We start from the raw sequence: 57,671 nt of genomic DNA, 5'->3' as shown, positions 1-57,671 counted from the left end.
GATATTTTTAAGATTTGTTGACTAATACCTTTTTGAACAAGCCTTTTGTGTGAGCCTCAGCCCCACTCTTGTTTTTTTTGTGTCTCTGCGATGCTAATCTTTTTTTGGTTTGCTGACGAAGTTGCTGTGCTAGCAGTGCTGCTTCCCTTTCGGCTCGGAATAAATCAACTCTTCGCGTCGTCAGAATAAATGATTCGTCAGGCTTTCGTTTCACCCAAGGGACACTAACTGCAAAATACTGACAAATATTTTTGCATTTTAGAACTGGGTAACGTTTTTGAGTAGTCAGTGTGTTAGCGATCGCTTTCAACTCCAATATCGCTGCTTCTAACTCCCCTGCCATCTGATTGATACGTTTGACTTGCACTATCAAACGCTCCTGTTCACTGATGATTTTTTCCTCTTGGGGTTGCAGTGGCACTATAGCAGTAGTTACAGATGTAGGCTGCAACAGCAAAATGGGCTTTTTGTCCGTGTCTGGGATTTTTTTCATACTACCTCAAGCAAGGCTAGCTGACTTTTAAGGCATTTTAACAGTAAAATAGTATATTTGTACTAACAATTGTTTACCTTGAACACCAGCGATGTTTACGACGATCTTCTTTACAAGACGCTTCGCTTCTCCATAGGAGTTCGCTTACGCAAAGTGCTGTATGCTCTGAAATACTTGTTTTAAAGGAAATATCTGAGTCAACACTTCTCGGTTAAGCTCTAAGCAGTGCTGAGAAAGGAGAATTTAAGTTGTTGACGATGATTTCCAGTTCCTCTGTAGAAAAAGTGAATGCTTTACGTCTTCATCCTGACAGATAGAAGCGTAGGATACTCAGGGGATTTGCTCAAAACTGCCAAGAAATTGTGCCCTGGATTGTCAGAGGAATTTAATTAAGATGATGAGCAGTTTCTCAAGAGGTTTGGAGCATGAAATTTTTCTGTTGGCAGATGACTCCCAATACTTCGTTGATCAAATGTTAGTCATTTTAAATGCAATGGTTCGCGATCATTCATTTGCCTTGGTGCATTAAAGAAAACTTTAAATCAATTGTTAACGAGTAAGGCTTGCAAACGTTTTTATACTTTGCTTGCGCCAAAGAGTAGGCGATCGCTTGACTTGGAGATGCTGTGCGATGTCTACTCTTTGGCTACACCTACGCATGACTTGGGTAAATTTTTCATGCTCTTTTTTTGCCGACAGGAGAAATCCATCAACTGGGGAAGATTCCGTGGCGCAGCGGAGTGCCTGGTGCAGGCTGTGACTGTCTCTGCTGCCAGGAGCAAAATCTCGATGCCCGTACCAGGCACCACTGAATCAGCGAAGCACTTCCCCAGTTGCGTCAACTTGTTTTCAGCTTTTTTTTCCGCTCGCACTTGACATTCAAGACAGTCGCTACACATTTTGTAACATAAAAGGCGTTGCTAAATTTAAATCAGCAACGCCTTGTCTTAAGTATTCAATAACTACTCAGCCCTCTTATTCTGCCCAAGCAATTAACCTTGGTTCATAGGGATTAGCTAAGTATTGATTTTTTGGCAATACACGCAAAGACAAGCCTTGCAAACCAGAAGCGGTATAGGTGATATTACCCGTGTAAATACTCAATTGCTGTGCATCCTCGCCTTGGTAATCCATCACCACTGGCACAGCGTTGACAATCTCACCATTGGCATCGATCGCACCTTGATATAGCTCCACCTGAACATCATCATTCCTCAAAGTTGCCAAGTCAACCTTGGCTTTGACAGTAACGGTTTGATTAACCTCAATGTCTGAAACTGCCGATACGTCAATATCTTTGATTTTGATGTTGAACCAGTGTTCGCCTAGTTTTGCTTTCCAAGCAGCTAGTTCTTTAGCTGGGGCATAGTTATCAACAGTCAGGGTATGATAGCGATCGCTGGCCGGGAAATAAGCCCGCCCGGCATATTCTCCTACCATCCGCGCTGTATTAAAGAATGGACAATTCAACCGAATTGCATCCTTCATTTTCGCAACCCACGGACGGGGTAAGCCATCAGTATCTCGATGCTCATAAAATAACGGTACAACTTCTTTCTCTAACAACTCGTAGAGAGCATTTGCTTCTACTTCATCCTGGTAGTTAGGATCGTTGTAATTCTCTCCATGTCCAATTGCCCAGCCCGTACGGACGTAATCAGCTTCATCCCACCAGCCATCTAGTACACTTAAATTTGGCAATCCATTCATTGCCGCTTTCATGCCACTGGTACCAGAGGCTTCCCGTGGACGACGCGGTGTATTTAACCAGATATCGCAACCTGCAACCATCAACCGGGAGATGTGAATGTCGTAATTGGGAACAAACACTACCTGTTTTTCTAAATCTTGTTCGCGGATAAAGTGATTGATATCACGGATCAGTTCTTTACCGGGAATATCTTTGGGATGTGCCTTACCAGCAATCACGAATTGCACTTTCCGGTCTTTGTTAGCCAGTAAAAGCCTCTTAATCCGTTCCAAATCACGCATCCAGAGGGTGGCACGTTTGTAGGTGGCAAAGCGACGGGCAAAGCCAATGGTGAAAGCGTAAGGATCTAAAACTTCTTGGGCTTGGGTAATTTCGGAGGCGGAAGCGCCGCGATCGCCCAAATGCTTGACCAAATGCTCGCGCACAAACAAAATCATGTCTAAGCGGCAGCGTTCATGATTGCGCCACAACTCCTCATCGGGTATGGCGTCCATCCGCTCCCATAATGGACTATCTGGTGGTGCTGATGACCAGTTTGGCCCCAGGTAGCGATCGTACAATTCTTGAGTTGATTTGGCAACACAACTCCGAGCATGGACACCATTAGTAATTGCTGCGATCGGCACTTCCTCTACAGGCACATTTTTCCACAAGCCTTGGAACATTTGCCGCGACACTACACCATGCAGTTGTGCTACACCGTTAGAAAATGTTGCCATCTTCAGCGCCAGCACCGCCATACTGAAAGGCCCAGATAAATCGCCTGTATTCTCGCGCCCCAGTCCTAAAAATTGCTCTTTGGGCAACCCAAATATCTCTGCATAGTACCCCAGGTAATACAACATTTTTTCGGGAGCGAACAAGTCAATCCCCGCTGGTACTGGCGTGTGGGTGGTAAAGATATTGCTGGAAGCTACCACCTGTCTAGCTTGAGCATAATTCAGTCCCTCTTCCTGAATCAGCAAGCGGATACGTTCTAGGGCAGAGAAGGCCGCGTGACCTTCATTCATATGGTAGGCGGTGACTTTCAGCCCCAAAGCTTTGAGCATTTGCACACCACCGATCCCCAGCATAATTTCTTGGTGGATACGCATATCGATATCACCACCGTACAGCTGGTCTGTGATGTCGTGGTCGTAAACATTGTTGGGTTCAATGTTGCTATCCATCAAATATAGGGGCACCGTTCCCACCTGTACGCGCCAAACTCTGGCATACACCTTGCGTCCTGGATAATCTACCGCAATCTGCAGTTCTGAACCATCAGAATTGCGCTCTAGATGCAAGGGCATATTGTAGAAATCATTGCTCAGATAGCGTTCCTGCTGCCAGCCATCGGCATTGAGATACTGGGCAAAGTAGCCTTGCTGGTACAGTAAACCTACACCTACAAGCGGTAACCCCAAGTCACTGGCAGATTTGAGGTGATCCCCCGCCAGAACGCCCAAGCCTCCAGAATAGACGGGCAAACAATCTACAAGTCCAAATTCAGCCGAAAAATAGGCGTAGCATTCTTTTGGTTTCTGCTCACGTTGTTTCTGATACCAGGTGCGCTCTTGCAAATAATCTTCTAACTGACGGTCAGCTCGATCCATTTGCGCTAGAAAGCCTTCATCTTCGACAACTTCCAGAAGCCGCGATTGAGAGATAGTACCCAACATTAACACCGGGTTATGATGGCTAGACTCCCATAGGTCAGAGTCTAAGCGACGAAATAAATCTTTAGTTTCAACGTTCCAATCCCAGTGCAAGTTATATGCCAGCCGCCGTAGTGGTTCGAGTCGCGGCGGTAGTGAAGGAGATACATTAAATGTGCGAATTGGCTGCATAGGTTGGCAAAACTCCAAGTTTAGCTATGGTTATTGTTTACTCTTTTTACCAATGTTGCCAATTCTTTATACTCTAGTTTGTGAAAAAGCGATGACTTTGTTAAGCATTGAGAATTATTTTTAACCTCGTTGCTAAAGTTTACACCAAGGTGTTTCTAATTTTATGCCTTACTTTCAGCCATATACTTGGTATACTAAGATTTAATCATTTACTGCCATGTATCACTCAAAAAAAATCTAGTTCTAAATAAATAATTTATATTTATTTTAGTATTGATTCCAGGGATCATATTCTATAATCTTGGCTGAGGGTGAAAATTCCTCATAGCTGTTTGCAGTCAAGTTAAATTTTTAATTATTTCTTAATAAAATTGCGCTGGCAAAGAAGCAGTATCAAAGGAAAGACTTGATGATTCTTTGGTTAAGGTTAGCTTAAGGTGATGCCTCACCAAATAGCCCATCGTAGCGGCAGCTTGGAACAATCTGTTAGCAACGCAGGAGTATAACTTTTCAAGACAGACATTGCCTAAAATTGGCTAGTGTGAAAACCGTACCAAGCAGTTAACCAGGAAAAGCGATACCTGCGGTGGTCACTGAGCTTTGCCATACTACTTCTCCTTTTCCTGACGGAGAGGCTGCGCCAACAAAGACGCTAGCGCGAACGTGGAAGCAAGCTAGCAAGAGCGTTTCGTAGAGAAGTGCGGGCTATTCGGCGTCGCTAACTAATTGGTATTAAATATAGATACTAAATCAGGAAAATAACTTACGAAGGTGTGATTTTATGCACCTAATGAAGGCTGATCTTTAGTATTTTTTGTCATTGTCAGAGCTACAGCTGCTGCATAAGCAATCTCTGCTGCCATTTGATAAGCAAGTTTAATATTCGATGAAGCGTCCTTGTTTTTAGGCGAGAGGGAAGCTTTTTTTCGGCGCGACTCTTGTTTTACATCGCCTGCCACAATGGCTCGTTGTAAAATAATCCAGGCATCTAGGTCTTCTGAGTCATAATTACTTTGAAGTTGCGATCGCAGTTTATCTTCGGCTACAACACTCAGATAGCCGGTAGTTAGAGCTTGTTGCACAATTCCTTTAATTAAAGCCATAATTTGAACCAAGTATATGAGTTAAAACTGATACCTCAATTTGGGCAATTTGATGTTGTTTTGTCAACTTTTCCTGGAAACTAAGCTAAGTTTAGCTTTCTTTCAATAAAATTTATAATAAGTAGTGCCAAGCACGCATCACCCGCTTGGCTCACCCGAATGGGTGATTTACAAATTTTTAGATATAAGTAATAGGTAAGAGGAAAATTTTTAGCCTTTTTAAGAAGAGGGTGTCACAAATATAGTAGATATTATTCTGAGTTGAACGCCCAATCATCAAATTACTTGGACAGCTTACTGTATTTTTTTACTCACCGTTCTCAAGGAATTTTATCTAGGTGTATAAAATTAATAAATAGTAGCGATCGCTCTAGTAAAAAAGTTAACTTATTTCCCCCATTATCATCAGCAAGCAACCTAGAAATCAACTTATTTCTTAAGAGTGTTCCACTGAAAATAAAATGTGTTATCGTTAAAAATAATTGTTATTAAAAGCCATTCATGTAATTACAAGCGTGAATTGGTTAGTCTGTAAATCATCCGTGTGCAACATGATTGGAGCAGCATACTCTAGAAATTCGTTGCAAGAAAGCCGTCATAGCAGTCGGGGAAGCGCTTACTTGTTTGCACCGATGGTTAACTTCAATGTGATGGCTGATGTGGGAGATAATCCACCCTAATTGGGTTTTGTTTGGGCAAAAACACCCAGAAAAATCCAACAATAATTACATTGTCATGCTAGGCAGAAATTTTATCTAAATCTTTGAAATAGTCTAGTTAAATGTATTTTTTGTTGCAAAATAGCTTGTGGAACTGAGTTGTTTCAAAAGACTAAAACCACTTGAGAGGAAGTAGCCTCAAGGCAAACAACTCTATCCCTAGTTGCGTAACAAGCTTTGCAAATTTGCCCGATAACCAAAACAGTAGCCTATCTAAACCAGCAAATTTTCCCATCAGACAATTTAATAGTCTGAGGTTTGACCCTGCAATGCACTGAAATTGTTTTGTTAATTTAGCTGGTGAAAAAGAAGCAAAATTATTACGTATCTTGACTGGTATAAAAGCTTCTAGCGAGTTAACGCAATTGTGCAGATCAATTGACTAATTCTACTAACCTTAAGTTAAGAATTGCTCACATAGTCAATCAATTTTGGATAATGGAATTGACGATAGCGCTACGCTATCAAGCGGATGATTGGATTTGTTCCGCCTACGTTTGGACGGGGCATGAACCAAAAAAATCTAAAATCTAAAATTGGCACGGTCAAAGCCAGACTCTGGTTTTTCAAATATTGGAAAACCATCTAAGAATCTTGGGAAATTTCGGTGATATTGCCATTTGATTTTATGTATTAATATATACATAAAATATCGGAATTGGTAGAAATTAGGATACAGCCAAAACAACTTTCAACATTGTCAACAAAAATTGATTGAAGAGATATGTAGCCATGCCTAACGAGCAACATTTTTCAAAATTGCAGCGCGTGCAAGAACTTTTAGTAACTACTGTGTTAGGAGATATTCCGACACTGATTCTGGGGCCAAAGTTGCGTAATTTGGGATATCGTAGTATTTTTGCCCAGATTGGCAGCCCAGTGTATATTCAAAATGGTGTTGAATTTAACGGTACTTCTTGTATTGAGATCGGCAGTGGAGTCTATATTTTCAAGGGTGTGCGGATGGATGCTAGAAGACACAGAAATAATAGAATTCATCTAGGAAATAGAGTCGCTATTGAGCGTAACGTTGATATAGGGTCTTTGGAAGATACGTGTGTATATATTGATGAAGACACCTTTATTGGCCCCAATGTATCTATTGAGGGGCCAGGAGACATTAAAATTGGTAAACACTGCATGATAGCTGCCCACTCAGGGATATATGCCAATAACCATAATTTTGCTGATCCGATGGAGCCGATTAAATACCAAGGTGTTACTCGCAAAGGAATTGTGATTGAGGATGACTGTTGGCTAGGGCATGGAGTAACAGTATTAGATGGCGTTACTATTGGCAAAGGCAGTGTTATTGGTGCAGGAGCAGTTGTCAATAGAGATATTCCTCCTTTTTCAGTTGCTGTAGGCATACCTGCACGAATAATCAAAAACCGAATTGGCAAAGACTTAAGCAAAACTTCAAACTGAGAAATAAAGCATTGGGCACTTGTACTGAGCTTGTCCTGAGCCATCTTGCCCTGAGCAGAGCCATTGGCGCAGCCTCTGGTAGAGTTGGGCGGCGTCGTAAAGCCTGCGGCATAGCTACGCTTAGGGCGTAGCCTCTGGTAGAGTTGTATTGGGGAATAGTAACTATCCCCTGTAACCTGTAACCTATTCCCTTTTTTAGGAAACCTTTGCCGTCAGTTAACGTCACAGGAGTAAAACAGTCTCTGAGTTATTTTTTAAGGGCATCTAAAAGTCAGACAACTGACATTTTGCACCATTCGCAATAACTGTAGGGTAGACACTGCCAATCCCTAGTCCCCAGTCCCTAGAGTTCTCTAAAAAAGGGACAGGATTTGGGTAATATAAAGTAGCTATCTTTTCTGCATGGCAGATCCTGAAAGAAAAGCTCTCTTTGTTTTACCCATTGGAGATATTTCTATGCTGACTTTAAAAATCGCTGTTTATATTGTTGTTGCCTTCTTCGTAACTATCTTCATCTTTGGATTTTTGTCGAACGATCCTGCTCGTAACCCCGGCCGTCGGGACTTAGAGTAAAAGGGCGATAAATTATCCGCGACTTTGGAAGGCGGAAAATACTAAACGCCACGGAAACTTACTAAGCGAAAGTTAGTAAGTTTCTTTCTCCAGGTAGCTTGCTGTAGGTAGCAGAAGGCGACAGTCGGAAGGCAAAATGTATGTTTATCCTTCCGTCCATTATTTGGCTGTTTGTTAGCCCGATTATGCTCAAATATGCTTCATCCAGTTCTGCCGCCCGATCTGCCTCCTATCCTCGAATCTTTACAACCTGTAAATCCCGCCTCATCTGCTAGTCATACAAAGTTTCTTTCAGGTGTAGATACTGGAATACACGAAAAGACAGACAAATCCAAGCAGCCCAAGGTTTTGGCTCAGTTGGCAATTACGGGTAACACCAAGATAGATCCGCCATTGCCAACTCCGATTAACTCAACTCAGGATAACTTGGTAGAAGCCGAAACTTCCTCTGTACCTCATTCACCAGAAACCTTCCTACCAGAAATTTCCCCCATCATCGGCTCTGGAAGCGCTACACTTTTGGGACAACCGCTAGTCATTGGTTATCCTATGCAGGAGGTTAAAACCTCTAATCACCAAGAGAAAGAAGACACAAAGACAAGTCCGAGCGTAGGCGTCTGGCGCTCAGAACTTCTTTTAATGTCGGCACTGCACAAACGGGAGACAGAAAAAGAAACCATTGCGTTGCCAAGAAAAGTTGGAGCGGAGCGCAAAGTTGAGCCAGCACGAATAAAGATTTTCCCGTCGCTCTCGTCTGGTGACAGAGCGGAGGTTTCTGACGCTCCCCGACTCGTTGACGTAGCCCGCCACAGGCATCTGAACTTTGTAACAGAGGCTTCCGACCTAGACGTAAAACGTGAACCTTCTCAAAAAGTCAGTGAGCGATATCTGACGACAAGCCGCTCTGCGTCTACGCCAGATCCAAACTCTAATGGTGAAGAAAAACAAACCTTTTTGGACTCTGATAGCTTTAGTTATAGAGTTTCACCAAGTCCCCTTGTCACCCAATCTCCGCCTCCTCTTCAAATTGCCCCAAGTCTCACAAACAGCAACAAGTTAGTCGAGTCCAAGGCGAAAATTCTAGCTGAGAAGTTAACCCAACAAAAACAGCAAAGTGATATTACTGCACAACAGTCTCTAGGAAGAGACAATATCTCTGTATCTGCTGCTGATTTGGCACCGAGTTCTCAATCAGTACACAATTTTATCACATTCAAGTCTCGCAGCCCGACAAACCAACTCTTAAGGCCCCTGACTGTAGAATTCAATTCCCAAGTCCAACAACAAACTCAAGCAGCAACACCTACATCACAGGTAGACACCACCAATCAGCCACAAGCGCCCACTAACACCCCGCCAGCCAGACCGAGAATTGTAGAAGTCACTTCAGATCGGCAAGAGTATGACGAGCAACGGCGAATTATTACAGCTGTTGGGAATGTAGTTGTGCGATTTGATGGGGCGGTGGTGGATGCCGATCGCCTGCAAGTCAATTTAGACAACTTGATCGCTGCGGGGGAAGGCAATGTAACTTTAACACGGGGTGATCAGGTACTGCGTGGACAACGCTTTACCTATAATTTTGTTCAAGATAATGGGGAACTGGAAAATGGTAGAGGAGAAATTTACGTACCCTCAGCCCAAACAGATTTTGCTTTCTCATCCACGGATATAAGTGCTGGTGGAGTCCCAAAACGTCCGCCCAGCGATCGCATTATAGCCAATCAGCCTGTTTCCGGTGTGAGCAGCCCTGGAGGAATTAATGTGACAATTGGTGGTCAGACAGGCGCTACCAACATCCCACCACCAAAAACAGGGGGTGTAGTCAAGCGGCTCAGGTTTGAAGCTGAACACATTGACTTCTATCCGCAAGGCTGGCAAGCAAGGGATGTCCGCATCACCAATGATCCTTTTTCACCGCCAGAATTAGAGTTACGCGCAGATACAGTAACTCTGACGCGAGAATCACCCTTGGTAGACCGCATTAGGACACAGAAGCAGCGTTTGGTATTGGATCAAAGGCTCTCCTTACCAATTCCGGTGAATGAGCGGACTATTGACCGTCAGGAGCGGGACGTTACACCTGCAATAGTCTCCCCCGGCTTTGATGGAAAAGATCGGGGTGGTTTGTATATTGAGCGTGGTTTTCCAGTGATCAGTACAGATCAGACTCGCTGGACGCTCACGCCCCAGTTGCTAGTACAGAGAGCTGTGCAAGAAGGCACGGGTGACTTAGGCGCATTGTTTGCTGTGAAGACAAAGATAAATTCTGTTTTGAGTCCACGAGCAGTAATTCAGGGGACTGGGGAGTTAACCAGTTTTGACTTAAATAAGGTGGAAGACAATTTGCGAGTGAATTTGGGATTGCGCCAAATAATAGGGACTTCTCTTCCCCATATCTTGAGTCTGCAATATAACTACCGTGATCGTCTCTACAACGGTACTCTCGGCTTTCAAACCGTCCAGAGCAGTCTTGGCGGCATTATTACCTCTCCTGTGATTCCTTTAGGAAAAAGTGGTATCAACCTCACTTATCAGGCAAGCGCTCGATATATCGATGCCAACACCGATCGTCAAGACTTACTAGAACCGGTGCGGGAAAACAATCGCATCTCACTAGGTCGTTTACAAGCCAGTGCTTCCCTCAGTAAAGGGCTGTTGCTATGGCAGGGAAAACCATTAGCACCCACTGCCACCGAGGGATTACGATATACAGCTAACCCTGTAGTTCCTTACTTGCTAGCGTTCGCTGGTCTTACGGGCACTACCAGTTATTACACCAATGGTGATAACCAAAGCACCCTAACTCCTACAATTGGCTTACAAGGGCAAATTGGTCATTTTTCCCGACCTTTTTTAGACTATACTGCCTTTAATATTAGTTACTCTCAAGGCTTAAATAACGGATTATCACCCTTTTTGTTTGATCGCTTTGTTGATAACAAAGTGTTAAGCGCTGGTATATCACAGCAAGTCTACGGTCCTTTTCGCTTAGGCTTTCAAACATCTGTTAACTTGGATACTGGTAAAGAAGCTAGCACCGACTACATTGTGGAATATAGCCGTCGTACCTATGGCATCACCTTCCGTTACAATCCAGTGCTGGAGTTAGGTGGCTTCAGCATCCGAATTAGTGATTTTAACTGGGGTGGAGGCACTGATCCATTTTCGGAAGTTAAGCCAGTAGTGGGCGGCGTGCAACAGGATTATTAGTCAATCGATTTTGGATTTTAAATAATGGAAAAATGGAATTGAAAGAGACCACTTTTTGGCTTGAGGCAATCAATTTTAGATTTAGACTTCGGCTCCTTTCGGCAACTCTATAGAGACGCGCAAGGGACGCTCAAGGCAAGTCGCTCAGTCGAACGATTTTAGATTTTAGATTGGAAGAAAATACTTAGAGGCCGCCGTGTTTTTATTTGAACAATTCTTCAATTTAAAATCTAAAATCAGCGGCGCGGGGCATGAACCGAAATAATTTTTAACTCTCCTTTATCACTTTGGGCGAACCCAATCGCTGAAAGCCTTTCGAGGCTTTATTTTCCACTTGAATAAATCAAAGTCTCAGATCGGACTTACGCACAAGCAACGGAAAATCGTAGACACATTCGCGTAGTGTCTGTCTGCGACACGCTGCGCGAACGTAGAGAAGCGGCTTGCCGCAGGCTACCGCCTCTTCAAGAGTTGAGAAGAGTCGTAGAGTGTGTATAAATCCTACTAAAATCTAAAATTGACACGATCAAACAGTTATCAGCTGCCCTACCCGATAATTGATTCTCTAACCCCAATGGATACTTTTTATTTACCGATTTTCTATCTTTTGCCCAATCTAAGGACTAGGGACGACTCGACAGCCGATCGCAGAATTGGTTAATGCACCACCAGGTATTCTCAGGTTGGCATAGTCGCCGCTTAGTTGAACACGTGACGGTGGTTGGTGTAGGGTTGCACAGCATCTTTGGACTGCGGCTTGATACTCTCGCCATTGCTTGCGGATTGCAATACTTGCAGCATCATTACCTAAGTCTGAAAATCTTAGCCCAGCTCGAATCAGCCAAGATTCCACGTCAGTTGTTTCACCAAGTATTTCTGGAATGGGATTAATCTTTTCCATGAGTAATATCTTATACGTGTATTCCCGATTGCTCATTTCACTTTAAAAGAAACTATCAATAATAACCAATATAATTTTTTCTTAAAATCATAAATAAAAATGATTAAAAAAATCGGTCATACTTGAGTATTTATACTCAGGTATGACCGATAAATTACTATTACGGCTGGCAAACATCATTGCTTGAGTTTCTGAATCAGCCGTTTTCTAGCTTGTAATCACTAGAAGCGATAGCCTAATCCAGCTTGAAAGCTGACAGCATCAGCATCACTATTTCTGTAGGCGTCAATGCCCCATTTAGTATCGCCATAGGCAATGACATTGTTTCTAACTTCTGATTCAATACCAAGGGTGACTACAGGTGCATTCTGATTGCCCAATGGGGTTTTTTGACCTTCGTCAGTTACAAAAGAATAACCACCACCAAAGTAAACGTTAGTATTTTTGGCGATGGGCGCATCGTAAGTTACTAGGGGCATAATTGCGGCAGCATCACCACCATACAGTACAGAACCCCGCAGTGAAAGAGGTGTTTTGGAAATAGCGTATCGGCCTTGGATATTGCCACCAACTTGTGCTTCATCGTTTCCTTGTCCGCCACTGGTTGCACCAACTGCAACACCAGCACCGATGTAGTTACCGTTCGTACCCGCTGTTTGAGCAGATGCAATACCGGCTGAGAGGACAATGGAAGCAACAGCAAGGAAAGAGGCAGCTAATTTTGTAAGTTTCATAGGATTCTTCTCACCAGAGTTAAGTAAAATCAATATTCTCTAGTACTAGAATCTCTTTTTTTAGAAAATGTAACCTCGCACACCTGGCTCACCCAAGTGGCTGAATTATTTCTCACCCATTTGGGTGTGCTTAGTTATTTCTTCAAAAAGCGCTGACGTAGACGAAATATAAAAATACTCACCTCTGCTATTTTCATTGATGAAGCGATCGCAGCAAACACCGCAATCCCCACGAAGCCAGATACACATAACTGCAACACCAGAATCGGTAAACCTTCTTTACCTAACAACTGCTGAGAACCAACTAATGTCCCATAGCTTGCTACCCCAGCTACCACGCTACCCGCAATCAAACCCAAAATCGGCAAACTCCACTCACGCCAAGGTAAACCATTAAGTTTGCGATCGAGCAACCATAACAGCATTAGCATTGAGCTGCAATTTACACCTACTGTTGCCAACACCAAACCAGGAGCACCAAAAGGTTTAACGAAAAACCAATCTAGTAAGATGTTGAGCAAGATGTTAAAAATACTGATGCGAAAAGGTGTCTGTCCATCGCCTAAAGCATAGAACACCCGCACCAAAACATCACGTCCCAAATAGACAAACATTCCAATCCCATAAGCGACTAACAAGGATGAAACTAGCTGTGTAGCTTCTGGCTTGAAAGCACCGCGCTCATATACTACCTGCACAATGGGTACAGATAACGACACCATCAGTGCCCCTAGCGGTAGCATGGTGAAGGCAGTCAGTAGCAATCCTTGGCGAATGCGTAATTTTAACTCTGGCCAATTTTCTGGGCCGGCTAGTTTGGCAAATATCGGTAATAGGGGCAGCAAAATAATATTAGAAATAATCCCTAAGGGAGTTTGTACTAATAGATTCGCATAGTTAAATCCTGCCGCAGCACCAGGGATCGGACTAGCAAAATAAAGGTCAGTGGCGACATTAATTGGCATCATTCCAGAGGAAATTGTTGCCGGAGTCATGATTTTAATTACTTCTTGAACGCCTGGGGATTTAAACTCAAACCGCAAGCGTAATGTGCCTAATCCTAACCGCCACTGAACAATTAGCTGCACTAACCATTGCAAAACAGCTCCTGCCAAGGTTCCCCAAGCTAAAACCATTCCACCGATTAAAGCGTACTCCGGCTTAATAATGTCCTTGCCCAGTTGCATAGCCAAGATCCCAAGGCCGCCAACAACGGTAATACTAGATAATAAAGGACTAATAGAGAGTAACCAATATTGATTGGCTGTATTGAGAGTACCGAAGCCAATGCCAATTAATCCTGAAAATAAAGCCATCGGCGCCATAATGCGGAGTTGTTGAATTGCGATCGCTCTGGTTGTCTCTTCCAAGCCATGACCGACTAAATCAATGATCGCATCCGCAAATAAAATCTGAGCAACTGTCACCAGCAACAGCACTCCAGCTACCAGCGTTGTCACGGTTTCCACTAGGGGAGCCGCTTCTTCTCGCCGACGCTTGGCTAAAACGCTGACAATTGCACTGTGTAATGGCCCATTTACACCACCGAGTAATATCAATAGAAAGCCAGGGATAATGTAGGCATAACTATAGGCAGTGGCAGCAGCACCAACACCAAAAGCGGCAGCGATCGCTTGCTGCCGCACTAAACCGAAGATTTTACTAATTAATGTGGCTGCAGCAACAATGCCAGCAATTCCAGCGAAAGAACGAGAAGGTTTTTGGTCTTGTTGTGTCACGAATAATACCCGACAACTCTTGCAGAGTGCATATTCTAAAACATTTAACCTGAAATTCCGCAGTTTGTCAGGCAAATTTTGACAAATGAGTCATTAGTTTTTAGTTTCATCGCCATCATTTTAAGGGCGATGCCTGCCGCGGGCAAAGCTATCGCTCAAAATGAAATTCCTGAGATTGCTATAACAGTATGCATTTTAACTCTCATTCCCTCTTGTTTTCAGGTAAAGAGAGGAACTCTTGCACAAACAGAACACGAGAATCATGTTTTCTGTTCTGTACAAGCCAAGATTATTTTTTAACCCATTACGAGGATAGATCAAGAAACGGGAACTATAACAATAACCATCTTCTGGGGAATAGTTGAACACTGTAAAAATTTGCAGTTTGTCATATTTTTGACACTTTTAGGACTTACGCAGAAGAGATCCCCCAACCCCTTAAAAAAGGGGGCTTTTCAGATCCCCCCCTTTTTTAGGGGGGAGTGCGCGAAGTGCACGCTACGCGAACGAGGTTTCAGGTTTTCAGTGCGTAAGTCCTAACTTTTTAACCCCATGAAGTTTGGGATGAGAAACCCTTGTATAAAAACGACATAATCCAGAGCAATGGAACCCAATTCAAATTTCACGGAAAATCAACTTCTCTTGTCAAGCGCTCAACTTGAAGAGCAACTAGAGCAACAAAAGGCTCTGGCGAGTGTAATTGTCCGAATTCGCGAGTCTCTAGACTTAGAAACAATTTTTCAAACGACTGTTACACAAGTGCGTCAGTTGCTAAATGCTGACCGTGTAGCAGTTTTCCAGTTCAACCTGGAAAAAGATTGGGAAGGAGAATTTATTTGTGAGGATGTTGCAGTTGGCTGGGACTCAGCAATGGCAGTAAAAGTTTACGATCACTGCTTTGGAGAACAATTTGCTTCCAGTTATCAACAAGGTCGAGTGCAAGCAGTAGCAGATATTTACAAGGCGGGACTGAGTGATTGTCATGTGGCAATTTTGAGTAAATTTCAGGTACAGGCCAATCTCGTTATCCCTCTATTGCGGGAGAAGGAATTGTGGGGATTGCTTTGCCTTCATCAGTGCAGTCAGGCTCGTGACTGGAAAGAATCGGAAATTGAATTTATTCGTCAAATTGCTGACCATCTTGTTGTTGCAATTCAACAAGCGAGGCATCTCCATGAAGTTCAGTTGCAAGCTGCAAAATTGGCTCAAGCAGTTCAACGCGACCAAGTAATTGCTCAGATTGTTGATAAAATTCGCTCACCTCTTGATATTGAAACCATCTTTAAAACCACAACTCAAGAAATACGCAAGCTGCTGCAAGCTGATCGAGTTGCCATCTTTCGCTTCAATTCAGATTGGAGTGGGAACTTTGTTGCTGAATCATTTGCAGAAGGCTGGACTCCTTTAGTTGGGTTTCAGCATGCGATCGCTGATACTTATTTGCAACATACGCAAGGAGGACGTTACATTGACAACCAGACATTTACAGTCAATGACATTTATAAAGCCGGATTAACAAACTGCCATGTAACCCTGTTGGAGCAATTCCAGGCAAAAGCCTTTGCAACTGCCCCTATTCTCCAGGGAGATCAACTTTGGGGAGTGATCGCTGCCTACCAAAATGCCTCACCCAGACAGTGGCAATCTTATGAAGTCGAATCACTGACCAAAATCGGCACACAAATTGGTGTGGCCCTACGACACTATAAGTTGCTGGCATCTGCTCAGTACCAAGCAGAGCAACAAAAGACATTAACTAGCGTGATTACTCGAATTCGGGAATCCCTAGATTTAGATACAATTTTCCAAACTACTGTCACTGAGGCCCGGCAAATGTTGCAAGCAGACCGAGTGACAGTCTTTCGTTTTGACCCTCAAAAAGATTGGGAAGGAGAATTTATTTCAGAGGATGTTGTCCCTGAGTGTAATTCGGTAATAGCAGAAAAAGTTTATGATTATTGCTTCAGTGAAAACTTTGCACCCCTTTACGCACAAGGTCGAGTAAATGCGATCGCTGACATTTATCAAGGAAAGTTTCCAAGTTGCTACGTCCAAATTCTAGAAAAATTTCAAGTGCGGGCAAATATGATCGCACCTCTATTGAAAAAAGGTGAGCTTTGGGGATTGCTGTGTATTCACCAATGTAAAGCTCCTCGTGACTGGCAACCCTCGGAAATTGAATTTACCAGTCAAATGGCCGAGCAATTAGGAGTCGCATTAAAACAGGATTCTTATTTAAAGCAAGTTCAAATGCAGGTTGTCCAGTTAGCAAAAGCCAGTGAACGCGAGAAAGCAATGGAACGGCAAGAATTGCTGGCTGCAACCATTGATAAAATTCGCCAGTCACTCGATATTAAAACTATTTTTAGAACTACTACTCAAGCTGTGCGAGAGTTGCTCGAAGTCGAGCGAGTTGCAATCTATCGCTTCAACCAGGATTGGAGCGGTAAATTTGTGGCAGATTCCTTCAAAGATGGTTGGAAACCTGTTGTACAAGCCCAACCAATGATTATAGAAACTTTTGAGGACACAGACGACGATAACCAACTTCCGCGTAACGAAACTTTTGTTCCGATTCGGGAAGGTGAAAAATTATGGGGATTATTAGTTGCTTATCAAAATTCGCAACCGCGTTATTGGAAAGAGGAAGAAATTAATTTACTAGCTCAAGTAGGGGTGCAATTTGGAATTGCAATTCAGCAAGCGGAATTACTCGAACAAACTAAACGTCAAACCTTAGAAATTACTCAAGCTCTGCAAGAATTAAAACAAACTCAGACCCGGTTAATTCAGGGTGAAAAAATGGCAGGTTTAGGACAACTACTTGCTGGAGTCGCACATGAAATCAACAATCCTATCACTTTTATTTTTGGCAATCTCATCCATTTAAATGAATATACTCAAGAAATGTTAAATGTAGTGAAACTTTACCGTCAAAACTCCTCACTATTGCCAACTGTCCAAGAGCAAATTGACAAAACTGATTTGGACTTTCTCATCGAAGATTTACCTAAAACCCTTGAGTCAATGAAAGTGGGAACAGACCGGATTTGTGAGATTGTGCTCTCACTGCGAAACTTTTCTCGTACAGATGAGGCTGAATTGAAGCCAATAGACATTCAGGCAGGATTGGATAGTACTTTGCTGATCTTAGGACACCGACTCAAAAATAATAGTGAACGCCCAGCTATTGAGATTATTAAAAAATATAGTATTTTATCTTTGCTCGAATGCTATCCTGCACAATTAAATCAAGTGTTTATGAATCTTTTGAGTAACAGTATTGATGCATTAGAGGAAAAGTTTAAAACTATACAGCAAAAGTATTTAAAGTTATCTCAAACGTGTCCGAGAATACCCTTAACTATCTGGATTAGTACGCAAACTGTTAAGAACCAGATTGTAATTAGAATAGCTGATAATGGTCTGGGGATTCCAGAAGAGGTGCGATCGCACATTTTTAACCCCTTCTTCACCACTAAAGCACCAGGTAAAGGTACAGGCTTAGGATTATCTATCAGCTATCAAATAGTGGTTGAAAAACATCATGGTCAAATCAAATGTTCCTCTAAACCAGGAGAAGGAACAGAGTTCTTGATTGAAATTCCTAGCAGTAATTAGAGGCGACTGATACCGCAAGGCGGAAGTCAAAAGTCAAAAGTCAAAAGTCAAAAGTTAAGAATATTTGTAGGTTGAGTTAAACGAAGTGAAACCCAACAAACCCTACAATATGTTGGGTTTCGTTCCTCAACCCAACCTACACATTTTTATTTTTTGGGCTTAACCGAACCGTATTAGGAGTGTACGATTTTAAGGTAGTTGGTGCGTTACGTTATCGCTAACACACCCTACTATCGACAACCTAAACTATCTCGCGTTGGCACACCTGTAACCGAATTTACCCCATCCGCCCTTTCACACAATAGCGACACTTGATAACGGTCAACCAAAGCATCTGTAAAATCAGCACCAGTGATATCAGCATCGTAAAAGCGGCTACTCGTCAAAGTTGCTTCTGTAAAAATAGCATTTTTTAGGTTAGCACTATCCATAGTGACGCGATCAACTAAAGCGCCCCTCAAGTTTGCGCCTTCCAGATTTGCTTTTAATAAAATTCCCTTAGTTAGAATTGCATTTGTTAAATTCGCTCCTTGGAAATTCGCCCCTCGCATTTCTGCTGCTACAAAAGTCACACCTGCCAAATCAGCATTAGAGAAGTCACGATTTTCTAAATTTATATTGTTGTAATTGATTGTGTTTAGTTGAGCAAAAGCTGGTTTGGGATTGAGTATTATCCACAAACAAGCTAGTATCAAAATCACAATCAAACCAAAAAAGCGCAGTAAAATCTTTTTCATAACTTTATTATTAATAGGGGCGCATAGCTAGCTGTACACCCCTACTGACTATTTCCAATCTTTACCAATCCGAATTGTGAGATCAGATTCTAAATCACCAATCGCTGACACCTCGATTTGACCCAAGCCTAAGACTTTTTGCAAATCAACTCCAACTCGTCGGTTGCCTTTTTGGACAACAATCTGAGTTTGACGTTGGGTATCTGGCCAATCAGGCACTTTGTAAATATTAGTAAAGCCTTTCTGTTTGAGATAAGCAATAACTTTTTCAGTTAGCTGAGGTTGATTGGAAGCATTTTGAATAGCAATTTTGAGGTTAGGAACCCGGCGCATATCTGGCTTCAGACCAGGTACATTTACCCCAACATAATCATTCAACAGGCTCTGTTGTCCAGTCATATTCAGCCAATAGCTATCAGGGTCTTTGCTAAAACGGCTGAACGTACCAGGCAACATGGTCATTTGGAAATTATCTCGATCTAGGTTGAGGCCGAAGTTCACCAACGCCATCATTTCTTCCATCTTCAGGTTGGTATCAAAGTATTTTCGCATCAAGCGAGTTAATTGAGGCAACCTGGGTAAGACGGTAGGACTATTGAGGCGTTGCAGCAGAGCTGCTGTTAGTGCTTGCTGACGCTGCACTCTCGGCAAATCTCCCAAACCTGGTTCGCGGAATCGGACAAACTGTTCTGCTTGTTCGCCGTTGAGGGTTTGCCAGCCACTGACTAAATTAATCGACAACCGACTGCTAGAGTCCTTATATTCCATTGATTGGGGAACAAAGACCTCTACTCCGCCTAACTGATCGACTAACTGCCGTAAGCCGCTGGTCGAAATGCGGATGTAGCGATCAATTGGGGCATTGTTTAAAGTACGGCTAATTACCCGTGCAGCCAAGACTGGGCCACCTTTGGCATTGGCATCAGATACCTTAGTTAACCCCTTTTCTCCCTTTTCTGGGATGGCGATCATTGTATCTCTGGGAATGGAAAGCACCCGTACAGATTTTTCACTAGGGTTGAGCCGTACCAGCAGCATGGTGTCACTTTTCCCAGCAAAGCTTTCTGGTGAACCATCAACAGTACCGCTGACTGGTTCAATCCCCATAATTAAAATATTCATCGGTCGTGAAAGCTGGTACTGGGAGAGTTTGCTCCATAACTCTCCTGGTAGTGGTATTTTTATCTCGTCTTTAGCAGCAGTTCCTAAATCTTCATCTGTTCGATCTAGATTGCTCCACAAGGGAGTCCAAAGCGCTAACGTTGATACCAGCAACCCAGATAAGATGATGCCGATGACCACCGTCATGATCCACAACAGCCATCGAGGCATGGTCAAGCCCAGTCTCTCATAAAGCTGATTGGGAATTGCACCCACTGATTCGACGACGCTACGGTTCGGATTCGCTGGCTGGTTTAGTTCTACCTCCTCCTCTGAGTCTGCTACTGGTACAGGTGTTACCTGATTTTCCGTACGTTGAATTTGCGGCGATCGCACCTCAGTTTCAAATGCTACTTGCTGAGATGTCACCGGATTATCCGACCATTCGACTTGTTTTATCACAATTATCTCCCCACTCAACCACTCCCTAAAAGTATGTTAATGCAAGCTACAAATATTGCCAGTGGAAAAGCTCACTGTAAACTTGTAATGTTCTTCGGTAGGCGTGTATGACAACATGAATACTTTATTGTTCCCCGTAATCCTTGCTGGTGGTAAAGGTGAACGTTTTTGGCCCCTAAGTCGCAAAGACCGACCCAAGCAATTTTTAAGTCTTGATGGTAGCTCTAGAAGCTTATTACAAGCAACCGCCGATCGATTGATAGAACTCGGTGGCGGTGAGTCCAGCGCTGCGGGAGGGAAACCCTCTACAGGCGACTCGCGCTCGCGAAGCGTATCCGTTCGCGAAGCGTCTGCCTCAGGAGAAGGATTCACCCCAAGGGGGTGGGATTCCTTGTGGGTGATTACTTCTAGTCAGATAGCTGAAGGGGTACGACAACAATTACCTGATCTACCAGTTGAAAACTTACTGATTGAGTCGGAAGGAAGAGACACTGCCGCTGCCGTTGCTTGGACAAGTTTAGAAATCAAACAACGCTATGGAGAAGACGCTGTTATTGGCTTTTTCCCTGCTGACCACTGGATTGCTGACCAAAAGGCGTTTGCACACACATTAAGCGCGGCTACGCAACTGGCAGCAAGCACAGCAGCGATCGTTACACTGGGGATCAAGCCTACTTTTCCATCAACCGGTTACGGTTACATTGAACAAGGTGAAAAAACAGGTAGCTTTAATGAGTTGCCAGCTTATCACGTTAACCGTTTTACTGAAAAGCCCAACCGTGAAACAGCCGAGACTTTTTTATCTACGGGACGCTTTAGCTGGAATAGTGGAATGTTCGTTTTTCGGGCAGGGGTTGTTCTCAAAGAACTACATACCCATGCACCAGAAATTATCGAACCTTTAGAACAACATGGTCCTGATATCTATCCCCAGTTGCCTAAGAAGAGTATAGACTATGCGCTAATGGAAAAGACCACTCTAGCATACGTTTTGCCAGTTGATTTTGGTTGGGATGATTTAGGAGATTGGAATGCGATCGAACGTTTATTAAAGACAGAAGAGACTCCCAATGTAGAACTTGCTACCCACATAGGGTTGGATACGCAGGGGGCGATTATTTATGCCTCAAATCCAGAAGATGTTGTTGTTACTATTGGTTTAGAGGATGTGGTGATTGTGCGCGATCGCAATGTCACCCTCGTTGTCAAAAAAGAACGTACCCAGGAAATCAAGCAGATCCTCAAAATTCTCCAAAGCGATTCCCGATTTACCGACCTGCTATAAAAGTTAGAACCCTTGGCAGAGGCGAAAAAGTTGATTTTCCTATTATAACTTGACTGTCTGTTATTCTATCTGACAGTTATGGACATTATTAGTTTTGAGCCTCTCGCCAAGACAATGGCAATCGAGTCTATCACTGCCTATCAAAAATATATTTCTCCGTCCAAAGGATTTAGTTGCTCCCATCGCTTATTACACGGCGGGGATTCCTGCTCTAATTACGTCAAACAAATGCTGAGTGAACACAAGCTCCACCAAGCCGTACAATCATCCATAAAAAGATTCCAAGACTGTGCCGCAGCTAGCAAAACTTTAACAAGTACCAAAGCTAGAGCCAACTTCCGTTGTATTGTCATCCCCTGCTGCTTACCTCTTTAAACTTTTCTGCATCTTTGCAGTTCTTTACAAAAATGTTCCTCACTCAAACTGTTCCCCGTCAACGAGAAATTCTTGAAGTATTCCTTCGCAATGGCTGGGACTATATGCGAAGGCTACTTACTGGTGGCAAAGCTGATGAACCCCAGCTACCGACACCTGCGGTTTTAAAAAATATCCTGGTAGACTTGGGGCCAGTTTACGTTAAACTCGGCCAGCTAATGTCTACGCGTCCAGATTTACTGAATGCCGCCTACATTGAGGAACTATCAACTTTACAAGACGAAGTACCGCCAGTTCCTTGGTCAGAGATAGAAATAATCCTCCGTAAAGAATTAAAACTTTCACTAGCAGAAACCTTCAGCATAGTTAACCCGATCCCAGTAGCCGCGGGATCAATTGCCCAGACACATCGAGCTACATTAATAGATGGTCGAGAAGTCGCTCTCAAGGTGCAACGTCCGGGAATTGATATTACTATTGCCCAAGATATTGCTTTAATTCAAGGTATTGCCGATTTAGTAGCGCGGACTGACTTTGGGCAAACCTACGAAATCAAATCTATCGCCGAAGAATTTACCAAAGCGCTAGAAGCCGAGTTAGATTTTACACGGGAAGCGGGTTTTACAGACCAACTGCGGCGCAATTTATCTAAAAGTCGCTGGTACGATCCTACACAAATAGTGGTTGCGGAAATTAACTGGGAATTGACCACAGCAAAATTATTGGTGATGGAATGGCTGGATGGGGTGCCGTTCCTAGAGGCGGATTTGAACAACAACAATAATGGTAAAGACCCAGATGTAGAGCGTAAAGAAATAACTACTTTGTTATTTCGGGTATTTTTTCAGCAACTATATATTGATGGCTTTTTTCATGCTGATCCTCATCCAGGAAACTTGTTTTATCTTAAAGATGGTCGTGTTGCCCTCTTAGACTGTGGCATGGTGGGAAGACTTGATCCCCGCACACAGCAGATATTAACAGAAATGTTGTTAGCGATCGTTGATTTAGATGCTCAAAGGTGCGCTCAGTTAACTTTGCAGCTATCAGATTCTGCTCAACCAGTAATTTTGTCGCGGTTAGAAAATGATTACGATCGCATGTTGCGAAAATATCACAACGTCAGCCTCACGCAAATAAACTTCAGTCAGATAATTTATGAAGTTTTACAAGTTGCCCGCAACAATAAAATTAGGTTACCTAGCAATATGGGTTTGTATGCCAAAACTCTAGCCAATTTAGAGGGTGTGGCGCGGACATTCAACCCAGAACTTAATTTTTTTGATGAAGTTAAACCATTAATTACAGACTTGTTTCGTCGGCAATTACTGGGCGATAATCCAGTGCGATCGCTATTACGGACAGCCTTAGATATTAAAAGTCTGTCTCTCCAATCTCCTCGCCAAATCGAACTGTTATTAGACCGAGTTACTTCAGAAACCTTACAGTGGAATCTATCACTGCGGGGGTTAGATGGCGTGCGGCGCACTATGGATGATGCGGCTAACCGACTATCTTTTAGTATTTTAGTGGGTTCGCTGATTATGGGTGCAGCAATTATTTCCACCAGAGCGCAGACAACTCAGCTATCTTTTTTAAGCACCACCCTGTTTGCAGTCGCTAGTTTATTGGGTTTGTGGTTAATTATTAGTACATTGCGATCGGGACGTTTACGGTAAAACCTATATGTTGTGCTAGGAAATCATGATCACTCTCACTGGCAAAAATTCTTGCTTTACTATTTGGAAACACAGATACATAGGATTTACGTACACTCGACGAATTCTCGGCGCTCTTCTCTACCAGACGCTGTGCGTTAGCGGAGCCTCGCCAAGAGTTGGCGTCTTCTCTTCTCTTCGAGAGGCTCCGCCAACGAGACGCTGCGCGTTCACGTAGTGTCTCGCAGAGAAGGCGGTAGCCTGCGGCAAGCCACTACGTGTCTACGATAAATCAAGCGAAGTTAGCAATTTTTGCGTAAGTCCTGATATATACAGCAGTTTGTAACTGAATGAGGTACAGAGCCTAGACTACAAAGTCAGGTAGAAAACCTATTTTGCTTATGACTCTGGCAATTTTAGATTTTGGATTTTGGATTGAAAGAAAAATCTAAAATCTAAAATTGAATGACTCCTAACTCGTAACCGTTCACGGGGGGGTAAAACATTTGCCTAAATGTCTAAAGCTATTTTTAGCAAGGCTTAGGGGTGATTTTTGGTATGAGATAATCGCTTTTCTTAATGCCTAAAAGACAACTGGCATCCCAGTATAGGACTTTTACCTACTCAAAATTATCCCGAAAAAATCAAATCTAGACTGGTTTTCATACTGTTTCCGTGTGATTTTATATCGGACACTTTTTTGAGCACTCTGTGAATGGTTACCCTAACTCCTACTCTAAACACCGCTAAATACTAATGATTTATGTGTGTTTACCTCAAAGTTCTGATTGGTGGAAGCCGCCACTCAGACTTTTCTCTACGTACATCTGAGGTTCTAATATAAAAAATATGTCAATCATCATTGCTGAAAATCTGAGTAAATCTTATCCAGTGGCAGTTAAAAGTCCGGGTATTAAAGGTACAATCACCCACTTTTTTCGCCGCACCTACCGCTCAATTAAAGCAGTTCAAGACATTTCCTTTGAAATTGCTCCTGGTGAAATAGTGGGGTTTTTGGGCCCAAATGGAGCTGGTAAAACCACCACACTCAAAATGCTCACGGGGCTAATTCATCCCTCTAGCGGTACAGTCACAGTAGCTGGACAAATTCCGTTTCATCGTAAAGAAGCATTTTTGCAAAAAATTACCTTGGTAATGGGGCAAAAGCAGCAGCTAATTTGGGACTTGCCAGCGCTGGATTCTTTGAAAATTAACGCCGCTGTATACAACATCTCTGATAAAGAGTTTCAGCGGCGGGTAGGAGAATTAACAGAGATGCTTTCCCTAGAAGGCAAACTTACCCAACCAGTGCGAAAACTATCTTTGGGTGAGCGAATGAAGGCAGAATTGCTGGCAGCACTTTTGCACCGTCCCCACGTATTGTTCCTAGATGAACCAACGCTGGGATTGGATGTAAATGCTCAAGCAGCAGTGCGCGAGTTCTTGCGCGAGTACAATCAGCTTTATCAGGCTACAGTGCTGTTGACGAGTCATTACATGGCTGATATCACAGCTTTGTGTCAACGGGTGCTGTTGATTCACGAGGGAAAGCTGATGTATGACGGTAGCTTAGATGGACTACTGGAACGTTTTGCCCCGTACCGGGAAGTCCATATAGAGTTAGCCCAACCTCTACCGATAGAAAAACTTATAACCTATGGTGATGTGCAACTCTTAGAAGGGCGAGCAGTGCGTTTTATGGTGTCGAGAGAGGCGCTGACTCGCACTGTTTCTAAGATTTTGGCGGATTTAGAGGTAATTGATTTAACAGTTACTGAACCGCCTGTAGAAGAAGTGATTGGACGAGTTTTTCAAGCAGGTGTTGTGTAGTTAGTGCTAAGGGGAGAATGCACCATAGATGAAGAAAATTATTAAAAAAGCTCTGACTTTGCTGTCAGTATACTACGCATATTCGGTTGAGTATCGAGTAGAACTAATATTATGGGTTTTGGCTGGGTCTTTACCGATTATCCTCATGGGTGTCTGGATACAGGCGGCACAGGGAGGACAGTTTGGACTATCATCAGTAAATTTTGCACGTTACTTCATCACAGTTTTCATTGTTAGGCAACTCACTGCTGTTTGGGTAATCTGGGACTTTGAAAAAGAGGTAGTGGAAGGCAAGCTTTCGCCCAAGTTGCTACAACCGCTAGATCCAGTATGGCATCATGTTGCAGGGCATATTTCTGAAAGATTTGCCCGCCTAATATTTACTTTTTTATTAGTGGGATTATTTTTTATTCTCTATCCCCAGGCTTTTTGGGTACCGAGTTTGAGTAGATTTTTGCTGTTTACATTGGCGGTGGTACTAGCTTTTGCTTTGCAGTTTACGATTCAGTACACCTTTGCCATGTTTGCTTTTTGGACAGAACGGGCTAGCGCTTTAGAAACTTTCTGGTTCTTGTTTTATCTATTTTTATCTGGTTTGATAGCACCTTTAGAGGTCTTCCCAGAACCTGTGCAGAAAATAGTTATGTTTATGCCTTTTCCTTATTTGATTGATTTTCCTGCGAGTCTTTTGGTAGGGCTACCTATAAATATAGGACAGGGATTTTGGTCAATGGTGGGATGGATATTAGTGTTTTTGGGTGTGAATCGTTTGCTTTGGCGTATGGGTTTGAAACGGTATTCTGGGATGGGAGCATGAACAATTCATAATTCATAATTAGGAAGTTTACCACCCTAGAGTTTGCCGGGTAGGAATTTCAACATCACTTTCACGGCTAATCCACTGGAATTCGGAATTGAGAAGTTCTCCGGATACAATATCAGGAATTTTCGTTACCCATTTTATCCAATTTTCGGGTGCGAGGCTGATTAATCTCTTGGTGCTAATATCTGCTGCTTTAGCCATAGGGGATATAGATGACCATAGTTGTAGTTTATGGCTAAAGTGGCGATATCTACGATGGGCTACGCCTATGCACTGATGTACTTTGCTAGAGATTTTATAAATTACTTGGTATGGTCTTAAACTTTTCTGCTGACCCCAAAGAATAATCTTCTAACTTAAAACCAGCAAAAGGCTTCTTTTCTAATCTATCCCGTAATGCCTCATCCAGAATTAAACCTGCTGATTTTTTTTTAACACCAATGATTATAAGACTTCTCTGATATTTAGTTAAATCTTGATTTGTTTGACAATCACTCCGTTGAAATTCTCCCAAATTTAATATTCGATAACCTTTGACGCTTGGTGTATGAATAAATAATTTTTTCACTAAAAGTTGTATTTGTTTGGAACGTTCTAAAGCCATACGTTCTTGAACTGCTGTATCACCCTTACAAGAAGCTGTGCCTACAGAGATAATCTCAGTGGGAGCTTCCATTATATTCTCTATACCTTCTTGTTCTAAGTTCAACTTTAAAAGGTCAAGACTAATAATTTCGTCATTATATTTAATTTGAAAATTGCTACCTAAAAGCCATTTGTATTCTAGTGATAAAACAGCTATATTAAATTCTGCTACTTTCCCCTGACTATCCCTACCTTCTTTATAAGGAAAATAATCGATTTTACTTTTTTTTTCAGGAGATTGTTCGTTATTTGGTCTGAATGAGAATTTTGATGTGCGCATTGCTAAAGCTACTATACTAAGTAATCCTAATATCACTAGTAGCGCTGCAAAAAATTTCAGTAGTGATACTTCTTCAGGCTGTTTTTGTGGAGAAAATGAAGTTTTAATAATTGGTGATGGCAATTGCTCAATATTATAATCACTTACTAAATTAATATTTTTAGGAGTAGTTTCTGTTAGTTGGGCTTCAATTTCTTCTAGGCGTTGTAAAATCTCTTGGGCATTAGCGGGACGCTTTTCTATATCCGGTGCTGTTAGCCAATCAATTAAATTTAATAGTAAGGGTGAGATATGGATGGCATGATTTTGCCAGTGCAACAAATTATGCTGTATATCATATATATCTAAGGGATGGTATCCCGTGAGTAAAAATACAAATGTGCGTCCCAAGGCAAAGAAATCTGATTGCAGTACTGCTTGAGCATTCATTTGTTCTGGAGCGCTGTAGCCAGATGACATAAGTGCTGTCATCCTGTCACCATTACTGAGTTTATCTGGGTAAGTTCTGTCAATTTCAGTGGCGGTCCCAAAATCAATCAGTACCAAATCCCCCCAACCCTTCCTAAATGGAGATCGAATCATGATATTAGATGGCTTAATATCTCGATGCAGGTACTGTTTACCATGCACTAAATCTAAAATTTCTACCAATTGTTTTAACCAGGCTACAGCTTGTTCCTGCAAAATAGGGTAATTCTGCTGCTGCTTTAACCACTGTTCTAAGTTGTATCCATCGATTTTTTCCATTGCTATGCAATGTAACACTAAACCATTTCGGGTTTGATACTGGAAGTAACTATCTTCGTTGGGAATGCCGGGATGCTTGAGTTGCCCCAATACAGTTATTTCTTGCTGAAATAGTTCTACCGCTTTGGCGTCGCCTGATAGATCCTGTTTGAGTATCTTGAGGATTTTAGGGGTATCTTGTTCGTATGCTTCATAAACTTTACTAAACCCTGTTTTGTCACTTAACAGGCATGTCACCCGATAACGCCCTAGCAATTCCAAATGGGAACCACAACTTTGACAAAAGCGGTTTTGATGATTATTTGGGTGATTTGGTTTAGGGCAAACGGGATTGATACAAAGGCTCATGACTGGCTTATCCGTACTAGAAGAGGAACGTAGACGCAAAAGCGTTTGTCGCTAGACATCGCTCCTATTAATTCTTCTGTTGCCGGATGATAATCCCGTCTAATAATAATGAGATTTTCTATCTGTGTTCTGCCAAAAAAGCTGCTACAGTTTGGTTAAATGCCTCTGGTTGTGTTAAAAATGGCCAATGATTGCCAGGAACTTGGCAGATGCGTAAGTTTTTGAGGTGGGTTTTGTAGGGTTGGATTTGCCAATCTTGGCGATTTAAACCTTGTTCTGGTTGGATAAAGAGGGCATGGGTATCAAGGGGGATTGTAAAACCAGGTACTTGCATAACTTCTTCAAAAATCCCGTCGCGGGCGGCTATAGTAAATTTGCTGCCCCAACTACCATCGAGTTTTTGTTCTATTCCTGCTTGGAAGACTTGCTGCTGTAAAGAACTCCATCCTTGATATTGCTTTAACTGCCGTGCTTGTTGTTCGGCTTGTTCATGACTGGCAAAGGGGCCCATGCTTTTGAGAAAAGGCAAGAAGCGATACAACATGGGAAAAGTTACCCTGAGAAGGCTGGGCATTTTCCAGATGAAAATCGGATCGATCAGAATTATACTCCGCAAACGCTTTGGGTTTTGCCTTGCCCAGATGGCGGTTAATTTACCTGTCCACGAGTGACTGACAATATGGGCGAAAGTCCATCCGAGATGATCCATGAGTGCTTCCAGGTCTGCGATCGCACTTTCAAAACTATAATCTCTCTCAGGCTTACTACTTTGGCCATGTCCGCGCATATCTGGTGCAACTATGTGGTAGTCTGCCGCTAAGTAATCTCCTAAACTAGACCATACTAGAGCATGGTCGCCTAACCCGTGTAACAGCAGTAAAGGTTCTTGACCTTGGTTCCACTCTAAGTAAGAAAGTTGGATATCAGACTTTGATAAAGTTTGACGTACAGGCATCATTGCATATCCACCAGTGAAGAGTTTCGCGCTTATATAGTACTGCGAAACAAGCTGGAGGGCAGGGAGGAATCAGTTTATGCGATGCGGTACGGTACGCCTAGTCGTACAAGATTATAAACTTTTTGCCATAGATTTCTAGCCTCTAAGTGGAAAATGAAGAGTGCTGAGTTTTGTAAAGTTTGCTTTGTATGTAGCTTTTGCGTTGCAAAACTACATCTCATTATCTGACAAAATAATGTATTTTATTTACTCCTAAACAAAAACTTTAAAATTTACTGAGAACTCTATAATAATTTTCTCAACAAAATATCAGTTTTCTAGAGATTAATTCTTAGATATTTATAATTTTCAAACTAATTATTTCAGCAATAATCAGTTGATATTTCAAGTCTAGAGATATGTAGCTGATTGATATGTTGAGGTCTTGAGACTATTTTTCCAGCTACTGAATCTTCATAGGTATAGCTCAACATCACTAAAAGTATTAGACAAGAGACAACAATGCTAGAAAGTCTAGGAAGAATTAAGAATACATTAGTCAGAAGTGTGGCAGTAGCAGCTACAGTTGGCTCAGTAGTCATCTTATCCACTGCTGTAATAATTGGTGTAACTAATGCTAAAGATAAATCTGCTTATCAGCTTGGTGTTTATTCCTCACTATTTGGGACAGTTAGTGGTGCAGTCTTTGGTTTAGTTTATACAAGCAAAGCTAGTGGGAACAAATCAACTCCAGATCTCAACACATCAGATAGTCATCTTTGGAAAAATTGGCGAAACTTTGTGGTTGTTCGTAAGGTAAGAGAGAGCAAAGAAATTACCTCTTTCTATTTAGAACCTGAAGATAAAGGTCAAATTACTAACTTTCAGCCTGGTCAATTTTTACCCATCAAAATTGATATTAATGGACAGGATAAGCCTGTAATTCGCACTTACTCACTTTCAGATTATCCTGAGCCTTGTGAATACTATCGTCTCTCAATTAAGCGGGAACTTGCACCGAGAGGGTTAGATGTCATGCCTGGTATAGCATCTAATTTTATGCACGATTGCATTCAGGAAGGTTCAGTAATTTCAGTAAAGCCACCAAACGGTAAATTTGTTTTGGATGTGCAGAAGTCTATCCCCGCAGTGTTGATTAGCAATGGCGTGGGAATTACACCGATGATTAGTATGGCGAAAGCTTGTACTCGTCTCAATCCTAATCGTCTTATTTGGTTTATACACGGTGCTAGAGACGGTAAATCCCATGCTTTTCGGGATGAAGTGATGGAGATTTTTCAACAAAATCCTAACCTAAATATACATTTTCGCTATAGCCGCCCCACACCTGAAGATATAGGTAAATATCACAGTATTGGTTATGTTGATACTGTTTTAATTAAAGAACTATTTAGACAAGAGGCTGAATATTTTCTATGTGGTTCTCCACCCTTTATACAGTCTATTAGAGACGGACTCAAGGAATCAGGAGTACCTGATAGTAGAGTCTTCTTTGAATCTTTTACCAAACCGATAAAAAGTGACTTTGAAAAACAAACTGTAACTGCAACTGGAGGTGAGGAATTTGCAGAAATTGTCTTTGCCAAATCCGGCAAAACTTTGACATGGCAACCTAGTGATGGCACTATCCTAGAATTTGCCGAAGCCAATGATATTAATCCATCTTTTAGTTGTCGTGTAGGTGTTTGTGGTACTTGTATGTGTAAAATCTGCGAAGGTGAAGTTGCTTACCAGGAAGAACCAACTGCAACAATTGATCAGGGTTCGGTGTTGATTTGTATTTCTCAGCCTAGAACTTCAAAATTGGTATTAGATATTTAATATATCTCTCTAGTAATTAAGTAATATCAAGCCTGTTCTATATCAGGCTTAATATCCATTTTTACCTTTGCCAATACTGCTAAATTTAGACTATTCAAGATGCTTATGTTGTTTTAGAAAAAGTTTCAACCTTTCTCATAGGTCAAATTACCTGGATGCGATCGCGCATTTGGAGTTAGAGTAATTAAATCGTCAATATTGCGTTTCATTGTGTCGCAAATCGCATCTAGAGGTAAGTCGTTAGTGTCATAACCAAAGGGGTTTTCTATCTCCAAGCCGATGGCTTCAATGCCAAATACTGTAAAACCAACTAAAGCAGCAATTAAACCTGTCCACCAACCCAGACTCTCCACTATTTGAAAAGGTAGCAGGAAACAATATAGTAACAATAATTGCTTAAGATGAATGGCATAAGCTAATGGCATAGGTGTTTTTAAAATACGTTCGCAAGCCCCTAAGTTATCTACAAGATTATTCAATAATTCTTGCATAGATGTTAACTGGTAGCTATTAAGGCAATTGCGATGATACTGCTGCTGTAAATAATCTCCTATCCAAAAAGCGACCTCTATGGGGGGATTATTCATAATCTTCAGTTTTTTATACTTAGTAGATGGCATTAAATCTTCTAACTCGCTATTGACTGCTTCTCCGCGCAAATGTAATTTAGTTGTCACAGCAAAAGCTACCAATAAATTTAATGCCGTAATTTTATTGTCTTTATCTTCTGGTGAGATTTCATCAATTGATACCCAAATTTGCCGGGCCAGATTTCGGATGTTATTTACTAGAGATCCCCAGCATTTCCTGCCTTCCCAAAATCGCTCATAAGCAGTATTGGTGCGAAATACAAGTAACAAACCTAAAACAATACTAGGAATAACACTTCCTAAAATAGGTTGGGATACAGGCATCTCAAAATGGTAAAGTATAGAAATCAAAAATCCGAAAGCTCCGCACCAGATAATATGTTTGTAAATTGCTTTCATCACTGAACCTTTAAGTTGTAATTTGGTGCGTAGCCACGTGAATTTTTCGGCTGTCATGCAGTCACCCTAAGAGAATATTTAGTGAACCGATAGATTAAACAGCGGTACTTTAAAAATAATAACTATATAAATAGCACAATTGGCAAAAAGGATACTGTAAAAAGTAGTGTTGAGAAGATAACAGGATATGTTGGCGGTATATGACTGTATCCTACCTTCTGTTACAATCCGCTGGTAGGTAAGGGGAAGCTGGGAGAGAGAAGGCTTATCCCAAGTGTATTACCTTGGGTTGTATAAAGTCAAAAGCGATGCCTACGGTGGTCACTGAGCGGCTGGTGAGCGCACTTGTACTGAGTGCAGCCGTAAAGCCTGCGGCATAGCTTCTCTTCTTAGGCTGCGCCAATGCTTAAGGCGCAGCCTCTCGCAGGAAGTAGTCGAACCATATCGTACGACTTCTCCTTCCCCTGACGGAGAGGCTGCGCCAACAAAGACGCTAGCGCGAACGTGGAAGCAAGCTACACGCAGCGTCTCGTAGAGAAGTGCTGGCTATGCCTACGCAGCAATTGTAAAGAAATGTAAATATTTATCAGTGGCCGCATAAGTGCCGTGTCTCACCCCGATAAATCTATAGAAGAAAAGGCACATGTCTATCGATGATGTCCATACGGCATTAATCGGTATCATGTACCCCAGTAAATCAAAAAGTTCTAACCTGTACAAATCCTGCCCTGTAAATTAAACGTTTAGACATAACTTATTTAGTTATGTCTTTTTTTTGTGGTTAGTCTCAAAACGTTGAATTTCAATCAAATAACCACTGGGATCACGTAAAAAACACTGGTAAATGTTGTATTTTTCATTTAATGTGGGTGGCTTTTCAAATTCAACGCCACGTTTTTTGAGATATTCAAACCACTCATCCACCTGCTGTGTTACCAAAGTAAAAATGATACTTGATTGCTTGTCGGCTAGAGGAGTTGATATTTCGCTTGCTTGACACAATCCCAAGTATCCAGAGCCACTAACAGTATAAATACGACAGGTTCCTTAGTCAAGCCACAATTCCAAGCCCAGCTTTTGTTCGTAGAATTCTGTGGATGCATCAAGATCATGAGTATAAAAAAAGGTAATCTGCTGTTCAATTGGCGGATGATCAGACATAAAATACATTTGAGTATATACCCCAACGACATCTGGCGATCGCATAGGTAAAAATTGATTGATGTTAGAAACCTGTTACTACTCCAAATGCCTTAAGCGCATCTGGAGTTTCTTTTTGGAAAAAGCGAGCAAAATTTTCCAAATCATCTAGATATGCCAAAACACGGCTGAATACGGATGCATACTGAATTATCTATATCTAAGACGGGGCATCACTGTTGATGTACCCCTCCTACCAAACAACTCTCACAAAACAGCCTCAGATGATCTGGGGCTGTTTTGCATTATTTCAAACACAAAAGGTGTGTAAACAAGAAGCATAGCAGATTATCTTTAGACATCCTTAACTGTATTTGAGTGTATACCCTGATGACGTAGGATTCTCTCAGGGTGAAAATTTGGATATAGGTAAATGCGTATCTTTCCTGACTCCAGATCTGCCACAAACATTTCTGGAGTTTTTTAATTACTAGAATTGAAAATTACCTATCTAGTCTAGATTCCAGTGAATATTTTACTTTTATTATTAACACGCACACTATAGCTGTGCGGTAAAATTAATATAAATTAGGAATTGTTATAAAAATTACTAAGAAAGTATGGAAATCTCAAATTCTACTCCTCAGAGAGAAAACCCACAGCTATAAGCTTCTGAAACACTTGTACAAGCTAAGAGCATCAGCCGTCGTGAGTTCATGAAATTGTTATTAGAAGAACGGCGATGCATATTGGCAGCACGGGCTGAGTTAATGTTATTACATTATCAGCAAGATAGGAAATGGCAAATTTGGCAAGTTATTGAATAATTGTATCAACACTATTATTACCAGTGTATTCATTGATAAGATCACATGATGAAAGGAAAGTTAAATTTAATTTATGCAACTCACAAAAAAGCAAAATAGTTAAGCGATCGCACTCCTAATCTTGACTAAATAAAAGTGCGATGTCTGACGACAAGTCGCTGTGCATTTACGCACTGAATACAAATGTTTATTTCGTTGTATATGTCACAAAAATATCCTTTTTCATCTCTACTTCTGCCAGAGCATCTGGATTATAAGTCGGTGATAATAAAAAACTAGCAAATGACGGTAAAGTAACTCCAGTTTTGGAACTACATGAGGGATAAAGTAATGTGTAAAATGGTTCGGCTACAGAAGGAGTACCAAGTTTAACGCCTATAGCAGTTGCTAAAGCTTGAGCACGACTTTGAGCGTCTTTCATCGCTGATTGGTAAACTGAACTCTGCAAAGCCTGACAGTCATTTACTGCATATTCAACGCCTACGTTCTTGATGGAAAGGTTTTTAAGTTGGCTCGTGGACTTGTTCGCTGTAGCAATAATTTCCTGGACACGAGCCTCCAAAGGAGGAGCTTCGCTAACGCGCGTTGGTTTTTCTAATCTCACCAATATTTTGGCGTTATTTTCACTGGAATTAGTATTAATTTGTACTTGAATTTTATCAGCACTAATCCCTTTGGCAACTAAGCTATTAACTACAAGCTGGAGAGTTGCTTTAGTTAGTGATTTGTTGCTTGGTAAAGATTCTGCTGCTGTTTTGTAATTCAAGAGTAGAGTCAGTGGGGATATACGGCGGGTTTGCGATAGAGATGATGGCTTCGTTTCTAACTGATCATTGCTACCTCCGCTGCTGAATACCAATTCAATATCCGCTGTATCTGCTGGCACTTTCATTACCCCTTGACCGATTACCATTAATGAATGGCGATCGCTTGCTGGTGGGTAAAATAATTGGGCATTAGTGACTTTAGGTGTTAACGCTCCTACCCCGACAGTCACGGAAATACTTAGCATTAGAGCAGTTATTTTTCTCATGTCCTGGGAATGTCCTTTGAACTTAGTAATTGTCAAAGTTTACACCTCAAGAGCAATATACTGAATCCTTTATCCAAATAATTCAGGACTTACGCACTCAAAACGTGAAACCTCGTTTGCGTAGCGTGCGCGAAGCGCAATCCCCCCTAACCCCACTAAAAAAGCCTGATCTCAAGAGCCAACTTTTTAACAGGGTTGGGGGATCTTTGATCTGACTTTTCACGTATCTGGAAAACCTCACTTCTATTTCTCTCTCCTAGAAGAAGAGAGACTTTGAATTTCCCCCTTCCCGATGCAGGAAGGGGATTAGGTTTTTTGTGGGCCTTTCCATACAACGTGAAAAGTCAGATCAGCAGAGAGCCAAATCTTCTTAGAACTATTAACCAAACCAGTGAGAAGGTTCACAAGCTGGTTCAACTGTTTCACAAAGATAATTGCTAATCCAATCTGACTTTTCTTGAAGGATTAAACAAATGCCTTGGTGAATCAAATTTTGTAAATGTAGTTGCTGCTCTAACGGTTTACGAGGCAACTTGTAATAAGCTAAGTTTCCTTGTTCAGCCTCTGCTAGCAGAATTTGTCCGTCAGACATCACGTCCTCAAAGGAGGGAATGCGGTTGAGGACGAAAGCAATTAGCTCTTGGCGTAAGTCAGGAATTGCAAAGGCTTGTTGATATGGATCGGATGGATATGTATCCAAAACGCTTTCAATCTCTCCTACTACTGATTGCTGTGTTAAATTTACTACTGGTTTCATGATTTTTAAACTCCTTTTTTAATCTAGTCAATGGTTGGTGGAGAAAACAACTTTTTTAGATGCCAACGTCGTCATGACAATCAGTCAGAAGTAATTTAACTGATATATGCAATAGACTCTGAAACTAGCCTTTTATCTTGGTAGAATATCAGACATTTAGCTTTGCTTATTTTAGTTAAGGTTTATACTGGTTCACAGCATGACTTCTTAAAATACCGTCCAATAAGCTGGTAAATTACCGACATTTTATATTTATAATCCTAATTATTTCAAACTTCTGCCTTTTTGGCAGAAATCTACATAAAACGCAGCATCAAGGCTAGGGGATCAAGATTAGCGGCAATAAAGAAACTTGAATTAGGAACAAGTTTTTAATGAAATTAAGCTTTTTTGGTAATTTACATCACTTTTTAAGGTTTGCTGCAAAATTTGCTGTTTCATCTAAAAAACTTATTTGTTGCACGTTCGTTTAGGAAGTCATAAAAATAACAACTCACTATAGTGCAAAATCAGTCTAGCGACAGATGAACTGAACTGGTAAAAACATTCAGAAAGTTCACATTATCTAAAGGTAGATGATGCAATTGATAATTAATTTCATCAGCCGCAGCTAATCCAGAAAGCATCGCACCTTCCACAAGATTGCCGCCACACCAATCACCACAACAAATTAAAGGTAGGAGAGTTGCAGCAGACAAAAAAGCTTCGTGCCAAGGACGGCTAGGAAAGGTATAACGCCAACGATGTACCATGTGATCCGCCCAAGCAAGTTCCATGCAAGCGGCGTGTAGCCAGTCTTCCTCCCAAGCTACGGGATTTTTCCACCACTAGCACCGAATATCCAGCTAGACTTAACTGCTGGGCGCAGACTAAACCAGCTATTCCGGCACCAATCACTGCAATATCAGTCATGAGTCAATAGTCCTTAGTCATTAGTTATTGGTTATTATCAAAGGACAAAATTATTACTAATGACTGCTGAAAGCTAATAGTAGAATAAGGTACACAAAGCTGCACGGAACGGAGGAAGGGAAATTGGATGAAATGAGGGTGGCGCTAGAGTTAGCGACCGAAGAAGAATTGCAAGACTTAACGGCAATTCTATTTAGTCGTAAGTTCAATCCCCTAGACTATGTACACACACCCGAACCCATCGAAGTACAAAGCCAAGACCGCAAAGCTTGGTTAGATGCACTAGAGGGCCGCTTTCGCTTTTTGGCGGCAGATGGGATGACGGTATTACGGGGACGCACAGGGCAGGTAACTTACCGACAAGCGTTAGTTCAAGTATGTAAGTATCTAAAAATTTCCTATTCTAATCAGCTGGCAACTATTGATTTAGAAGCAGAAGTATTTTTGCATCTGCTAGGACAGGTGTGGAAAAAATTGCCGGAACAGGAAAAGCAAAAATTGACTGTACGGGTGCAGCATCAGCTGCTCAAATCAGAACTAAAACAACCGTTACCACTTTTATTGCAACGTGACCCATTGGGATTACTTTTCAAAGGTGGTAGTGCGATCGCTGTTACTTCGATGCTCCAGCCACTTGTACTTAAGCAAATTGCCCGTCAATTTGCCATCCACTTTGCTACCTATGAAGTAGCCAAACAAGCTGCAATTAAAAGCTCAGAAGCAGCTACAATGCAATTCCAAAGCTATGTAGCTATGCAAATGGCTCGACGGGGTATGACTGTGAGTGCAGCTCGTTATGGAGCAGCCCGCACGATGTTTGCCGTGATTGGGCCGATAATGTGGACTTGGTTTTTTGCAGATTTAGGGTGGAGAGCGATCGCCACTAACTATGGTCGAATCATCCCTACCATCTTCGCTTTAGCTCAAATTCGCCTCACTCGTGAGGAATGTTGGGAGCCAGCTTGAACAAAGCTTTTTACTATTTTAAGTCTCGTTGGCAATCTTCTTGGAACTACTCTCTATGGGCATTGTTAATCTTCCCATTGAGTCCTTTTTTGGGGGCGGTAACTATAAGTTTTGTTTCATTAATAACTTTGGTGCGACAATACCGTAAAATTAGCCGCCGCCCCCTCAACTGGGGATTTGCCCTTTTGAGTGTATTGCTGATCATGACTGCTGGGGTTGCCCATAACAAGACAGAAGCTTTCCTCGGCTTATTTAATTTATTACCATTCTTTTTAGTTTTTGCTGCCCATAGCACTCTAATTCAAACATTTGCTCAATTGCGGCAAATGGCTTGGATTTTGGTGATCAGTTCCATGCCAGTAGTAATTATTGGCTTGGGACAGTTATTTTTGGGCTGGAATTTGAAGTTCCAGTTTTTGTGGATTGTCTTAGCTGGGACGATCAGACCAGGAGGAAATCCACCAGGTCGCATCGCTTCACTCTTCATGCACGCTAATACCTTCGCTGCTTATCTAGCGATAGTTTTCATTCTTGGTTTAGGGTTGTGGCTCGAACAATGGCGATTGGGTATTAGTAAGAATTCAGTCCCCAGTCGCCAGTTAAGAGTCCCCTTTCTCTTCCTAACGGTGGCGGTGATTACAAATTTCATCGCCTTGATTTTCACCAGTTCACGCAATGGGTGGGTGATCGCTATTTTTGCCTGTTTAGCTTATGCACTCTACCAAGGTTGGCGGATTCTTGTGGGTGGTGTCGCTGCGATCGTTTCTAGCACTCTTTTGGCAGCTTTTGCTCCCTCACCAGTCGCTGAATTTTTTCGTCAGTACGTTCCTGCCTTCTTTTGGGCAAGGTTAAATGATGAGATGTATCCAAACAGACCAGTCGCTTTAATGCGAAAAACTCAGTGGGAGTTTGCCTGGTCTTTAGCTCAGGAACATCCTTTAACTGGCTGGGGCTTACGCAGTTTTAGTGCACTTTACAAAGCGCAGATGCACATTCCCTTGGGTCATCCCCATAACTTGTTTTTGATGTTATCTGCTGAAACTGGTTTTCCCAGTGCTTTTTTATTTTATGGCTTACTTGGTTGGATTTTGATTACAGGTGTCCAATTACTACGAAAGTCAAAATGTATAAATAGACAAGACAGATTGATATTTTTCAGTTATCTTCTGGCTTTTGTTGCGTGGGTTCTATTCAATACAGTAGACGTAACTCTATTCGAGTTGCGTTTGAATGCGCTTTCATGGTTAATTTTGGCTGCCATTTGTGGAGTAGTACATCGTTATAATCAACAAGACAGGCTTGAATCTCATCTAAATTAGTCAGTTAGGCGTCGAGAATAGCCATGAGTTTATTTTCAGTGTATGCACTGAGGGTGTTTAGAGTTATAAGTTAATAATATTACTATATTCACGTGTGTGACTGTAAGTGTGACTAATCCCTAATTAGTCACAGTTGCTGATTGTTGGGAAGGTGTAGGGACAACCCTTTGGGGTTTTCCTGCATGACGGGCATCTCTTGTAGATGCCCTTTTGTATATTTATTATTCCCAGCTAAACACAATTAAAAAAAATATTGAATTTGACGGAATATCTAAAATAATTTTAGCTTTCATAAAGGAATATAAAATATGGTTACTGAAATTAAAGTGGGCCTTTGCAACCCACCTGAACCGATTTATTTATATGTGAAAAACGGAGAATTAAGTGGTGAATCTTACCTATGGTATCACTACGATATTAATAATCAAACAACTATTCCTGTGCAACAAACAGGATTAACTGGGTATATATCTGATCTGAAATTAAAAACGACAGAATTTAGAGGAAATGTCAACACTAAATTAGACATCGTTGTTAGAGCGGATGAAATTTATGTTGTTAGAACCGGGATAGAAACGAACTTTGCTAAAACTTTCCTTTTAGCTGTATCACTAGTTCAGGACTTTTCCAAGCCCCTGATTATCGCTGCAATTGCTGGAAGAGAGAATGTAGTTTTTTGTAGACTTTACGATGCAGCGACTAAAATCAGGATTCGCTCTGAATGGAATAAAGATGCTGATTGGCCGGCAATAATTGATAGTGTTCAAAATAATTTGCAAACATCTAAAAATTCCCATATCGTCTCTGGTGAGCCAATACTCTTCTGAACCGATTTTATTTCTCTTTATTTTTACTTTTTACTTTTGCCTTGTTTGGTAATACCAGTTTTAAAATTGTTCTGAGGTTGGCTCCATTTCATCGCTAAACTTAGCTAAACCCAAGTTTAAACTTTATTATGACTGGGGTAACCCTTATGGTGTAAGCTCTCAGTAAAATGGGTGTGTCGGTAACGAAAAAAAGACGCCTCCCTAACCAACTTTATGCTCACAACAGCTAACTTTCTTCAGTACACCCAATGGTCAGGCATAGCTACCTTAGTATTTGCTGCCTTAACAGTTTTGGCTTTTATTCTCAAATGGGGCATCCGCTTTCGGCTGGTGGGTACGACTGGCTTTATGCTGGTGCTGACGGGTGGTTTATTTGCACTCTCGATAGTCCCGTTGAGTCGGACTGTGATTCCAGGAGCAGTCCGGTACACTTTAGTTTATGACAATGGCTCAACACAAGCGGTGATTGCCACATCACCCCAAATTACACCCACACAATTAGAAGCAACTTTACGTCAAGCAGCTAGTAATCTCTTTTCTTATGGCCGCTCAGGTACACGGGAAGACGACAAGTTGACAGTTCGCGCCCGTACCATTATCCACCCGCAACCAGGGATTTCTGTACCAGTTTACTTGGGCGAGGTCAAGCGATCGCTCGTTTCTCATCAAAACTCCCCAGTCACAGTCGAAATTTACACAGACAAATTCGCCCAATTGCTAAAACCTACTGCTTAAGAGGAGCAGGGGGCAGGGAGGAATTGGACAATTTTTTCTTCAGCCCTCATCCTCCTCAAAAATAAAATAATTTACCTGTTATCAGAATGACCAAATTTATTTTGTATTTACTGATACATTAATAGTTATTTTTAGATTAAGATATTCACACTTTAGTGCTTTTACTGTAAGAAAAGGTCAATTAGCGTGCAGGTAATGGGTACTGAGAGTTGTGATTTGTCAGTTGTTATCCTAATTACCACTGCTGCCATTTTCACAGGTCTTTCCATCCAATGAATCGGCTGTGGGGGCGTACAGATACATGTATGCCTCTACGCACCTATCCCTAGCTGGAATGACCATCGACAGATGATTCAGTTCTCAATTACTTTTCCTGAGAATCTGAGAGTGGTAATGTTAATTAATTATACGGTTATTCAAAACTTTGATAATTCGGAATTTCAGGCTAATGGACATCACAGATTCAAGCAACGTCGTTAAATTGCTTAACCAGTTAGCGATAGGCTTTGTATTTTTAATTACATCGGTTAAAACTGGTTAAGTCAGATGCTTTGTTTATAGCCATCCTGAAACCAGCGTGGCAACAAGTATCTCTGGCTGCAAGTCTATTAGATTAAGAAATATCAAGGTTTTGGCAAACTAGATTATATGCCCAATAATTTTTCTACTCAACCTTCTTTGTCTACTCAAACCTCTAGTTCGTTATTTACGCTCACAGTTGCCCCAGCAAAAGTAATCCGTGGTTCTGGGGTGTTGCAAGCAGCCGCAGCAGAGATCGCCTGTTTGGGAAGTCGTCCCTTAATTGTGGCGGGTGAGTCTACTCTCGCCATTAGCCAAAAGAATTTGCAACCAGTTTTAGAAACGCAACAGTTATATACTGCTCAAGCTTCCTATGGTGCAGATTGCTGTGAAGCCAGCCTGAAATCTTTACAGAAAACGGCAAAAGAACATAAAGCTGATCTAATTATCGGTGTTGGTGGCGGCAAAGCCCTAGATACAGCGAAATTAGTCGCACAGCAGTTACAGTTGCCAGTGGTGACAATTCCGACATCAGGGGCTACCTGTGCAGCTTGGAGTGCCTTGTCGAATGTTTATTCAAAATCTGGGGCATTTCTCTACGATGTGGGGCTATCTCGTTGTCCCGATTTATTGATACTCGATTATGACTTGATTAAAACTGCACCACAACTTACTTTAGTCGCTGGAATTGGTGATGCGATCGCTAAGTGGTATGAAGCCTCAGTTAGCAGTGGGCATTTGCAAGACACTTTAATTATTGCTGCGGTGCAACAAGCACGAGTTTTGCGAGATATCCTCTTGCAAAAGTCAGCCGCCGCCCTGAAAGAACCAGGTAGTGAGGTTTGGCAAGAAGTTGTAGACGCCAGTGTTTTACTCGCCGGGGTAGTTGGGGGACTTGGAGGGGCGCAGTGTCGCACAGTTGCTGCCCATGCCGTGCATAATGGTTTAACTCATATTTCAGGACATGGCAGTATTCATGGGGAAAAGGTTGCTTTTGGAATTTTGGTGCAACTGCGTTTAGAAGAAATGCTACAAGGCAATCAACTAGCAGCATCGGCACGACAACAGTTGTTAAAGTTCTATGCAGAAATTGGACTACCCCAAAAATTAAGTGATTTGGGATTGGGCAATATTACCTTAGGCGAGTTGCAAACAGCCGCTGAAATTGCCCTAGTTCCTAATTCTGACATCCATCGACTCCCGTTTAAAGTCGCGCCAGAACAGTTGATGGCAGCAATGGTTTCCACCACTGCACCTATAGATAGTAGGGATACTACAAATCGAGTTTCGCCCAAGGGAATGAGTGACGAGGTTTTATGAGTTTAAATTGGATTGTCCCAGCAGAACGCATACAAAAACTACCACCTTATGTATTTGCCCGTTTAGATGAACTGAAAGCTAAAGCACGCGAACAAGGGTTGGATTTAATTGATTTAGGTATGGGAAACCCCGATGGTGCAACGCCAGCACCAGTAGTAGAAGCAGCGATCGCAGCCTTGAAAGATCCTGCCAATCACGGTTATCCTCCTTTTGAGGGGACTGCTAGTTTTCGCCGGGCGATCACCAATTGGTATCATCGCCGTTATGGTGTGGTTCTCGATCCTGATAGTGAAGCTTTACCACTACTCGGTTCTAAAGAAGGATTAACCCATCTAGCGATCGCCTACGTTAACCCAGGTGATGTTGTTCTGGTTCCTTCCCCAGCTTATCCCGCCCATTTTCGGGGCCCAGCGATCGCTGGTGGCAAAATCTACAGCTTGATTCTTAAACCAGAGAATGACTGGTTAATCGATTTAGCTGCGATTCCTGACGAGGTTGCAAAACTTGCCAAAATTCTCTATTTTAACTATCCCAGTAATCCTACTGCTGCCACCGCCCCTCGCGAATTTTTTGAAGAAATTGTTGCCTTCGCCCGCAAACATGAAATTTTGTTGGTGCATGACTTGTGTTATGCCGAGTTAGCTTTTGATGGTTATCAACCTACTAGCTTGTTAGAAATTCCCGGCGCGAAAGATATTGGTGTGGAATTTCACACCTTATCTAAAACCTACAATATGGCTGGTTGGCGCGTTGGGTTTGTGGTGGGTAATCGCCATGTGATTCAAGGTTTACGGACGCTGAAAACTAATTTGGATTACGGGATTTTTGCCGCCTTGCAAACAGCAGCCGAAACAGCTTTGCAACTGCCAGATGTGTATTTGCACGAGGTACAACAACGCTACCGAACCCGCCGTGATTTCCTGATTCAAGGATTAGGAGAGTTGGGTTGGGATATCCCCAAAACTAAAGCGACAATGTATCTTTGGATGAAGTGTCCCGTTGGCGTTGGTTCCACAGATTTTGCCCTGGATGTGTTGCAGCAAACAGGCGTTGTCCTGACTCCAGGTAATGCCTTTGGGGTAGCAGGTGAAGGGTATGTACGGATTAGTTTGATTGCCGATTGCGATCGCTTGGGTGAAGCTTTACATCGCTTTAAGCAAGCTGGCATCCGCTATCAACCTGAAGTTGTAGTCTCTGCTTCACAATAGAGATAGCGTCCTTTTATCGATTAATTCGCGTTGATCGCAAATGGCAGAGGGATTTACGCGAATATAGGAGAAGGTAAAGTTGCTGTTGCTAGTTCAGGTTTGGCAGCAAATAACGTAGATCCCGTCACTGTTGAAGTGATGGCAGAAATTGGTATTGAAATTAGCAATCAGACTTTTAATATCAAGTTCGGATAATTAGTTATGATTCCCACAGTTATTGCACCCCACCAAAGCGTAGCTTCGGTGGGATTCTTGGAGTTTTATTTGATCCAACAACGAAGTCAGGATTTATACTGACTTTTCACAGTATCTGGAAAAGCTCACTTCTATTTCTCCTAAAAGGAGGAGCCACTGCGGTGGACGAGTTTCCCCGGCATAAAGGAGCCAGCGCTGTGGGCGGGTTTCCCGACTTGAAGCGACTGGCGTCAAGTGACGTCAGAGACTTTGAACTTTCCCCCTTCCCGCGTTGGGAAAGGGGTTAGGGGGTTAGGTTTTTCGTGGGCTTTTTCAGATGGCCTGAAAAGTCAGAGTATAAATCAAGTCGAGAATTATCCGGATTGATGGACAAAACAGTGTAATTACTAAATATAAAATGTGACAAAAGTTACAAAAATTATTAATTTAGTATAAATAATTTTATGTTGTCTGATTTAGATTTAGTTCGAGAGTTTGTATACAACTCTATCCAAAAAAAAGATATTTTATTGGCAAATCGTTCTTTAACAGCACAAACAGTTTATAATATTAACCATCTGGCAACAAAGGCTGAAGGCATAATTGCCACTACCCAACTAAATACCACACCAACTGAATTCTTGGTTTTGTCTAACTCATCCCATTGGGAATTACTGAATCAGGCTTTACCAGAATGCAATTATCTCCTTAAAGGAAAGATAGATAGTTGTGGTTTCTATCACTATCAACACTGCCAAATCCCTAAAGACTATAGCTTGCAATGTACTAAATCTGTCATTTTATGGCGAGCTTGGTGGAAATATCGTAAGAATATTTTACGACAAGGAATTCTATCGGATCTTTTAATCCAAACAAGAGATTCATGGTATCCAATCAGAGATTTAACCATTAGTGATGGACTTTTGTACATCAAAACTTTAGGAAATGAGATAGAAGTTCATGCAGATGATTTAGTGATTTGGTTAAGCAAAATTGAAGTAAATTCTCAAAATTAGTCATTAGTCATTAGTCATTAGTCAAAAACTTCACCCTCACTATCCCTGATAAGTCATGTCCAAAAGCTTACACCTTAATGACAAAACCCAGGCATGAATTACGTAAGCAATTGCAAACTGCTTAAACAACAAGTGTTTCGGCTTTTCAAGCGTGCCATTCATCTCTGAGTTAAGTATGTCTTTTTCGAGCTTCTAAGGGTTGTAAGTTAGTTTGCAGATTGCTACAACTACAAATCAGGTTTGCGATCGCTCGAATTAATTTAGCTGGCTCCACAGGCTTGGTGATATGCTGCTCAAATCCGGCGGCAATTGCCTGTTGGTAATCAACATCAGCTGCGTAAGCTGTGAGGGCGATCGCTGGAATTGTCCCTCCCATCTCTGGTAACATAGCTCTGATTTGACGCATCAGCATATAGCCGTCTACTTCCGGCATTCCAATGTCGCTCAATAGCAGATTTGGCTGGAACTGAGGCATGACTCGTAGTGCCTCCACAGCCGATGCGGCCTGCATTACTACCGCGCCAGACTGCTCCAAAATGAAAGCAATCAACTCTCGGGTATCACGCTCATCATCCACAAGCAGAACTTTTACCCCATTTAGATCAGGCGAATCATCAGGTTGTTGTTCACTCTCGTGGCTATTTAGATAAATCTTCATCAGTGGTAGCATAACTGTAAAGGTTGCTCCCTGTTCTTCACCCAAACTTTCTGCCTGAACTGTGCCGCCATGTAGCTCTACAATGTGACGAACAATAGCTAATCCTAATCCCAGTCCGCCGAATTTCCTGGTAGTTGCACCATCAGCTTGTCGGAAGTAGTCAAAGACATAGGGTAAAAAATCTGGGCTAATTCCTTTACCTGTATCACGGACTCGAAGTTGAGTCTGAGAACCAACAGATTCTAAACTGATTTCTACCTGTCCACCTTGGGGTGTGAACTTAATCGCATTGGAAAGTAGATTCCAGATAACTTGCTGCAAGCGATTTGAATCACCCGTTACTTGGCCGATGTTTGGTTCAAGCACAGTCTGAATCTGAATCGATTTGGCTTCAGCCGCTAGACGTACAGTTTCTATTGCTGCGGCAATCGCACTTTCCAGATTCACAGGAGTAATATTCAGGCTGAGTTTAGCTTGCAAAATGCGAGAGACATCCAGCAAATCTTCAATTAGTTGCGTCTGAAGCTTGGCATTGCGCTCAATGGTTTCCAGGGCGCGAGTGGTGGTTGCTTGATCATACTTTTTAGTTTGTAGTAACTTCGACCATCCCAAGATCGGGTTTAGCGGCGTGCGAAGTTCGTGGGAAAGAACCGCCAAAAATTCATCTTTGATCTGATTAGCTTGGACTAATTGCTCTTTTTGCTGGTGTAACGAAGCTATTAACTGAGCGCGTTCCAGAGCAACCGCCACCTGATCGGAGGTTGCTTGTAATAGGGCAATTTCCCCAGAAGTAAAGTGAGTACGGGTGCGACTGGCAAAGGAGAGGACACCAAGCAGCTTTCCCTGAGCAATTAGCGGTTGACCGGCATAGGCTGTGATTCCCAAAGCCTGGAGGATGTGGGCATTTGGATGGGTAGAGTGCAGTAGATCATTGACAACGATTTGATGGCATTCTTGCACCACTAGTCCGCACATCCCTTGATTAAATTCTAGGTATTCAATTGCTTGAAATACTTCATCAGTAATGCCGTTCCAACCTACTAACCGAAGTTTCTGCTTATTTTCGTGTGTATCGATTAGATAGTGAAAGTAAAAATGCAAATCCATCTGCGCCGAGAGTTTGCTGAACAAGCTGTTCATTAAATCCAAGGGACGCTCGGTAGAAAGCAAATCGCTGGTTGTTTCAGAGAGCAGCTTGAGTCGTTCAGTGCGCTCTTGCAAGGCAAGTTCAGCAAGCTGGCGTTCACGAAGGGCGCGTTCGCGTTCAGTGATGTCAATTGCAACCCCTCCTATTAGGCGTTGCCCAAGCGCATCGGCAATGGGAAATTTATATACCAGAAATTCCCCTAGAGTGCCATCTGTGCGTGGGACAGACTCGATCGTTTCAACAACCTGATTCCTCTCGGCAACCATTCTAATGTTATTCAGGAGGGGTTGAGCGATTTGGGCTGGGTATCGGTCAAAAATATTTTTATTAATCGCCTTATTTGTTACTAAATCGAATGTGCTCAGATAAGTTGGACTGAGGTAAAGTGCACGCCCATCTGCATTTGTAATCCATGCTGCGGCTGGAATATTGTCCATAAAAGCTTGAAATTGCTCTTGACTCTGACTCAGCGCTTTTTTAGCTTGCTGGAGATCACTAATATCCAGAATGAATGCGACTGATTTGTGCCGAGATTCTCCTAAAAGCGAGTAGCCAACTACAACCGGGACAATGGAACCATCCTTGCGAATAAATTCCTTCTCATAGGGAGTACACGTTCCCTTCGCTATTGCCTCGGCAATAGCCAGTTCATCTAAATATTGGTACTCAGCGGGCGTGATATCAGCCCACCTTAGTCTACCTGCCTGGATATCTTCCTGGGTATAGCCAACAATTCGCAAGAACTCGTCATTGGCTTCAGTGATATCACCATTCACATCACCAAAGAGAATGCCAACTACATTCGCTTTCACAAAACTTCTGAGGCGTTCCTCACTTGCTTGAACTGCCTTCTCTGCCTGCTTGCGATCGCTGATATCTGTAGCGCTGCCAACTAAGCGGACTGGTTTGCCATCAGCATCCCGCTGCACGACTATCCACTGATCCAGTACGTAGACATACTGATGATCCTGGTTACGAATCCGATACTCGGCAGAATAGCGATCGCCATTTGCCAAAGCGATCGCCGCCTCCTGCACACGCGGCAAATCCTCTGGATGGACAAGCTGACGCCACCAATTACCAGTTGGTTGGGCAATGTCGAGGGAATAGCCCAAAATTCGGGTTAACCCCTCGGTTCTTTCAACGGTATCCTGCTCTAGATTCCAGTCATAAATGAGACAGTTGACCGCAGCAGATGCTAACTCAAAACGCTCGTTAGCTAACCTCAGGCGTTCCTCTTTCTCCCGCAAAGTTTGTTCTACTTGCTGGCGTTCGCTGATGTCACGGAAGAAAATGTCAAGACCATCCTCACTAGGGTAGGCGTGAATCTCCAGCCACAGGTCATACTTGGATGGGAAGTAGTAGTGATGCTCAAAATGGACGGGAATCTGTTCTGCCATCGCCCGTCGGTACTGGCGTTCTACATTGGTGCCTACTAATGCAGACCACTCCTCCCACTGCGACTTCCCGATCACCTCTGTTCGGAGTTTGCCGTTAATTCGCTCTGCTTCGGCATTTTGGTAAATGATTCGCCAGTCCCGGTCTAAAGTAATAAATGCATCACTCATGTTTTCCAGAGTGCGTGTGTTCCGCTCATTGGCTTGCTGTAATGCTGCTTCTGCTTGTTTGCGTTCGCTCAAATCAACAACGAAGCCAATGACTGTTTCTTGAGTATCTCCCACAAGCACAGAACCGAGCAGAACAGGAATGCGATCGCCATCTTTACGAATGTATTCCTTCTCAAAAGGTTTACATACTCCGGTGGTTCTAAGTTCTTCCACTGAACCCTCACTCAAAAGAAGATACTCAGGTGGGGTCATCTCGCGCCATTTCATTTGGTTAGCGGACAAATCTTCTCGCGTATAGCTGACCATCTTCAGAAAAGCATCATTGGCTTCCATGATCGAGCCGTTGTTCATATCAGTTACGATCACGCCAATGATGTTAGATTCTGCCAGTCGGCTAAACCGCATTTCGCTATTTTGCAACAACTTTAGGCTTGTTTCTGCCTTGCGTCTAGCAGTTTGCAACTCTGAAGAGAGGGCGGTAATTAAAAAGGATACTAATGAGAACGTGGTTAATCTTACCAAGACGTTCGGGCTGAGGAAATCGAACGAGTAGACTGGCTCGATCAAAAAGTAGAAAGCAGTTGTAACAGACAGGGCGATCGCTAGTACTCCAAGTCCCATGCCGCCATACCAGGCACTGATTGCCACCGCAGCATAAAATAATGTAAATACGCTCGGATCGAAGACTGGCAACAACAGTCGCGTCAGCAACAGCGCCGCTATGACTGCCAAAATCATCACACCATAGGTTAATAACCAAGAGCGGATCATCAAAATTTTTTCCGGTACTTTCACCATTATCTTAAAAGTCCTGCTGTTGCTCCGCCTTTGGGAAATACTCGTTAAGTAGTCTTTTGCCTAGTTTGCCCATCTTCTGTAACATTTCTTCAATTAGCTTTAGTGCTATCTGTGAAGGCACTGTAGATCCGTTCTCCCAGTGATTGACTGTTCGTAGAGAAACTCCCAACTTGGCTGCAAACTTTTCTTGAGAGAGATCAAGTTGCTGCCGAAATTCACGGATTAAATCTGAAATTTTTAGTGGCTTTTCTAGTTCCATCATAGGAAGAGTAGGACAGGTATCTCACCATTTGTCTCCAGCTTGAGGAAGAATTTGAACAGTCATCAGTTGTTATCAATTTCATCTTTTGGCGCAATACCGATATCAGTTATCAGTCTTCATTGGTTACTGTTCACTGGAGAAAGTATCTATATAAACATTAAATTTTGTCAGGTGTGTGATACTCAAATAGTATTATTTTAAGCGCTTTGATGATTTTCAAGCATCACGCACCGCCAAAATTGTCTGGGTAGTGGATTACATGGTCACGCTTCGTATCCTACTTAATATTATATATAGCAATTTTCTTTGATTTATGAGAATTGTAACCCGCAGATCCCCGACAACTTTTACGAAGTCGAGGATCTTATTTCTGCGGTTTGATTTATGATTTCTATAAAGAGCGTTGATACATAACTTTTCTCTAATACTTTGCATTTATAAATTTTTCTAAATAATCGTTAATTTTGGCAACCAAATTTGAAATATGTTTCAAAACCTGTAATTAATTTTACTTTTATGGTAAGATACCAATGGTAAAATTAGAAAGCTATAATACAGTTTTAATCAAGTTTTTGCCTGAACTTTAACTGTTTTGATTAATCAACACTCCGAAAACCTCTTAAACACTCAACTGGAAAATGCACCAGGTGAAGGCTACATATTTAGCTGGTTTGATTGGTTTTGTCTTTGGTATCCTCCAGGCTGGCTGATTTTATTCAACCGCCATTGGCAGCACTATCACACCGATCCAGATGGTTGGAATTGGCCAGAATATGGATTATTTTTAATTCCTGGCGGATTTTATCTGGCGCTGCTAAGTCGTTGGTTGCGTCTTGGTTTACGTTCACCTCGAAAAGAAGTTGGTGAATTTGATCTCAAATATCAACAAGCTTTTTGTGAAGAAGTTCTCGGCCCGATCGTTAAATATTATTTTCGGGGAGAATTGCAACAAGTCGAAAACTTACCGCCAACAGGGCCGTTGATTGTAGCAATGAATCACGCAGGGATGTGTTTTCCTTGGGATTTTTTGACCTTGGGTTATTTATTAGGTAAAACCAAAGGATGGGTGGTACAACCCTTAGCAAGTCCAGCACTATTTGAGCATCCTTGGGTGATTTGGTGGCTACCACCTAAATGGTCGCAGGTTTTAGGTGGTGTGCGAGCCGAATTAGATGATTTTGAGGCAGCGATGGCAAAGCTATCACCAGAGGCGATCGCCCAAGATAAAATTCTCTTATATGCACCCGAAGGTATCCGCGGCCCTCTAAAAGGTTGGAAAAAACGCTATCAACTAGAAAAGTTTGACGTGAGTTTTATTAAGTTGAGCGATCGCTATCAAATTCCGATTCTCTCAGTAGTTTGTATCGGTAGTGAATTTTTACATGCTTGGGCTGTTAATTTGCATAAATTGCAACGACTAGTCAAATTACCATTTTTGCCTTTCTCGCCTTTAATGCTTATCTTAATTCTGTTTCCCTCAATGGGAATTTGGGCAATGAGAACTCGCCTGCGTTACTTTATTCAGCCTTTGGAACCATCAGAATTGCACAACTATTCAAACAAAGGGCGTACAGTAGTTTATCGGCAGGCACAACAATTACGAGAAAAACTGCAAATTAAAATTAATCAGTTCTTGAAAGAAATTTAATCCTACCAATGGATTTAAATTAATATTTAAAAAGGGCTTTAGACGTTCCTCCTTTAGAGGATATCTGAAAAGTTCTGAGAAAGTGATGATAGATAGTTACACAAGTTGTTTGAGGATTATACGAATCATTGCGACATTTATATCCGTGATAAAAACATAACTTTAAAGCAGAAACTAGAATCCACTGCAACTAAAGATATTGCCGTTTGTTCAATCTTTAAAGCCGAGCTATTTTATGGCGTGATGAAAAGTGCCAACCCAGAACGTAATCTTAATTTACAACAACTTTTAGCTTTCGGGCATTTGTTGAATTTTACTTTGTACCACTTTCCTGCGGGACGCTACGCGAACGTAGAAGCAAGCTACAACCCAACCCTGTATCTTAGAAATAGTAGTAGACCGTCCCAACCTTGGTCATTATAGACCGCTTTGTAGCATGGGTCACTACAACAATCTCCTAGACAGAACTCGAACAGTCGCCGAGGTTAAAGCTTTAAACACTGATATTAAAGTATATAGTCTGTATCGGGCAAGGATGAGTGAAATCAAGGAGATGAATTCGACATATTTTTTAGCAATGTTGAGAAATGAAAATGGAAAATATCTCTGTGTGGATAGGCATTGATGTGAGCAAAGCAATCAGCAATGTTTATATCCGTCCTTTGGGTAAAGCATTAAAGGTTGGTAACACAGAAGTAGAAATAGTTAATCTAGTTGAGTTACTCAAATCCTAGAAAATCAACGGCTACACCTACGCATGACTTGGGTAAATTTTTCATGCTCTTTTTTTGCCGACAGGAGAAATCCAGCAACTGGGGAAGATTCCGTGGCGCAGCAGAGTGCCTGGTGCGGGCTGTGACTGTCTCTGCTACCAGGAGCAAAATCTCGATGCCCGTACCAGGCACCACCGAATCAGCGAAGCGCTTCCCCAGTTGCGTCAACTTGTTTTCAGCTTTTTTTCCGATCGCACTTGACATTCAAGACAGTCGCTACATTGATAGATTTTATTATAAGTAATCACCCGAACTTGATATAAGAAGTTAGTAGTCAGCGCTTAAGCGCTGACTACAAGCAAATTAATCCTAAATACCCAACCTTTGGTAAACCTCTTCTAAATGTTGGAGATGCTGCTGAGGGTCAAAACATACCTCTAGTTCTGCTGGGGACAACTTTTGGGTAACGCGAGGGTCTTTGCTAATTAAGTCCTGGAAATTGCCTTCTGGCTTGTTCCAAGCGGCGTGAGCGCTTTCTTGAACGATCGCATAAGCCTCTTCACGGCTGCTTCCCTTGTCTATCAAAGCAAGTAACACTTTTTGGCTGAACACAACACCGCCGTAACAGTTGAGATTTCGTTCCATGTTCTCAGGATAGACCAACAGGTTTTTCACCAAGTCGGTTATTTCTAATAACATAAAATGCGTCAAAGTGCAAGCATCTGGCAAAATTACCCGTTCTACAGAACTGTGGGAAATGTCCCTTTCATGCCAGAGAGCAATGTTTTCCAAAGCTGCACCTGCATGACTTCTGACGAGTCGCGCCATTCCCGTTAGCCGTTCCGAACGGATGGGATTACGCTTGTGTGGCATTGCTGAAGAACCTTTTTGACCTTTGGCGAAGAATTCTTCAACTTCCAGAACGTCTGTTTTTTGCAGATTGCGAATTTCTACAGCAAAACGTTCGATGGATGCCGCTACCAAAGCTAATTGTTGTACATAATCAGCGTGGCGATCGCGGGAAATAACTTGCGTTGAGGCCGTATCGGGTTTGAGTCCGAGTTTTTGGCAAGCGATCGCTTCGACACGCGGTTCAACATTCGCATAGGTTCCTACTGCACCAGAAATTTTACCCACAGCTATAGTTTGGTGAAGAATTCTCAAGCGTTCTTGGTGTCGCAACACCTCTGCTAACCAGCCAGCTAGCTTGAAACCAAAAGTGATCGGTTCAGCGTGAATACCATGCGATCGACCAGCCATGACTGTATGACGATGTTCCTGTGCTTTTTGGCGAATTACCTGAATCAAATCTTCTAGACGTTGCAATAATATATCCAGGCTGGCAACCAATTGCAGTGCTAAAGCTGTATCCAAAACATCCGAACTAGTTAAACCCAGGTGAATATAGCGTCCGGCGTCACCTACATATTCGTTGACATTTGTCAAGAAAGCGATAACATCGTGGCGGACTACAGCCTCAATTTCCAGCACTCTATCGGGGTCAAAATTTGCCTTGGCCTTAATTTCCTCAACCGCCTGAGATGGAATATAACCCAGTTCAGCTTGAGCCTCACAAACAGCAATTTCGACTTGCAGCCAAGTTTTTAGCTTATAGGCTTCACTCCAGAGATTAGCCATTTCGGGCAAAGTATAACGCTCAATCACAGTTCGGCACAGAATACAACCGTCATATTTTACAGTTTAATTAATGTAGATCACTTTTTAGTGCTATCTTTTGCTCAGGGACGGAATTAGTTTTTGAATCAAAGGTAATGATACTAATCCTACCGTCAGCCTCTATATATGCAAACTTCACGTCTGCTAAAAATTCTACACCTTGCTGACGTAACTTGCTCATCAACTCATCCTCTGTAATTAATTCTCGTTGCAAATGACGCTGAATCATCCGACCATTTTTTATCAGTAGCAGCGGTGGCTGATTCATAAAACGTTGGAACTGAGGTATTTTGTAGCCTAACCAGTTCAGCAAGTAGCTCCAAAAAATCACAGTTCCTACCAGGATAGCGCCCTCAGTAATTGATGTATAATTACTCGCCATAGCGTTTTGGGCAGCTTCAGCAAATAGCACAACTACGAGTAAATCAGTAATTCCTAAAGTTCCTAGTTGCCGGCTAGGAAGGAAGCGTAGCACTGAGAACAGCGCCAAATAGACCAGCGATCCACGGATAATCAACTCAAAGACGCTGATGCTAGGAACAAAAATTGCCTGCCAATTAATAAAAAACCATTTTTCCATTAGCACTGATTTTCTCCCTTTTTCAATAGATTTCTGGAAAAAATCCAGTCTAAGGTTATTTATAAACATAGAGTAATTATCTATAATTATATGTGATTTATTTAACCCAAGTGATTTTCATTAGAGGTTAAATATTTTAATCTGGATCAGATTTAAAAATATAGACCTCTAACAATTAGGGATTAAAATCGCTGATTTTTATTTTTCTGTTTTAATCGCTTTGGCTTTTTTAAAGACTGGAATAAGCGATTAATAAAGCTAGAAGATGGCTTTTTCTTAGTGGACGATTGTCCAGTTTTATTTGTACCATCATCTTTCGTGTGCTCAGATAAAGGTATAGCATCCTTGGTTGGGGTTATGCCACTTCCGTACCTTCTAGCATAAACTTGGGTAAACTCTGCACCGAAGAAAAGAATCTGTGCAGCATAGTTAACCCAAGCTAAAAGCACTACCAGTGAACCAGCAGCACCGTAGGTTGAACCAAAACTGCCATTACCTAAATATTGTCCTAATAAAAACCTACCAATGGAAAACAAAAATGAAGTAATAATAGCTCCAATAAAAACATCATTCCAAGTAATTTTGACATCTGGTAGAACTTTGAAAATTAGCCCGAATAGTGCTGTAGTGATCGAAAAAGATAAAACAAAGTTAACTATTCGCCAGAGGAAATCAACACCGGGTAGGATGTTGCCAAAGTATTTTACTAATGCTGCTAACCCCGTACTAATTACCAGAGAAACCAAAAGTAGAAATCCAATCCCGATCACCATTGCAAAGGACAAAAAGCGTAGGCGAATCATATTATTTACGCCGCGTCCGGGTTTCGGTTTGACTTCCCAAATCGTGTTAAGGGAATCTTGCAGCTCGGTAAATAAACCAGTAGCACCCACTATCAGAACTACAACACTAATAATGGAAGCGATCGCTCCTGTTTGTGGTTTGTTAGCATTCTGAATGGCTGTTTGGATAAATTGTGCCCCATCTTTACCGACTAAACCTTGAATTTGTCCAACGATTTGACCTCTTGCTGCATCTTCTCCAAATACTACCCCTGCGATCGCAATTACAATAATCAACAACGGGGCAATGGAAAAAATTGTGTAGTAAGCTAACGCCGCCGCTAACCGTGAAGCTTTATCCTCACTCCATTCTTTGAATGTCTCTTGTAATAACTTCCACATAACCTGTAAATTCATCCAATCAGTCTCCTTAAGGGATGTGGCTTACTTCCTGATATATTGGATACTGATTTCCTAAGTAAGCACATCCTCCCAAGGGGGTTTCTGAAGTATCCTTGAGGAGGAATTTAGAACTTTATGAGCAGATGGCAATGCGATGTCTACGACGGGCTACGCCTACGCGCCAATTGGGATGCTCCCTTAGCGCCTGGCTCGACTTTTCGCTGCGTCTGGAGCGTGAGGCTAATTCATACTTTTATTCAGCAACGCCGAAAATTTTTACTGCATTCTATCGATTGTGCGATATTGAATCGCTTCTGCTACATGATTGGTTTTTAATTCATCTTCTCCCGCTAAATCTGCAATAGTCCGCCCTACTTTGAGAATGCGATCGCTTGCTCTTGCCGATAAACCTAATTTTCTAATTGCTACTTCTAATAAATTGCGACTAGCATCATCTAGCTTGCACCATTGCTGGAGATGACGACTCTGCATATGGGCATTGCAACGCAGATTTGCTTCTCCTTGGAAGCGGGTAATTGCGCGATCGCTTGCTTGTTGAACCCGTTGTAGCACTGATGTTGATGCTTCTCCGGTAGGTTGTTGGGTAATTTCTTCTGGTTTTAAGCGATTCACCGCAACTTGTAAATCAATTCGATCCATCAACGGCCCAGAAAGTTTTGCCCAATATTGCTCGCGCTGGCGAGGAGAACAAGTACATTGTTGGATGGTATCGCCATAATAACCGCATGGACAAGGATTGGTACTCGCCACCAAAGTAAACTGTGCGGGAAAGGTTACCGATAGTTTGGTGCGGGAAATTGTAACGTAGCCATCTTCTAAAGGTTGACGCAGAAATTCTAAAACATCTCGTTTAAATTCCGTGAGTTCGTCCAAAAAAAGCACACCTCTGTGAGATAATGATATTTCTCCAGGACGAGGAAAGCTACCACCACCCACAAGAGAAGGCCCAGATGCTGAGTGGTGGGGGCTGCGAAAAGGGCGATCGCGTACCAATGAACCACGATTTTTCAATAAACCAGCCACCGAATGGATCCGAGTCACTTCTAAAGATTCGGCAAAACTCAGGGGTGGCAAAATTCCTGGTAAGCGCCGTGCTAACATAGTTTTCCCACTACCAGGCGGCCCAACAAAGATTAAATTATGCCCACCAGCAGCAGCAATTTCTAAGGCACGACGCGCATGAGCTTGTCCTTTCACATCGTGCAAATCTGCACCAGGGTAGGATACCGTTGCTATCTCCGTTGTGCCATCCATCTGCACAGGTTTGTAACGCCCCGGATTATTTAAAAAATCCACCACATCAGACAGATGTTTGCAGCCGTAAACAGCCAAGCCTTCAACTACTGCCGCTTCTTGGGCGTTATCCACAGGGATAACTAAACCTGCAATTCCCATGTTTTGGGCAGCCGCTGCGATCGGCAAAACACCAGCCACCGGACGCAAACTGCCATCCAGAGAGACTTCGCCCAAGAATAGATAATCTCCCAACAAATCAGCGCTAACTTGCTCAGAAGCCGCCAAAATTCCCACACTAATAGGCAAATCGAAACAGGGGCCTTCTTTGCGTAAATCTGCCGGAGTTAAATTGATCACAATTTTTCGCATGGGAAAGGCAAAACCTGCATTCTTCAGCGTTGCTTTGACTCTTTCTCTGGATTCTTGAATCGCTGAATCTGGCAGTCCCAAAACAACAATTCCCGGTAATCCCCCTGACACATCGACTTCCACGCCTACTTTGACGGCATCGATGCCCACAATTGATGCACTCCAGACTCTGGCAAGCATTTCTTATATAACAGTAAACCTTTCAAATCTCTAGCAGATAAGTCGGGAGATTGGCATTAGTGAAACCACAGAGACGATTTTCCGATCAAAATAGTTAAATAGGGGTTTCTGACTGTTTTTATTTTTTGGAAGTCCCCAAGGATAGGGTCGATGAGGGGTAAGGTTTTTGAAAGTCACTTTCCTTTTTTGGATTGGTACGACTATCGGTTGCTCATGAGAGTGAGTTCCTTAAAAAAACTCCTAGTTAGTGTCAAAACCAGTACCTGACTAAAATGATCTCCAGATGAATGGCGGAATTTTTCACGAATCGTTGCAATACTCAAAAATGATTTTTTTTCTGAAATTGATTCTGAATAAGCTTTTCAGCCATCATCCTACTAAGCTCAAACTTGCGTGTCGAGTAGCCAGTAATAAGTCTTCTAATCGGATCTGTGCAATCCCATTAAATATCAAAGCATTTCCAACAACATCAGGCGAATCATCTGGTAACCGTGGAAGGTACATCCGTAGACTGAAAAATTAGATCACAACCTTTATTTAACGTCATTACAAAATCATCAGTGTATTCGCCCTTCTCTGCTATCTGTTTTGCCAGCAGATATTTTCCTTATGTTACTGTAAGCGATCGCTCTCACTATGAGCATCCATCTTTGCTTGGACACTTACAGCAGTTTGCGATCAAAAAAACCACAAAAATAACTATCGAATAGGCTCAAAAAATAGACCACAATGATTAAACCAATTTAGAGCGTTT

General features: G+C 42.1%; 47 protein-coding genes and 2 pseudogenes. 24 read left to right on the top strand and 25 right to left on the bottom strand.

Annotated elements, in window-relative coordinates; genetic code table 11:
• Nucleotides 1-7: 7 nt before the first annotated feature.
• Nucleotides 8-493, bottom strand: coding sequence for a hypothetical protein (locus tag V7K48_RS34575; protein WP_335079858.1), 486 nt, complete (start codon nt 491-493; stop codon nt 8-10).
• Nucleotides 494-887: 394 nt separating this feature from the next.
• Between V7K48_RS34575 and V7K48_RS34570 the strand changes: the two genes are divergently transcribed.
• Nucleotides 888-1,022: a hypothetical protein gene (locus V7K48_RS34570; RefSeq protein ID WP_335079856.1), complete on the top strand. Its 135-nt coding sequence runs from the start codon at nt 888-890 to the stop codon at nt 1,020-1,022.
• Nucleotides 1,023-1,468: 446 nt separating this feature from the next.
• On the opposite strand, the gene glgP is transcribed toward V7K48_RS34570, so the two are convergent.
• Both glgP and V7K48_RS34560 read right to left on the bottom strand, forming a co-directional pair.
• Nucleotides 1,469-4,033 carry an alpha-glucan family phosphorylase gene (gene glgP, locus V7K48_RS34565; RefSeq protein ID WP_335079854.1) on the bottom strand — a complete coding sequence of 855 codons (2,565 nt, stop codon included), beginning with the start codon at nt 4,031-4,033 and terminating at the stop codon, nt 1,469-1,471.
• A 779-nt stretch (nt 4,034-4,812) separates the two neighbouring features.
• Nucleotides 4,813-5,136: a hypothetical protein gene (locus tag V7K48_RS34560; RefSeq protein WP_335079852.1), complete on the bottom strand. Its 324-nt coding sequence runs from the start codon at nt 5,134-5,136 to the stop codon at nt 4,813-4,815.
• A 551-nt stretch (nt 5,137-5,687) separates the two neighbouring features.
• Between V7K48_RS34560 and V7K48_RS34555 the strand changes: the two genes are divergently transcribed.
• The 4 genes from V7K48_RS34555 to V7K48_RS34540 all read left to right on the top strand — a co-directional run bounded on the left by V7K48_RS34555 (nt 5,688) and on the right by V7K48_RS34540 (nt 11,069).
• Nucleotides 5,688-5,816 (top strand): hypothetical protein, encoded by a 129-nt coding sequence (locus V7K48_RS34555; protein WP_256091202.1) that lies wholly within the window; start codon nt 5,688-5,690, stop codon nt 5,814-5,816.
• Nucleotides 5,817-6,587: 771 nt separating this feature from the next.
• Nucleotides 6,588-7,283: an acyltransferase gene (locus V7K48_RS34550; RefSeq protein ID WP_335079850.1), complete on the top strand. Its 696-nt coding sequence runs from the start codon at nt 6,588-6,590 to the stop codon at nt 7,281-7,283.
• Nucleotides 7,284-7,739: 456 nt separating this feature from the next.
• Complete coding sequence (locus V7K48_RS34545) at nt 7,740-7,856, top strand: photosystem II reaction center protein I (protein ID WP_041566417.1); 117 nt, start codon at nt 7,740-7,742, stop codon at nt 7,854-7,856.
• Nucleotides 7,857-8,051: 195 nt separating this feature from the next.
• Entirely contained in the window at nt 8,052-11,069 is a 3,018-nt protein-coding gene (locus tag V7K48_RS34540; RefSeq protein ID WP_335079848.1) for a DUF3769 domain-containing protein, read from the top strand.
• Nucleotides 11,070-11,685: 616 nt separating this feature from the next.
• Here V7K48_RS34540 and V7K48_RS34535 read toward each other — a convergent pair.
• The 3 genes from V7K48_RS34535 to murJ all read right to left on the bottom strand — a co-directional run bounded on the left by V7K48_RS34535 (nt 11,686) and on the right by murJ (nt 14,443).
• Nucleotides 11,686-11,970, bottom strand: a complete 285-nt coding sequence (locus V7K48_RS34535; RefSeq protein ID WP_335079846.1) for a hypothetical protein — start codon at nt 11,968-11,970, stop codon at nt 11,686-11,688.
• A gap of 221 nt (nt 11,971-12,191) precedes the next feature.
• Nucleotides 12,192-12,704: an outer membrane beta-barrel protein gene (locus V7K48_RS34530; protein WP_335079844.1), complete on the bottom strand. Its 513-nt coding sequence runs from the start codon at nt 12,702-12,704 to the stop codon at nt 12,192-12,194.
• A 134-nt stretch (nt 12,705-12,838) separates the two neighbouring features.
• Entirely contained in the window at nt 12,839-14,443 is a 1,605-nt protein-coding gene (murJ, locus tag V7K48_RS34525) for a murein biosynthesis integral membrane protein MurJ (protein ID WP_335079842.1), read from the bottom strand.
• A 78-nt stretch (nt 14,444-14,521) separates the two neighbouring features.
• Between murJ and V7K48_RS34520 the strand changes: the two genes are divergently transcribed.
• Nucleotides 14,522-14,743, top strand: a complete 222-nt coding sequence (locus V7K48_RS34520; RefSeq protein WP_335079840.1) for a hypothetical protein — start codon at nt 14,522-14,524, stop codon at nt 14,741-14,743.
• 303 nt (nt 14,744-15,046) lie between these two features.
• Nucleotides 15,047-18,064, top strand: coding sequence for a GAF domain-containing sensor histidine kinase (locus tag V7K48_RS34515; RefSeq protein ID WP_335079837.1), 3,018 nt, complete (start codon nt 15,047-15,049; stop codon nt 18,062-18,064).
• A 230-nt stretch (nt 18,065-18,294) separates the two neighbouring features.
• Here V7K48_RS34515 and V7K48_RS34510 read toward each other — a convergent pair whose 3' ends face one another.
• Both V7K48_RS34510 and V7K48_RS34505 read right to left on the bottom strand, forming a co-directional pair.
• Complete coding sequence (locus V7K48_RS34510) at nt 18,295-18,801, bottom strand: pentapeptide repeat-containing protein (protein WP_335079834.1); 507 nt, start codon at nt 18,799-18,801, stop codon at nt 18,295-18,297.
• A 48-nt stretch (nt 18,802-18,849) separates the two neighbouring features.
• The gene (locus V7K48_RS34505; protein WP_335079831.1) at nt 18,850-20,364 is read right to left on the bottom strand and encodes an LCP family protein; all 1,515 of its coding nucleotides are present in this window, start codon (nt 20,362-20,364) and stop codon (nt 18,850-18,852) included.
• A 115-nt stretch (nt 20,365-20,479) separates the two neighbouring features.
• Here V7K48_RS34505 and V7K48_RS34500 point away from each other — a divergent pair, with 115 nt between their 5' ends.
• The 5 genes from V7K48_RS34500 (at nt 20,480) to V7K48_RS34480 (ending at nt 26,329) form a co-directional block, all read left to right on the top strand.
• Entirely contained in the window at nt 20,480-21,649 is a 1,170-nt protein-coding gene (locus V7K48_RS34500) for a mannose-1-phosphate guanylyltransferase (RefSeq protein ID WP_335079829.1), read from the top strand.
• 78 nt (nt 21,650-21,727) lie between these two features.
• Complete coding sequence (gene yidD, locus V7K48_RS34495; RefSeq protein ID WP_335079827.1) at nt 21,728-22,024, top strand: membrane protein insertion efficiency factor YidD; 297 nt, start codon at nt 21,728-21,730, stop codon at nt 22,022-22,024.
• A gap of 32 nt (nt 22,025-22,056) precedes the next feature.
• Nucleotides 22,057-23,703, top strand: a complete 1,647-nt coding sequence (locus V7K48_RS34490; protein WP_335079825.1) for an ABC1 kinase family protein — start codon at nt 22,057-22,059, stop codon at nt 23,701-23,703.
• Between the two features lie 828 nt (nt 23,704-24,531).
• Nucleotides 24,532-25,512, top strand: coding sequence for an ABC transporter ATP-binding protein (locus V7K48_RS34485; protein ID WP_335079823.1), 981 nt, complete (start codon nt 24,532-24,534; stop codon nt 25,510-25,512).
• Between the two features lie 28 nt (nt 25,513-25,540).
• Nucleotides 25,541-26,329, top strand: coding sequence for an ABC transporter permease (locus V7K48_RS34480; RefSeq protein WP_335079821.1), 789 nt, complete (start codon nt 25,541-25,543; stop codon nt 26,327-26,329).
• A gap of 54 nt (nt 26,330-26,383) precedes the next feature.
• Here V7K48_RS34480 and V7K48_RS34475 read toward each other — a convergent pair.
• The 3 genes and pseudogenes from V7K48_RS34475 to V7K48_RS34465 form a co-directional block, all read right to left on the bottom strand.
• Nucleotides 26,384-26,536: pseudogene (locus V7K48_RS34475) on the bottom strand (transposase); the annotation flags it as partial.
• 94 nt (nt 26,537-26,630) lie between these two features.
• Complete coding sequence (locus V7K48_RS34470; protein ID WP_335079819.1) at nt 26,631-28,355, bottom strand: serine/threonine-protein kinase; 1,725 nt, start codon at nt 28,353-28,355, stop codon at nt 26,631-26,633.
• 118 nt (nt 28,356-28,473) lie between these two features.
• The gene (locus V7K48_RS34465; RefSeq protein ID WP_335079948.1) at nt 28,474-29,310 is read right to left on the bottom strand and encodes an alpha/beta fold hydrolase; all 837 of its coding nucleotides are present in this window, start codon (nt 29,308-29,310) and stop codon (nt 28,474-28,476) included.
• A 504-nt stretch (nt 29,311-29,814) separates the two neighbouring features.
• Here V7K48_RS34465 and V7K48_RS34460 point away from each other — a divergent pair.
• Entirely contained in the window at nt 29,815-31,134 is a 1,320-nt protein-coding gene (locus tag V7K48_RS34460; RefSeq protein WP_335079816.1) for a 2Fe-2S iron-sulfur cluster-binding protein, read from the top strand.
• A gap of 125 nt (nt 31,135-31,259) precedes the next feature.
• Here the strand turns inward: V7K48_RS34460 and V7K48_RS34455 are convergent, their stop codons facing one another.
• The 7 genes from V7K48_RS34455 to V7K48_RS34425 form a co-directional block, all read right to left on the bottom strand.
• On the bottom strand, nt 31,260-32,180 hold the full coding sequence (locus V7K48_RS34455; protein ID WP_335079813.1) for a bestrophin family protein: 921 nt from the start codon (nt 32,178-32,180) through the stop codon (nt 31,260-31,262).
• Nucleotides 32,181-32,885: 705 nt separating this feature from the next.
• Entirely contained in the window at nt 32,886-33,125 is a 240-nt protein-coding gene (locus V7K48_RS34450; RefSeq protein ID WP_335079811.1) for a VOC family protein, read from the bottom strand.
• 45 nt (nt 33,126-33,170) lie between these two features.
• Nucleotides 33,171-33,329: a VOC family protein gene (locus V7K48_RS34445; protein ID WP_335079809.1), complete on the bottom strand. Its 159-nt coding sequence runs from the start codon at nt 33,327-33,329 to the stop codon at nt 33,171-33,173.
• 948 nt (nt 33,330-34,277) lie between these two features.
• Nucleotides 34,278-35,159: an SIMPL domain-containing protein gene (locus V7K48_RS34440; protein ID WP_335079807.1), complete on the bottom strand. Its 882-nt coding sequence runs from the start codon at nt 35,157-35,159 to the stop codon at nt 34,278-34,280.
• Between the two features lie 343 nt (nt 35,160-35,502).
• Complete coding sequence (locus tag V7K48_RS34435) at nt 35,503-35,880, bottom strand: hypothetical protein (protein WP_335079805.1); 378 nt, start codon at nt 35,878-35,880, stop codon at nt 35,503-35,505.
• A gap of 509 nt (nt 35,881-36,389) precedes the next feature.
• Nucleotides 36,390-36,632, bottom strand: a complete 243-nt coding sequence (locus V7K48_RS34430) for a hypothetical protein (protein WP_335079803.1) — start codon at nt 36,630-36,632, stop codon at nt 36,390-36,392.
• The gene (locus V7K48_RS34425; protein WP_335079801.1) at nt 36,601-36,792 is read right to left on the bottom strand and encodes an FAD-dependent oxidoreductase; all 192 of its coding nucleotides are present in this window, start codon (nt 36,790-36,792) and stop codon (nt 36,601-36,603) included. Before V7K48_RS34425 ends, V7K48_RS34430 begins: the two co-directional genes overlap by 32 nt.
• A 123-nt stretch (nt 36,793-36,915) precedes the next feature.
• On the opposite strand from V7K48_RS34425, the gene V7K48_RS34420 reads away from it, so the two are divergent.
• The 8 genes from V7K48_RS34420 (at nt 36,916) to V7K48_RS34385 (ending at nt 44,876) form a co-directional block, all read left to right on the top strand.
• Nucleotides 36,916-37,758, top strand: a complete 843-nt coding sequence (locus V7K48_RS34420) for a YaaW family protein (protein ID WP_335079799.1) — start codon at nt 36,916-36,918, stop codon at nt 37,756-37,758.
• The gene (locus V7K48_RS34415; protein WP_335079796.1) at nt 37,740-39,077 is read left to right on the top strand and encodes an O-antigen ligase family protein; all 1,338 of its coding nucleotides are present in this window, start codon (nt 37,740-37,742) and stop codon (nt 39,075-39,077) included. Before V7K48_RS34420 ends, V7K48_RS34415 begins: the two co-directional genes overlap by 19 nt.
• A 308-nt stretch (nt 39,078-39,385) precedes the next feature.
• Entirely contained in the window at nt 39,386-39,904 is a 519-nt protein-coding gene (locus V7K48_RS34410; RefSeq protein WP_335079794.1) for a hypothetical protein, read from the top strand.
• 213 nt (nt 39,905-40,117) lie between these two features.
• Nucleotides 40,118-40,639: a Ycf51 family protein gene (locus V7K48_RS34405; RefSeq protein WP_335079792.1), complete on the top strand. Its 522-nt coding sequence runs from the start codon at nt 40,118-40,120 to the stop codon at nt 40,637-40,639.
• 648 nt (nt 40,640-41,287) lie between these two features.
• The gene (locus tag V7K48_RS34400) at nt 41,288-42,478 is read left to right on the top strand and encodes an iron-containing alcohol dehydrogenase family protein (RefSeq protein WP_335079789.1); all 1,191 of its coding nucleotides are present in this window, start codon (nt 41,288-41,290) and stop codon (nt 42,476-42,478) included.
• Nucleotides 42,475-43,686, top strand: a complete 1,212-nt coding sequence (locus V7K48_RS34395; protein ID WP_335079787.1) for an aspartate aminotransferase — start codon at nt 42,475-42,477, stop codon at nt 43,684-43,686. Before V7K48_RS34400 ends, V7K48_RS34395 begins: the two co-directional genes overlap by 4 nt.
• A 30-nt stretch (nt 43,687-43,716) precedes the next feature.
• Complete coding sequence (locus tag V7K48_RS34390) at nt 43,717-43,881, top strand: hypothetical protein (protein ID WP_442949520.1); 165 nt, start codon at nt 43,717-43,719, stop codon at nt 43,879-43,881.
• A 443-nt stretch (nt 43,882-44,324) separates the two neighbouring features.
• Nucleotides 44,325-44,876 (top strand): hypothetical protein, encoded by a 552-nt coding sequence (locus tag V7K48_RS34385; protein WP_335079785.1) that lies wholly within the window; start codon nt 44,325-44,327, stop codon nt 44,874-44,876.
• A 169-nt stretch (nt 44,877-45,045) separates the two neighbouring features.
• Here V7K48_RS34385 and V7K48_RS34380 read toward each other — a convergent pair whose 3' ends face one another.
• Nucleotides 45,046-49,047 (bottom strand): PAS domain S-box protein, encoded by a 4,002-nt coding sequence (locus tag V7K48_RS34380; protein WP_335079783.1) that lies wholly within the window; start codon nt 49,045-49,047, stop codon nt 45,046-45,048.
• A gap of 4 nt (nt 49,048-49,051) precedes the next feature.
• Entirely contained in the window at nt 49,052-49,309 is a 258-nt protein-coding gene (locus tag V7K48_RS34375; protein ID WP_335079781.1) for a helix-turn-helix domain-containing protein, read from the bottom strand.
• Between the two features lie 592 nt (nt 49,310-49,901).
• Between V7K48_RS34375 and V7K48_RS34370 the strand changes: the two genes are divergently transcribed.
• From V7K48_RS34370 to V7K48_RS34360, 3 genes and pseudogenes are all read left to right on the top strand, one after another.
• Nucleotides 49,902-50,957 (top strand): 1-acyl-sn-glycerol-3-phosphate acyltransferase, encoded by a 1,056-nt coding sequence (locus V7K48_RS34370; RefSeq protein ID WP_335079779.1) that lies wholly within the window; start codon nt 49,902-49,904, stop codon nt 50,955-50,957.
• A 105-nt stretch (nt 50,958-51,062) separates the two neighbouring features.
• Nucleotides 51,063-51,380 carry a type II toxin-antitoxin system VapC family toxin gene (locus V7K48_RS34365; RefSeq protein WP_335079777.1) on the top strand — a complete coding sequence of 106 codons (318 nt, stop codon included), beginning with the start codon at nt 51,063-51,065 and terminating at the stop codon, nt 51,378-51,380.
• A gap of 170 nt (nt 51,381-51,550) precedes the next feature.
• Nucleotides 51,551-51,688, top strand: a pseudogene (locus V7K48_RS34360) (IS110 family transposase); the annotation flags it as partial.
• Here V7K48_RS34360 and V7K48_RS34355 read toward each other — a convergent pair.
• The 5 genes from V7K48_RS34355 to V7K48_RS34335 all read right to left on the bottom strand — a co-directional run bounded on the left by V7K48_RS34355 (nt 51,677) and on the right by V7K48_RS34335 (nt 56,917).
• Entirely contained in the window at nt 51,677-51,934 is a 258-nt protein-coding gene (locus V7K48_RS34355; protein WP_335079772.1) for a hypothetical protein, read from the bottom strand. The pseudogene V7K48_RS34360 and the gene V7K48_RS34355 overlap by 12 nt on opposite strands.
• 105 nt (nt 51,935-52,039) lie before the next feature.
• Entirely contained in the window at nt 52,040-53,335 is a 1,296-nt protein-coding gene (gene purB, locus V7K48_RS34350) for an adenylosuccinate lyase (protein WP_335079770.1), read from the bottom strand.
• A gap of 40 nt (nt 53,336-53,375) precedes the next feature.
• Nucleotides 53,376-53,927, bottom strand: a complete 552-nt coding sequence (locus tag V7K48_RS34345) for a DUF421 domain-containing protein (protein ID WP_335079946.1) — start codon at nt 53,925-53,927, stop codon at nt 53,376-53,378.
• Nucleotides 53,928-54,109: 182 nt separating this feature from the next.
• Entirely contained in the window at nt 54,110-55,126 is a 1,017-nt protein-coding gene (locus V7K48_RS34340; protein ID WP_335079768.1) for a YihY/virulence factor BrkB family protein, read from the bottom strand.
• Nucleotides 55,127-55,387: 261 nt separating this feature from the next.
• Nucleotides 55,388-56,917, bottom strand: a complete 1,530-nt coding sequence (locus tag V7K48_RS34335) for a YifB family Mg chelatase-like AAA ATPase (protein WP_335079766.1) — start codon at nt 56,915-56,917, stop codon at nt 55,388-55,390.
• Nucleotides 56,918-57,671 lie beyond the last annotated feature (754 nt).

It is taken from the genome of Nostoc sp. (genome assembly GCF_036919615.1).
GTDB lineage: Bacteria > Cyanobacteriota > Cyanobacteriia > Cyanobacteriales > Nostocaceae > Nostoc.
Note: the sequence above shows the minus strand (reverse complement) of the source record. Positions and strands in the feature narration are given on the sequence as shown.

Excerpts from the sequence above, each read along its gene's own strand:
- V7K48_RS34575 (WP_335079858.1), bottom strand. The coding sequence starts at position 493 with ATGAAAAAAATCCCAGACACGGACAAAAAGCCCATTTTGCTGTTGCAG.
- V7K48_RS34570 (WP_335079856.1), top strand. The coding sequence starts at position 888 with ATGATGAGCAGTTTCTCAAGAGGTTTGGAGCATGAAATTTTTCTGTTG.
- glgP (WP_335079854.1), bottom strand. The coding sequence starts at position 4,033 with ATGCAGCCAATTCGCACATTTAATGTATCTCCTTCACTACCGCCGCGA.
- V7K48_RS34560 (WP_335079852.1), bottom strand. The coding sequence starts at position 5,136 with ATGGCTTTAATTAAAGGAATTGTGCAACAAGCTCTAACTACCGGCTAT.
- V7K48_RS34555 (WP_256091202.1), top strand. The coding sequence starts at position 5,688 with ATGATTGGAGCAGCATACTCTAGAAATTCGTTGCAAGAAAGCCGTCAT.
- V7K48_RS34550 (WP_335079850.1), top strand. The coding sequence starts at position 6,588 with ATGCCTAACGAGCAACATTTTTCAAAATTGCAGCGCGTGCAAGAACTT.
- V7K48_RS34545 (WP_041566417.1), top strand. The coding sequence starts at position 7,740 with ATGCTGACTTTAAAAATCGCTGTTTATATTGTTGTTGCCTTCTTCGTA.
- V7K48_RS34540 (WP_335079848.1), top strand. The coding sequence starts at position 8,052 with ATGCTTCATCCAGTTCTGCCGCCCGATCTGCCTCCTATCCTCGAATCT.
- V7K48_RS34535 (WP_335079846.1), bottom strand. The coding sequence starts at position 11,970 with ATGGAAAAGATTAATCCCATTCCAGAAATACTTGGTGAAACAACTGAC.
- V7K48_RS34530 (WP_335079844.1), bottom strand. The coding sequence starts at position 12,704 with ATGAAACTTACAAAATTAGCTGCCTCTTTCCTTGCTGTTGCTTCCATT.
- V7K48_RS34515 (WP_335079837.1), top strand. The coding sequence starts at position 15,047 with ATGGAACCCAATTCAAATTTCACGGAAAATCAACTTCTCTTGTCAAGC.
- V7K48_RS34510 (WP_335079834.1), bottom strand. The coding sequence starts at position 18,801 with ATGAAAAAGATTTTACTGCGCTTTTTTGGTTTGATTGTGATTTTGATA.
- V7K48_RS34500 (WP_335079829.1), top strand. The coding sequence starts at position 20,480 with ATGAATACTTTATTGTTCCCCGTAATCCTTGCTGGTGGTAAAGGTGAA.
- yidD (WP_335079827.1), top strand. The coding sequence starts at position 21,728 with ATGGACATTATTAGTTTTGAGCCTCTCGCCAAGACAATGGCAATCGAG.
- V7K48_RS34490 (WP_335079825.1), top strand. The coding sequence starts at position 22,057 with ATGTTCCTCACTCAAACTGTTCCCCGTCAACGAGAAATTCTTGAAGTA.
- V7K48_RS34485 (WP_335079823.1), top strand. The coding sequence starts at position 24,532 with ATGTCAATCATCATTGCTGAAAATCTGAGTAAATCTTATCCAGTGGCA.
- V7K48_RS34480 (WP_335079821.1), top strand. The coding sequence starts at position 25,541 with ATGAAGAAAATTATTAAAAAAGCTCTGACTTTGCTGTCAGTATACTAC.
- V7K48_RS34470 (WP_335079819.1), bottom strand. The coding sequence starts at position 28,355 with ATGAGCCTTTGTATCAATCCCGTTTGCCCTAAACCAAATCACCCAAAT.
- V7K48_RS34465 (WP_335079948.1), bottom strand. The coding sequence starts at position 29,310 with ATGCCTGTACGTCAAACTTTATCAAAGTCTGATATCCAACTTTCTTAC.
- V7K48_RS34460 (WP_335079816.1), top strand. The coding sequence starts at position 29,815 with ATGCTAGAAAGTCTAGGAAGAATTAAGAATACATTAGTCAGAAGTGTG.
- V7K48_RS34455 (WP_335079813.1), bottom strand. The coding sequence starts at position 32,180 with ATGACAGCCGAAAAATTCACGTGGCTACGCACCAAATTACAACTTAAA.
- V7K48_RS34445 (WP_335079809.1), bottom strand. The coding sequence starts at position 33,329 with ATGCGATCGCCAGATGTCGTTGGGGTATATACTCAAATGTATTTTATG.
- V7K48_RS34435 (WP_335079805.1), bottom strand. The coding sequence starts at position 35,880 with ATGAAACCAGTAGTAAATTTAACACAGCAATCAGTAGTAGGAGAGATT.
- V7K48_RS34430 (WP_335079803.1), bottom strand. The coding sequence starts at position 36,632 with ATGGTACATCGTTGGCGTTATACCTTTCCTAGCCGTCCTTGGCACGAA.
- V7K48_RS34425 (WP_335079801.1), bottom strand. The coding sequence starts at position 36,792 with ATGACTGATATTGCAGTGATTGGTGCCGGAATAGCTGGTTTAGTCTGC.
- V7K48_RS34415 (WP_335079796.1), top strand. The coding sequence starts at position 37,740 with ATGTTGGGAGCCAGCTTGAACAAAGCTTTTTACTATTTTAAGTCTCGT.
- V7K48_RS34410 (WP_335079794.1), top strand. The coding sequence starts at position 39,386 with ATGGTTACTGAAATTAAAGTGGGCCTTTGCAACCCACCTGAACCGATT.
- V7K48_RS34405 (WP_335079792.1), top strand. The coding sequence starts at position 40,118 with ATGCTCACAACAGCTAACTTTCTTCAGTACACCCAATGGTCAGGCATA.
- V7K48_RS34400 (WP_335079789.1), top strand. The coding sequence starts at position 41,288 with ATGCCCAATAATTTTTCTACTCAACCTTCTTTGTCTACTCAAACCTCT.
- V7K48_RS34395 (WP_335079787.1), top strand. The coding sequence starts at position 42,475 with ATGAGTTTAAATTGGATTGTCCCAGCAGAACGCATACAAAAACTACCA.
- V7K48_RS34385 (WP_335079785.1), top strand. The coding sequence starts at position 44,325 with ATGTTGTCTGATTTAGATTTAGTTCGAGAGTTTGTATACAACTCTATC.
- V7K48_RS34380 (WP_335079783.1), bottom strand. The coding sequence starts at position 49,047 with ATGGTGAAAGTACCGGAAAAAATTTTGATGATCCGCTCTTGGTTATTA.
- V7K48_RS34375 (WP_335079781.1), bottom strand. The coding sequence starts at position 49,309 with ATGATGGAACTAGAAAAGCCACTAAAAATTTCAGATTTAATCCGTGAA.
- V7K48_RS34355 (WP_335079772.1), bottom strand. The coding sequence starts at position 51,934 with ATGTCAAGTGCGATCGGAAAAAAAGCTGAAAACAAGTTGACGCAACTG.
- V7K48_RS34345 (WP_335079946.1), bottom strand. The coding sequence starts at position 53,927 with ATGGAAAAATGGTTTTTTATTAATTGGCAGGCAATTTTTGTTCCTAGC.
- V7K48_RS34340 (WP_335079768.1), bottom strand. The coding sequence starts at position 55,126 with ATGAATTTACAGGTTATGTGGAAGTTATTACAAGAGACATTCAAAGAA.
- V7K48_RS34335 (WP_335079766.1), bottom strand. The coding sequence starts at position 56,917 with ATGCTTGCCAGAGTCTGGAGTGCATCAATTGTGGGCATCGATGCCGTC.